Consider the following 54,469-nt stretch of genomic DNA (forward strand, 5'->3'; position numbering starts at 1 on the left):
TCGTGACCCACAGGAAGGCGGGGAGCCAGCCCCAGATCACCGCGATCGCGGGGCCGACGATCGGCGCCGCGCCCGCGACGGAGGTGAAATGGTGCCCCCAGAGGACGAACTTGTTCGTCGGGACGTGGTCCACGCCGTCGTTCTTCTCGTGCGCGGGCGTCGTGAAGGCGGGGTCGAGCCGCAGCACGCGTCGCGAGAGATAGCGCGAGTAGACGAGGTAGCCGGCCGCGAAGATCGCGAGCCCGACGAGGAGGAGGATGACGGAGTCCATCGGAGGCCTTTCTGTCGGCGCTGACAGCAAGTGGTCTGGTCCATTCACCCTATCGGTCTTGCGCCGATACGCTGGGGGCATGACGCGGCGGATCCTCGTTCTCAACGGGCCCAACCTGAACCTGCTCGGTACGCGCGAGCCGGAACTGTACGGATCCGCGACGCTCGCGGACGTCGAGGAGCTCGCCGGGCGCACGGCGGCGGACCTCGGATTCGACACGCGCGCCGTGCAGTCGAACGGCGAGGGCGCGATCGTCGACGCGATCCACGCGGCCCGTGAGGACTGCGCGGCCATCGTGATCAACGCCGGCGCCTACACCCACACCTCCGTCGCCATCCGCGACGCGCTCGCGGCCGTCGAGCTCCCGTTCGCCGAGGTGCACGTGACCAACGTGCACGCGCGTGAGCCGTTCCGGCACCACTCCTACCTCAGCGACCTCGCCGAGTGCGTCATCGTCGGCGCGGGCATCGACGGATACGCGTTTGCCGTGCGCCGGCTCGCGCGCATCGTGGGGTAGGAGCCGTCAGCGGATGTCGTCGATCGGCTCCGTGATGTCTGCGACCGTCGCGCCGTAGGACGCGATGAGCGCGTCGGCCTCGACGGACATCGCGAACCCGTGCGCGCCGGCGCCCATCGACACCCGGCGCCCGCTCATGCGCTCATCGGCATATACCGGCCACGCCGTGGTCGACCCGACCGGGACGATCGTGCCGCGCTCGTAGCCGGTCGCCGCGAGGGCGAGCGCCGCCTCGGGGAGCCGCAGCTTGTTCACGCCGACGACGGCGCGGAGCTTGGGCCAGGAGATCGACCGGTCGCCCGGGACGAGGGCGAAGAAGAACTGGTCGCCCTTGCCCTTGACGACGAGGGACTTGACGATGTCGGTTGGGGTAATCCCGCGCAACCGGGCGGCCTCCTCGAGCGAAGCGGCGCGCGGGGAGGGGCGCACGTCGATCTCGAGGCCGCGCTCCGCGGCCGCCTCGCGCACGCGGCGGGTGGGGTCTTCGGCGCTCATGGGTCCTCTCGGAGATGAGAAACGTGCGGGACCCGCAAGAGCGGATCCCGCACGTGACGGGGGCGACTTAGGCGTCGGGAGCCGCGACGGGCTCGTCGGCGACCCACAGCTCGTCGTCAGCCGCGAGCGTCTTCCACGCGACGACGAAGATGCCGACGGCGGCCGCGACGCCGAGGATGGCCGCGATGACCGCACCGGCGCTCGTGCTCTTCTTCGGCGGGACGACGACGGTCTTCCGGCCGAGCTTCTCGGCCGCCGCGTCGTACGCGCCGAGCGCGCGCCCGATCACGCCGCCAGCGGCGGGGATGACGGTGGCGGCGACGAACTTGTTGCTCTTCGCGTAGCCCTTCTCGACGTAGGGCCGCGCCTTGTCGACGTACGGCTCGACGTAGTCGTGGTACTTCTTCCGCGCCTCGGGCTGCAGCACCTCGTGATTGAGGGCGCCCAGCTGGCGTCCGGCCTCGCGGGCCATATCCGCGGCCTCGGCGGCGACCTGTCGCTGCGCCTCCAGCACCTTGTTGGCGGTGCCCTGCAGCTTGCGGAGCTCCTTCTTGCGCTTCTTGCTGAGGCTGACGCTCACGTGTGCCCTCCCGCGTAGTGACGAACTTTCGTCCATCCTGCCACGGTGATCGCTTCTGCGGCGAGGTCATCGCGTTTCTCTGGAAGAATGGGCGCATGACTCAGCACACCGCCGTCGCGACCGTTCACACGAACCACGGCGACATCGTCATCAACCTCTTCGGCGACCACGCCCCGGTCACGGTCGACAACTTCGTCGGCCTCTCGACGGGCGAGAAGGAGTGGCAGGACCCGCGCACGAACGAGAAGGGCGACGGCCCCCTCTACCAGGACGTCATCTTCCACCGCATCATCCCCGGCTTCATGATCCAGGGCGGCGACCCGCTCGGCCAGGGCATCGGCGGACCCGGCTACAACTTCGACGACGAGATCCACCCCGAGCTGAACTTCAACGAGCCCTACGTCCTCGCGATGGCGAACGCGGGTAAGCGCCCCAACGCCATCACGGGCAAGATGAGCGGCACGAACGGCTCGCAGTTCTTCATCACGACCGACCCGACGCCGTGGCTGCAGGGCAAGCACACGATCTTCGGCGCCGTCGCCGACGACGCCTCGAAGAAGGTCGTCGACGCGATCGCCGCGGTTCCGACCGGCGCCATGGACCGCCCGACTGAGGACGTCGTGATCTCCTCGATCGACATCGCCACGGTCTGACCCCCACCCCTCCTCCGCGAAGCTCTGCCTGATCGGATCCCGCCCGCAGTGACGTCGACGACGCCCTCCCGCAACCCCGACAACTACTGCTACCGGCACCCGGACAGGCAGAGCTTCGTGCTGTGCCAGCGGTGTCTGCGCACCGTCTGCCCCGAGTGCCAGACGCAGGCGTCCGTGGGCGTGATCTGCCCGCAGTGCCTGAAGGAGCAGAAAAAGAACCGCACGCCGGCCCAGAAGCGCGCGGCGCGGCGCTGGGGGCGCGGCGGCGGATCCGTGCTGTCCTCCTTCGGCTCCGGCGACACCAAGGTCATGACGGCACTCTTCGTCGTCACCGCCGTGGTCTATCTCCTGCAGATGCTCGGATCCGTGGTCCCGGGCTTCCGCGTCGAGAGCTGGCTCTTGTTCTGGGCGCCGCTGATCTACCCCGAGGCGTCGGGCACCTTCCAGCCGTGGCGGATCCTCACCGCCGCCTTCGTCCACTCGAGCTTCTGGCACCTCGCGCTCAACATGCTCGCGCTGTGGATGGTGGGTCGCGTGCTCGAGCCGCTGCTCGGGTCCGCCCGCTTCCTGGCGACCTACCTGCTGAGCGCGGCGGGCGGGTCCGTCGTCGTCGCGCTACTGTCGTTCGGCACGCCCGTCGTAGGAGCGTCCGGGGCGGTGTTCGGCCTGTTCGGGGCGCTCGTCGTCATCGGGCGTCGCGCCGGCGCCAACATGACGGGCATGCTCGTCGTGCTCGGCATCAACCTCGTCATCGGGTTCCTCCCGGGCATGAACATCTCCTGGCAGGCGCACGTCGGCGGCCTCGCGGTCGGCGCGCTCGTCGGCCTCATCCTCACGCGCACCCGCCGGCGCACGCAGCGCGGGCTGCAGATCGGACTCCTGATCGGCCTCGGCCTCGTGCTCGCCGCGGCGCTCCTGATCCCGCCGCTGACGGGCTTCGTCACGCTCACCTGACGCCCGCGCGGGCGCGAGTTGTCCCCAGGTCTGTCCACCGGATCCGCGGGGTTATCCCCGGCTCGGGGCTCGCTGTCCCCAGGAGTCGGGGAGTTGTTCCGCGCTTATCCACCCGTTTTCCACGGATATCGCGGGGTTATCCCCGGAGTTATCCACAGGTCTGTCCCCAGTTGGGGAGAATGACACGCGTGTTATTCACAGGTGGGGATGGCCCTGTGGAGGAATCACACGGTTGTCATTCGCGGGCGCGGCGGCACGAAAACGGGCGCCTGCCGCCACCGTGGGGTGGGGCAGGCGCCCGGGAGAACAGGGGAGTCAGCGCCAGCGCGTGGCCATGATGAGGCCGACGAACGCGAGGCCGCCGCCGATCGCGAGGTTCCAGGCGCCGATGTCGGGGATCGGGAACTGCGAGCTCGAGAGGTAGAACACGAGGATCCACGCGAGCCCGAGCAGGAAGAAGGCCACCATGACCGGCTTGAACCACGCGGGGTTGGGGAGCGGCTCACCCGGGACGTGGGTGATCTCGTCGTCCTCGTTTTTCTTTCGCGCCATGCGGGCCATTCTACGGGAGGCGGCAGTCCTCGCCGGGACGCGCGCACGAGAATGCCCGCCGGCGCCGGAGGCGCGGACGGGCATTCGGGTGACGCGGTCTTACATGGGGGGCATGAGGACCGAGTCGATCAGGTAGACCGTCGCGTTCTCGGTCTGGACGCCGCCGCAGACGATGGTGGCGTCGTTGACCATCCAGTCGTCGCCGGATCCGGTCACCTCGACGTCGGCGCCCTGCACGGTTGCGTGGGTGCCCTCGATGTCGTCCGGCGCGATCTGGCCGGGCACGACGTGGTACGTCAGCACCGACGTCAGGAGGTCCGCGTCGGTCGAGAGCGTGTCCAGCGTCTCCTGGTCGACGGCCGCAAACGCGTCGTCCACCGGGGCGAAGACCGTGAACTCGTCGCTGTTGAGCGTGTCGACGAGGTTGACGTCGGGGTTCAGTTCGCCCGAGACCGCCGAGACGAGCGTCGTGAGCAGCGGGTTGTTGGACGCGGCCGTCGCGACCGGGTCCATCGCCATGCCCTCGATCGAGCCGTCGCCGTCCGGCACGGCCTCCGCGTAGTCTGCGCAGCCCGGGCCGACGAGGTTCGCGGCCGGGTCCATGGCCTCCTCGCTGGGCTCCTGCTCCTCCATGGGGGCGGTGGACTCCATCTGGTCGTCCGCCGTGTTGTCTGCCGTGTCGCCGTCCGACATGCACCCGGTGAGCGCAAGTGCCGCCACCGCCGTCATCGTCAGTCCGCCGCCGATACGCACGCTGTTGCGAAACATGTGATCCTCCTCGATGTCCTGCTCTGCACGCCCTGGGGGCGAGGCGCCGCCGTGTGGCGGCCTCAACGGTCATTCGGGGCCGGTTCGAAACCGGATGGGAAAAAGTTCGACGAATATCGCGCCCATCCGGATCCGCCGGCGCGACGAATACCCCGTGAGCCTCGGGCGGGGCAGTACGGGAAGGGAGGGGTGATGGGGCATGCTGGTCCTCATGACGCACGAGCACGACACCGCGTCGCCCCCTGCCGACGGCGATGCCGTCGGCGACCTCCTCGTCGAGGTGGCACGGGGCGACCGCGAGGCGTTCGCCCGCGTCTATGACCTCATGTCTCCGCGCGTGTTCGGCGTGATCCTGCGGGTCCTCGTCGACCGGGCCCAGGCGGAGGAGGTCCTGCAGGACGTCTTCCTCGAGGTCTGGGAGCGCGCGGGACGGTTCGCGCCCGACCGCGGCCAGGGCCGATCCTGGATTTTCATGATCGCGCACCGCCGGGCCGTGGACCGGGTCCGCTCGGCGCAGGCGAGCATCGACCGGGACGAGAAGATCGGCCGCCGCGACACGGCGGTCCCCTACGACGGCGTCGCCGAGAGCGCGGAGCTCCGGATCGACGGGCGTCGGGCTCGCGACGCCCTGTGGGAGTTGCCGGATCCGCAGCGCGAGGCCCTGTCGCTCGCCTACTTCGGCGGGTACAGCCAGCGCGAAATCTCGGAGATGCTGAAGACTCCGCTCGGAACGATCAAGACACGAATGCGCGACGGAATGATGCGCCTGAGAGACGAAATGGGGGTGTCACCCGCATGAATGAGGACGAGTTCTGGGAGCTTGCGGCCGGGTACGCCGTCGGCGCGCTCTCGGCCGAGGAGGAGCGCGCGCTCCTCGGCGCGGCCGCGGGCGACCCGCAGCGCCAGCGGATCCTCGACGAGATGGTCGAGACCTCGGCGGCGTTCGCCGAATCGGTCCCGGAGGTCGCGCCCCCGCCCGGCATCCGAGACGCCCTGATGGCGAACCTCGGCCCGCAGGAGGCGTCGGCGGATCCGCGGGTCGACGCGGCTCCTGCCGTCCCAGCCGAGGCGGACGCGTCGGCTCCGGCCGAAGCCGCCGAGCGCCCCGCGCCGGCCGCCCACGCCGCCGCCGCGCCGCGCCGACACCGCAGGCTCTTTGCGCTCGCGGCCGCCGTCGTGCTCGTGGTCGGCATCGGGGCGGGGATCCTCACGCTCACGCAGACGCTCGACCGCACGCCGGCCGAGGTCGCGCTGGAGCAGATCGTCGAGTCCGGCGATCACTCCCGCGCCGATGCCGAGATGGCGAACGGGGGCGCGGTCGTGCTCGACTGGTCGGCCGAGACCGGCACGGCCGTTCTCACGGCGGAGGGCCTGCCCGATATCGCGGAGGACCAGCAGTTCGAGGCGTGGTTCGTGCGCGACGGGGCCCCCATCCCGGCGGGCGTGTTCGACGGCACGAGCGAGGCCCAGGCGGTCCTCGAGGGCACGATGCACGAGGGCGACCTCGTGGCGATCACGGTCGAGCAGCACGGCGGATCCGACTCGGGCCTTCCGACGAGTGACCCGATCGTCGCGGTCGAGACCGCCTCGTAGGCTCCGCGCCTAGTCCTTCCCGTTCCCGTTCCCGTTGCCGCTCGCGTTCCCGCTGTTGCCGGGAGCCTCGTCGGCGGGCTCCCCGGTGCACTGGGTGAGCGTCACCGACGAGTGCACGCCGACGTCCCCGGGGGCGGGGTCCTGGGCGTGGACGGTGGGCGTGTCCGCGGCCTCGCAGCTCGCGTCGTCGATGACGTCGGCGGTCAGGCCGAGCGACTCGAGCTCCGCGGTTGCGGCGTCGATCGTGAAGCCCTGGAGGTCGGTGACGGTGACGCGCCCGGTCGCGACCGTGAGGTCGACCGTCGCGCCCTCGAGGAGCTCGTCGCCCTCCTCGACGCGGTCGCCGCCGGACCGCGCGGCGAGCACGGCGCCATCCTCGGCGTCGGGGTCGTTGCGCGGCACGACGCGCCCCACCTGGAGGCCCGCGTCCGTGATGGCGGCGCGCGCGTCCTCCTCGCTCGCGCCCACGAGCTGCGGGACGGCGACGACGAGCCGGCCCTCCGAGACGATGATCTCGACGGAGGATCCGATCGTCACGGAGGTTCCCGCGGCGGGATCGGATCCGATCACGACGCCCTCGTCGATCGTGTCGCTCGGCTCCGTATCGGTCGTGACCGTCAGACCCGCCGACTCGAGCTCCGAGATCGCGCGCTCCTCGGTCATGTCGGCGACGTTGGCGACGTCGACCGTGTCGGCCGCGCGCAGGTCGAGCGGATCCATCCGCACGAGCCAGAACACCACCGCCACGACGAGCGCCGCGACGAGCGCGACGCCGGCCCAGACCCACGCGACGGGAGGGCCGGACTGCGTCCGCGCCGCGCCCGTCTCGCGCGACAGCTGCGTGAGGGTGTGCTGCGCCTCGGCCTGCGCCTGGTGCTGGTCGCCGTAGAGCTCGTGCGTCAGCGCCGCGAGCTGACGCGTCGACATCGCATCGCCGTCCACGGCCGCGTCGAGCGCCTCGCGGAAGGCCCCTGCGTCGTCGAAACGCTGCGCCGGATCCTTCGCGAGCGCGCGCAGCACGATGCTATCGAGCTGCGCGGGAGCGCCGGGGCGCGCCTGAGACGGCGGCACGGGCGCCTCGCGCACGTGCTGGTACGCGACGGACACGGGGGAGTCGCCGCGGAACGGCGGGTGCCCGACGAGGAGCTCGTAGAGCACGACGCCCGTGGAGTACAGGTCGGCGCGCGCGTCGACCGCCTCGCCCTTGGCCTGCTCGGGCGAGAAGTACGCGGCGGTGCCGAGGATGGTCGTCGTCTCGGCGACCGTGGCCGACGTATCGCTCACCGCGCGCGCGATGCCGAAGTCCATGACCTTGATCTGGCCGTCGGGCGTGACCATGACGTTGGCAGGCTTGATGTCGCGGTGCACGACGCCCGCGCGGTGCGAGTACTCGAGCGCCTCGAGGATCCCGTCGACGTACCGCGCGGCGTCCTCGGCGCCGAGGGGCCCGGCCGCGGCGACGTCCTTCAGGAGCGTGCCGCGCACGAACTCCATCACGATGAACGGCGTGTGGCGGGTCCCGCCGCGACCGTCGTCGTCGAGGTCCTCGCCGGCGTCGTACACGCGCACGATGAGCGGGTGTGCCATGCGGCTCGCGGCCTGCGCCTCCTGTCGGAAACGCAACCGGAAGGTGGCGTCCCCCGCGAGGTCCTCGCGGAGTACCTTGACGGCGACGGTGCGCCCGAGGGTGAGGTCGTAGCCCCGGTACACGCTCGCCATGCCGCCGCGACCGATGAGCGAGTCGATGCGATAGCGCCCGGACAGCACGCGGTTCTGCTGCACGGGGGGCGTCATCGCCTGCGTCGGCTCGTCTGCCACGAGTTGGCCTCCCCGAGTCGTGTCCTGCGCCGTCTCGCCCAGGGTAGCCGAGGGCGCGACGGCTCCCTCTCAGCGAGCCCTACAGGAGGTCGTCGTCGGCGGGGGCCTGCTCGTCCGATGCGTCCGGGTCGTCCGACTCGGTGTCGGTCGAGGACTGCGTCGGCGTGGGCGTCGGCGTCGGCGTCTCCTCGGCGGGCGGGGCGACGGTCTGCACGGCGTCCATGCCCGTCTGACCCGACTCGCGCTGCTCCGTGCCCGAGCACATGGCGCTGTAGGCGGCCGAGACGAACTGATCGGTCTCGCTGATCGTCACGGTCGCCGACGTCGTGGACGGATCGAACGACTGCGACGTCGAGCCGTCGGAGAAGGCCGCGCCGGAGAGGGTGACGTTGTAGGCCGAGACGGACCCCGTCCCGCTCGGGCAGGTGTACGCGGCCCAGTTGAGCTGGGCCTCCTCGCCGCGTACGAGCTCGCTCTCGCTGAAGGCGGGCGCCGTGCTCGGCGCCGGAATGTCGACGAGGTTGCCGTAGGAGGTGACGGTGACCGCGGTGCCGGGGTCGACGAACCCGCCCGGGTCGACGTTGTAGATCACACCCACCTGGTCGGAGCTGGCCGCAGAGTCGCCCGACACGCAGTTCAGGGTGATTTGCGCGTTCTCTTCAGAGACCCGCTGGTTCGCCTCGTCGCACGTCATGCCCTCAAGGCCTAACGCCGTGACGTCGACCCGATCGACCGTCGGCGTCGGCGTCGGGGTGGGCGTCTGCGTCGGGGTCTCCGACACCGACGGGCTCGCGGTCGGCTCGGGGTCGTCGCCAAAGAATCCCGTCGCCATGCCCCACACGGTGCCGATCAGGACGAGCGCGAGGAGGACGATGAGCGCGATGAGCGGCCACGTCCATGGGCTGCGCTTCTTTTTCTTCTCCTCGTCCGGGCCATCCTCGGTGGTCATCGGCAGCGCCGCCGTCGTCGGCATCATGGTCGTCGCCGCGCCCGTGGCACCGAGGAGCTGGGTCATCGCGTCGTCGTCGCCGAGGGTTCCCGCGGCCGCGATCATGGGCGCTGCCGCGACGGCGGCCTCCAGGTCGCCGCGCCGCAGGGCGTTGCAGGCGCGGGAGACGGCGGCGGCCGAGGCCGGGCGCTCGTCGGGCTTCTTCGCGATCATCGCCATGACGAGGCGACGCACGGGGACCGGCACGCTCTCGGGCAGGGGCGGCGCCGTGTCGTTGATCTGCGCCATCGCGATCGCGACCTGCGACTCGCCCGTGAACGGGCGCTTCCCGGCCAGCGACTCGTACGCGACGATGCCGAGCGAGTAGATGTCAGTCGCGGGGCTCGCGGGGTGACCGGAGGCCTGCTCGGGCGAGAGGTACTGCACGGTTCCCATCACCTGGCCGGTCGCCGTGAGCGGCACCTGGTCGGCGATGCGCGCGATGCCGAAGTCGGTGATCTTCACGCGCCCGTCTGGCGTGATGAGGAGGTTTCCCGGCTTGATGTCGCGGTGCACGAGCCCCGCCGCGTGCGCGGCCTGCAGGGCCGACGCGGTCTGCGACACGTAGTCGAGGACCTGGTCCGAGGGCAGCGAGCTCTCGCGCTCGAGCAGCGTCGAGAGCGCCTCGCCCGGCACGAGCTCCATGACGAGGTACGCGGATCCGTTCTCCTCGCCGTAGTCGAAGACACTGGCGATGCCCTCGTGGTTGACGAGCGCGGCGTGGCGGGCCTCGGCGCGGAAGCGCTCCAGGAAGCCCGGATCCCCCATGTACTCGTCCTTGAGGATCTTGATCGCGACCGTGCGCCCGATGACGTGATCGGTCGCCTCCCAGACCTCGCCCATACCGCCGATGGCGATGCGGGAGATCAGCTCGTATCGCCCACCGAACGTCACACCTTGCGTTGGCCTCATTGTGCGAGCACCGCCTCCATGACCTTCTTCGCGATGGGAGCCGCGATCGTGTTTCCCGAACCTGTCTGTCCTACTCCGCCGCCGTCTTCCACCACGACGGCCACGGCCACCTGCGGATCGTCCGCGGGGGCGAACCCGGTGAACCAGAGGGTGTACGGATCACCGTCGGCGTTCTCCGCGGTACCCGTCTTCCCGGCCACGTCGACGCCTTCTATTCTTGCACCCGTGGCGGCGCCTTCCGCGACGCTCGAGACCATCATGTCGGTCACGGCATTCGCCTCGTCGGCCTCCAGCGCGCGACCCCACTCCGAGGCCGTCGTGCTCTCCTGCACCGACAGGTCGTCCCCGAGGATCTGGTCCACCATGGTGGGCTGCATCACGACGCCGTCGTTGGCGATGCCGGCCGTCGTTAGCGCGACCTCGAGCGGGGTCGCGACGACCTGGCCCTGGCCGAATCCGGTCAGGCCGGTCTGATCGTCGCTGAGGTCCGCCGGGTAGTTCGACGCGGTCACGGCGAGGGGGATCGAGAAGTCGGCGTTGTATCCGAACTTCTCGGCCTGCTCGCGGATGGCTTCGTCCCCGAGCTCCACGGCGAGCTCGGCCATGGGCACGTTGCAGCTCAGGGAGATGGCCGTCGCGAGGGTCACCTCGTCCCCGCCGCCGCACGTGCCGCGCGAGGCGTTGTAGACGTTCGTCGACGTCCCGGGCAGCTCGTAGGCGGCGAGGTTGTCGAAGGTGCTGTCCGGGGTGTAGTCGCCGGAGGCGAGTGCGGCGGACGCGACGACGAGCTTGAAGGTGGATCCGGGTGGATACCACTGGCTCGTCGCGCGGTTCACGAGCGGATCGCTCTCGTCGGCCGCGAGCGCGTCGTACGTCTCCGTCGCCGCGGACCCGTCGTGCACCGAGAGGGCGTTCGTGTCGAAGCCCGGCGTCGAGACGAGCCCGAGCACGCGCCCCGAGTCGGGCTCGATCGCCACGACGGCGCCCGAGTACCCCGCGCCGACCATGGCCTCGTACGCCGCGCGCTGCACCTCTGGGTCGAGGCTTAGTTCGACCGACGAGCCCCGGGGGGCCTGGCCGCTGATGATCCGCTCGAGCCGCGCGAGGAACGCGGAGTTCGCGAAGCCCGACAGCTCCTGGTTCATGGCCTGCTCGATGCCGGACGCCGATCCGAGGGCGGGGTTGAAGAACCCCGTCACGGAGGACCACATCTCCGGATCCTCGTACATGCGCTGGAAGGCATAAAGGTCGTCGGTCGACTGGGACCGCGCGATCTGCGTGCCGCCCGCGATGATCGGACCGCGGCGCACCTCGTACGAGTCGTAGAGGGTGCGGCGGTTGTTCGGGTCGCTCGCGAGCGAATCCGCGTGCACGACCTGGATGATGCTCGTCGACGCGAACAGCGCCACGAACATGAACACCACGATGATGCTCAGGCGACGGATCTCCTTCGTCATCAGCCGATCACCGCCCTCGGTTGACGTCGTACGGCGTCGCTGACCCGAAGGAGGATGGCGACGATGAGCCAGTTCGCGAGGAGCGAGGATCCGCCCGCCGCGAGGAAGGGCGTCGTCAGGCCCGTCAGCGGGATCACGCGGGTGACGCCGCCGACCATGATGAACACCTGGAGCGCGAGCGTGAAGGACAGCCCGACCGCGAGGAGCTTGCCGAAGTCGTCCTGGCCCGCCACGCCGACCCGCGCGCCGCGGCTGACGAACACGAGATAGAGCGCGAAGATCGCGAACAGCCCCACGAGTCCGAGCTCCTCGCCGAGGCTGGGAATGATGTAGTCGCTGTTGGCCACGGGCGTCAGGGCGGGGCGGCCCTGGCCGAGACCCGTGCCGAACAGCCCGCCGTGCGCGAGGCCGAAGATGCCGTTGACGAGCTGGTAGCTGCCGCCCGCGGGGTCGTTGTACAGCTCGTTGTCGAAGGCGTGGATCCACGCGTTGAACCGATTGTGGACGTACGGCATCACGAAGGTCGCCGCGACCGCGCCCGCCGCCGCGAGGCCTACGCCGATGAGCACCCAGCCGGTCTTGCCCGTCGCGACGTAGAGCATCGCGACGAACATGCCGAAGATGAGCATTCCCGTGCCGAGGTCGCGCTGCGCCACGATGATGACCATCGAGACCAGCCAGATCACGAGCAGCGGTCCGAACTCGCGGGCGCGCGGGAAGGTGAACCCGAGGATCCGCCGCCCCGTCGAGGTCAGGCTGTCGCGCGTGCGCACGAGGTAGCCGGCGAAGAAGATCGCGAGGCAGATCTTCGCGATCTCGCCCGGCTGGAAATAGAAGCCCGCGACGTGGATCCACACGGTCGCGTTGCCGCCGCCGTTGAGGAAGGGCACGAACGGCAGGACGAGGAGCACGAGGCCCGTGAGGCCGAACACGTACGTGTAGCGGAACAGGACGCGGTGGTTCGCGAGGAACCAGACCGTCAGCGCCGCGAGCGCGACCGACAGCATCGCGTACTCGAGCTGGTGCTGGCCCGCCTCCGTGTCGAGCGAGAGGTCGATCCGGTAGATCATCGCCGATCCGAGCCCCGTGAGGAGCAGCGCGATGGGTAGGAGGAACGGATCCGCCTGCGCGGCGCGGATCCGGAGCACGACGTGCAGGGCGAGCGCGAGCGCCGACAGGACGCCGACGATGACGAGGATCCCCGTCTGGATCTCGCCGAGCGCGCCGAACTGCACGAGGACGAACGCGGCGCCGGTGAGCACGATCGCGCCGATCAGGAGGAGAAGCTCGCGGTTGCGCAACCGCTGCGCGGCGCGGATCCGCCGGAGGTCCCGCGTGACGCCGCGGTCCTTCTTCGCCTTCTCGTCGGGGGTGACGTCGGTCATTCGTCGCCTCCTTCCGAGGGGGTCGGCGACGGCGTGGCCGAGCGGGTCGGCGTGGGGGTCGCGCTCGGCGTGGGCTCGAGGTCGGCGGGATCGGCATCCTCGTCGGCCGTGCCCGCGTCGAGCCGCACGCTGAGGTTCTCGACGATCTGCTGCGCCTCGGCGAGAGAGCTCGCGCTGATGGTCTCGACGATCCGGTCGCGCCACGCGGCCGGCAGGTCCTCGAGCAGGATCCCCGTGTCCTCGTGGGGCGTCGCGAGCGCGATCGGGCCGACGGACTGCTGGATGCCCTGGTAGATGACGATGCTGTCCTCGTCGGCGCCGACGAAGTAGCGCGTCTGGGTCCAGCTGTAGAACGCCACGGCGCCCGCCGTGAGGGCCGCGATGAGGAGCACGAACGAGGCGATCCCGACGACGCGGCGCCGGCGCGTGCGGCGCCGGTCCTCGGCGATGAGCTCCTCGAGGTATTCCGTGTCGGGCTCGAAGTGGCTCGGTTCGTTCGCGGCCGCGCGGGTCGGGTGCAGCCAGCCCGTGGGCAGCAGCGACCGGGACGCGGGGACGACCACGCCGTTCGGGTTCGAGGCGGATCCGACGATCGTCGGCGTGCCCGTGTAGAGGGGGTGCTGGCCGCCGACGTCGACGATGACGATCGTGACGTTGTCGGGGGCGCCGCCGTCGAGCGCCTGCTTCAGGAGGCTGTCCGCGGTGCGCGCGGGGGGCATCTCCTGCCGGAGGGTCTTCGACAGGTGCGCCTCGTCGACGACGCCCGAGAGGCCGTCGGAGCACAGAACCCAGCGGTCGCCGGGCCGGGTCGGCATGATGAACGTGTCGACGTCCGGGTGGGCGTCCATGTCGCCGAGGACGCGCATGAGCACGGACCGGCGGGGGTGGAAGCGCGCCTCCTCCGGCGTGATGCGGCCGGTCTCGACGAGGCGCTGCACGAAGGTGTGATCGGTCGTGATCTGCGTGCACTCGCCGTCGCGGAACAGGTAGATCCGCGAGTCGCCGATGTGGCCGATCACGGCGTACTCGTCGACCATGATGATCCCGCTCACGGTCGTCCCGAGCCCCGCGAGCTCGGGCCGGCGCGCGGCGACGTCGATGAGGTCGCTCGCGGTGGAGACGATCGTGTCGCGGAGCGCCTCCTCGGCGCGGGCCGGGGTGTCGAAGTGCGCGTCGAGCGCCTGCAGGCGGCTGATGGCGACCGCCGAGGCGACGTCGCCGCCGGCGTGGCCGCCCATGCCGTCCGCGACGACGAAGAGGTTCGAGCCCGAATAGCCCGAGTCCTGGTTGTTCGACCGCACGCGCCCCGTGTGGGAGATGGCGGCGCTGGATCCCTCGAAGACCATCGGTCGGCGGCTACTTCCGCAGCTCGAACGTCGTCGCGCCGATCTTGATGGGCGCGCCCACCTTCACGGCCACGGGCGAGTTCGGGGCGACCTTGTGCCCGTCGTGGAACGTTCCGTTCGTCGAGTCGAGGTCCTGCAGCATCCACTGATCGGCGTACCGCACGAGCCGCGCGTGGTGGCTGGAGGTGTAGTCGTCGCGGATGACGAGGCCCGCGTCCGAGGAGCGCCCGATCGTGAGCGGGTCGGATCCGAGGGGGATCTCGAGGCCCTCCTTCGGACCGGACGTAATGACGATCTTCGTCGCGGTCCCCGTCGTCGCGGGCGCCGCCGCGGCCGCGCGCGGAATGTCGTGCGCGACGGTCTGGGCGTTCGGATCCGCGGGCCCGGCGGGTGCGGGCGCGCGGGTCATGCTCGGGGCCTCGGGCAGCTTCTGCACGCGGCCGCCGAACACGTCGGCGCGCAGGGCGAAGATCAGGATGAAGACGAACACCCACAGCAGCAGGAGAAACCCGTACTGGAGGATGAAGAGGGTCAGCTCGCTCACGACCGGCCTCCCCGGAAGGCGTCGATGATCTGCGTCGCGTCCTGCTGGTCGGGGAGCGGGCGTCGCGTCGGCTGCGCCGTCGCGACCACGCGGAAGACGATGTTCGTCCGCCCGATCGTGATCGTCTGCCCGTCCGCGAGACCCGCCTCGCGGATGCGCTGGCCGTCGAGCTTGGAGCCGTTCGTGGAGCCCAGGTCGCGGACCATAGCGCGCTCGCCGTCCCACAGCACCTCGACGTGGCGGCGGCTCGTGCCCGAGTCGGCGATCGTGATGTCCGAGTCGGAGCCGCGGCCGATGACCGTGCGCGCCTGCGAGATGGTGTGGCGGCGGCCGTCGACGTCGAGCGCCGCCTGCCAGGAGACCTGCCCCTCGGGGGAGGAGCTCTCGACCTCGATCGTCCCGGTCGCGACGCCGTCCGACGCGCGCACCTCGATCGCGAGGGGGCCGGAGAAGCTGTAGCCCTGCGCCCGCGCGTGCTTCTCGACGACGGAGCGCAGCTCGGCGTCGAGCGCCGAGCCCAGGCCGCGCATGCGCTCGGCGTCGGCGGTGCTCAGGCGCACCTCGAAGCGGTGCGGGGTGAGGATCCGCTCGCGGCTGACGACCGCGGCCTTCGTGTCCATCTCCCGCCGCAGCGCCGCGGCGATCTCGACGGGCTGAATGCCGCTGCGGAAGGTCTTCGCGAACGCGCCGTTGACGGCGCGCTCGAGGCCCTTCTCGAAGCTGTCAAGCAATCCCACGGTGCTCCTCGGTGTCGGTACGGGGTATGCGTCATGGTACTGGTGGCGGCTGTGGCCCGCGGGAGCCGGCCGATTCGCGGCGCCCCGTGGGGACATGCTATTCTCGGGAAGTTGAGTTCGTGCGTAGCGCGAACGCGCGCAAGTGGCGGAATCGGTAGACGCGCTGGCTTCAGGTGCCAGTGTCCTTACGGACGTGGGGGTTCAAGTCCCCCCTTGCGCACAGCGAGCCCCGGTCAGATCTGACCGGGGCTTTTTCGTCCCCGGGCGGCCGCGGCGGGAACCGCCGAGTTCCTCCTGGATCCCGCGGACCCGTTCCCCCACGGCTACACAGTGGAGTGACGGGCCCGCGGATCCGGCTCAGCGCTCGCCGCGGGCGAGCTTCGACGGCCACCACACGCCGCGGCCGATGTCGGTCGCGAGCGCGGGGACGAGGAGTGTGCGCACGACGAAGGTGTCGAGCAGCACGCCGAACGCGACGATGAACGCGAGCTGTGCGAGGAAGAGGATCGGGATGACGCCGAGCGCGGCGAAGGTCGCCGCGAGCACGATCCCGGCCGAGGTGATGACCCCGCCCGTGACCGTGAGGCCGCGGCGGATCCCCTCCCGCGTGCCGTGGACGAGCGACTCCTCGCGCACGCGCGTCATGAGGAAGATGTTGTAGTCGATCCCCAGGGCGACGAGGAAGACGAACCCGAACAGCGGTACCGCCGGATCCGCCCCCGGGAAGTCGAACACGTGGGTGAAGAGCACGCCCGAGACCCCCATCGCGGTGCCGAACGACAGCACGGTCGTGAGCATGAGCAGCACCGGCGCGAGGATCGAGCGCAGCAGCAGCATGAGGATCACGAGGATCACCGCGAGCACGACGGGGATGATGAGGTTCCGGTCGTGGATCGAGGCGTCGTTCGTGTCGATCGCTGTCGCCGTGACCCCGCCGATGAGGACCCCGTCCGGCACGTCCTCGCGGAGGGCGCGCACGGTGTCCGCGGCGCCCTCAGAGTCGGCCGCGTCGGTCAGCGTCGCCTGCAGGAGGACGTTTCCGTCCGACACCGTCGGCTCGGGCGCGGGGGTGCCGGGAGGGCCTGCGGCCTGGAGGCCGTCGGGCGTGACCGTGGCGGATCCGCTGGGCGTGTCCGCGGCGACGATCGTCACGCCGTCGACCCCGTCGGCTTCGAGCAGCACGTCCGCGGTGTCCGCCCACGCGTCCTCGGGCGTCAGGACAAGCGCGGGGCTCCCGGATCCGCCCGGGAAGTGCTCGCCGAGCGCGGTCTGGCCGTCGCGCGCCTCGGACGCACCGAGCACGAGGTCGGACTGGGGCACGCCGGACGCGTCGAGCTGCGTGATGCCGAGGCAGCCGATGGCAAGCACGATGGTGGTCCCGATCCAGATCCGGCGCGGCCGCTTCTGCACGCCGTCGGCGATCCGCTCCCACAGCCCCGCGCGGGCGGGCGCCAGGTTCTCGGAGAAGCGGGGAACGCGCGGCCAGAACGCGGCGCGCCCGAAGGTGAACAGGAGGGCGGGGAGGAAGGTGAGCGCCGCGAGCATCGCGAACACGATCCCGATGGCCGCCACGGGCCCGAGCGTGCTGTTGGACTTCAGGTCGCTGAGCAGCAGGCAGAGGAGGCCGGCGATGACGGTGCCGCCGGAGGCCACGATCGGCTCGAACGACCCCTTGAGGGCACGGAATACTGCGGCGCCCTTGTCCTGCGTCGCCCGCAGCTCCTCGCGGAACCGGGCCACGAGGAGGAGGGAGTAGTCGGTCGCCGCGCCGATGACGAGGATGAACAGGATCCCCTGGGTCTGCCCGCTGAGCAGCAGCACCTCGAACTTCGCGAGCCACCACACCGTCAGCAGCGCGACGCACAGCGCGAACAGGCTCGTCGAGAGCACGACGATCGGGAGCAGCACCGAGCGGTACACGAGGATGAGGATCACGAACACGGCCGCGAGGGCGACGCCGAGCAGTAGGCCGTCAATGCCCGAGAACCCGGCCGCCAGGTCCGCGGAGAACCCGGCCGGACCGGTCACGTAGACGGCGACGCCGTCCGGCGCGCTCGCGCGCAGCGCGTCGCCGAGCTCGACCACGACGTCGCCGAGCTCGCCGTCGCCGTCAAGGGGCACGAACGCCTGCGCGGCGCGCCCATCGTCGGAGACGAGGGCGGGGGAGACGTCGCCGGCGACCGCGTCGAGCTCCGCCGCCTCCGCGAGCGCGTCGTCGATCGCGGCGACGTCGGCCTCGGTCAGCTCGTCGTCGCCGACGAAGACGACGACGGCCGGGATGGCGTCCGAATCCGAGAAGTCGCCGCGCACCTCCTGGACGGCGGTCGCGTCGGCCGACTCGGGCAGGTAGGTCGTCTGATCGTTGGACGACACCTCGCTGACCTTGCCGAAGAGGGGGCCGCCGAACGATGCGCCGGCGAGCCAGGCGAGGATGAGGGCGGCGGGCAGCACCACGCGGATGATCCGGGCCGCCGTCCCCCGCGTGCGTGGCCGGTGCGGTGCGGCATCACCCGAGGGAAGGGCGGGGGGAGTCGTGCGGCGGGACATGGGGTGCTCCTGGTCGCTCGGAGGCGGAAAACGTCGGCTGTCGCTCGCGGTCGATAGTATCTAGCCTATCTAGTAATCACAAAGAGCAGAAGCTATCTCACTTTCGGTATTGCACCGCATGCACGCTCGTGCAGGGTGAATCTTTGGGTGAGCTATTCACCCGCCGGATCGCCCCCGAGCGGTCTCCAGCGTGCTCGCCGGACTGTATTCTGATCGCAGACGTCCTCTCTCGGTCGTCCGGCCCTCACTGTTTCCCCCCGACGGTGAGGGCTGTTTTCGTGTTCGGGCCACGAATCCGGCCCGCGCCCTGTTGTTTCGCCATGTTGGTGGGCTAGGTTGGCAGACGTCGACGTGAAATTGCGACGACATCCGCCCCGATAGAACGGCAGTACATGAGCACGCAGGGCACCGTCAAGTGGTTCAACGCGGAGAAGGGCTTCGGCTTCATCTCCCCCGACGAGGGCGGCCAGGACGTCTTCGCGCACTTCAGTGCGATTCAGACCAAGGGATACCGCTCGCTGGAGGAGAACCAGCGCGTGGAGTTCGAGGTCACGCAGGGCCCGAAGGGTCTGCAGGCCGACAACATCGTTCCGCTCTAAAGACGAAGCGCGAACACCCGCGACGCGCCCCGCACCTTCCACGAGGTGCGGGGCGCTCTCGTCTCTCAGCGGCGCCGGGCGCGGTCACGGGCGAGCGAGGCGGCGGTCTGCGCGTCACTCACGGCGGCCCGCGCCGCCGTGAGCGCCTCGATCGCGTTCGCCGATTGGCGCGCCAGCGCGAGGTGTCGCCGCGCCTGGTCGAGCGCGACGCGCGCGTCGATCTCGGCGCCGCGCACGTAGGCCTCCGACCGCGCGAGCGCGCTGCGCGCCGCGCTGAGGGTGCCGGGGAGCGCGCTGCGCGCGGCCCGCATCTGCTGCTGTTCCGTGCGCAGGTCGGCCAGGGCGTCGTCGAGGCGCGCGCGCAGCCGGGCGATCCGCTCGTTTGCCGTGACGGGACGTCGGTCCGCGGCGCGCATCGCCGAGTCCAGTGCGACGGACGCGACGCGGATCGCCTCGGACACCCGGGGCGCTCGCTCGCCAGTGACGGTCTTCTGCGTCCCGGCCGCGGCCCGGATCGCCGACGCGGCGGCGCGCTGTTCGTCCTCGATCGCGAGGTAGGCGTTCTCGACGAGCCGGTGGGTCTCCTCGAGGAGGCGGGCCGCGCGCCCGGCGCGCTCGAGGGACGTCTCGACCTCGATCAGGTGCGCCCGCAGGGCCTCCGGATCCGCCAACTCCGCGGCCGTGTACGCGCGCTCCGCGTCGGCGAGCGCGCCGAGGGACTCCTCGTCCGCCGCCGCCGCGCCCTCCCACTCGCTTTCATCCGCGATCCGGGCGAGCTCGGCGCGGAGGGCGCGGGGGTCTCCCATCGTCGCCGCCGCTGCGTCGATGCGCTCCCGCGCGACGCGCAACTGGTCGGCCGCGGGGGCGTGCCGCGCGACCCACGCGTCGTTCTCGGCGCGAGCGGACCCGGCGTTCGCGATCGCTCCGGCGACCCGCGCGCGCGTCGCGCGCGCCTCGGCGCGGCGTTCCGCGGGGGTCCGCGCCGGGTCCGCCGCGCGGCGATACGCGGCGAACGCGTCATCGCGCGTGTGATGCGCCGCGAGGCGCGCGCGGCGCAGCGATGCGGGCTGTTGCCCCCGGTACAGCGCGCCCGAGAGGGCGAGCTCGCGATCGAGCGCATCGACCGCGTCGTCGAGCTCGACGAGGGCGCGGCCCATCTCCGCGAGCTCCTCCTGGGCCCGGGCGTGCGCACGGGCCCCCGTGCGGGCGATCCGACGCGCGACGAGAGCCGCGGCGACGAGCACGCCGAGAGCGACCGCGACGCTCACGAGCCAGCCGACGGCCCCCATTCCCCACATGCGGCGCTCAGCCGTCGATGAGCAGGGGGCGCAGGTCGGCGGGCGAATCGACCGCCGCGACGGATCCGGCCTCCTCGGATGGCGCGCCGAAGCCCCAGCGCGCGAAGATCACGGGCACGCCGAACTCGGCCGCGCCGTCGATGTCGTGGTGCCGATCGCCGACGAGGACGGGGCGCGACACGTCGACGCCCTTCGCTTCGAGGTCGGCGAGCGCGCGGCCGAGCACGTGGGCCTTGGTGTCGAGGACGTCCGCGTCCGGGACGGCGCCGTGGATGGCGTCGAACTCGGGCGCGAGGCCGTAGTGCGCGAGGATCGCGGTGACCTGGTTCTCGGGCTTGGTCGACGCGGTCGACTGGGGGATCCCCGCGGCGTGGACCTCGCGCACGAGCTCCGCGACGCCGTCGTAGAGGCGCACCGACTCGGCGTACCCGTCCTCGCCAGCGAGCGCGCGGTAGCGCGCGACGGCGCGCTCCGCGTCCGCGCGGTCCAGGCCGGCGAGCGCCTGGAACGACTCGAGCATGGGCGGACCGATCCAGAGGTTCACCTGATCGTCGGCCATGGGCGGCCGGCCCATCTCGTCGAGCACGCGTGCGACGCGGGGGAGGATCCCCGCGGACGCGTCCGCGATCGTGCCGTCGACGTCCCAGAGGACGCAGGACCAGGGAGAGTTCGCCATGCACCCACCCTATGCACCGCGCGGCGGGGCGAGCGCCCGGCAAGCGCCGGGCGCGGTCAGAACAGCGTCGGCACCCCGCTGTCGATTCCCTTCATGGCCTCGTAGTCGAGGGTGACGCAGCGGATCCCACGGTCGGTCGCGAGGGTGCGCGCCTGCGGCTTGATCTCCTGCGCCGCGAAAACGCCCTGGATGCCCGTGAGGAGCGGATCCCGGCCGAGGAGGTCCAGGTACCGGGTGAGCTGCTCGACCCCATCGATGTCGCCGCGGCGCTTGACCTCGACGGCGATCGCGACGCCGTCCGCGTCGCGCACGAGGAGATCGACGGGACCGATCGCGGTCGGGTATTCCCGCCGCACGAGCGTCGCGCCGTCGGCGATGAGCTCGACCTGCTCGGCGAGGAGCCGCTGCAGGTCCGACTCCACACCATCCTTGATGAGGCCCGGGTCGATCCCGAGGTCGTGGGTCGTGTCGCTGAGGATCTCGTGGATCCGCACCGTCAGCGCGTCGCCCGTCTTCTGGTGGGTCACCTTCCACACCTCGACGACACCGGCGGACGCGAGCTCCTCGTCGATCTCGCCGTGGTCGAGGCGGCACGGCGGGCTCATCCAGTTGAGGGGCTTATAGCTGCCGCCGTCGGAGTGGATGAGGAGGCTGCCGTCGCCCTTGTGCATGAGCACGCGGGTCGCGAGCGGGAGGTGGGCGTTGAGGCGCCCCGCGTAGTCCACGGAGCAGCGGGCGATGACGAGGCGCACCGTGCGAGCCTAACGCGGGGGAGCGGCCAATCCGGCGCCATTCGCCCCACGACCAAATTCCGCCCATAGAATAGGAAGCCCGCCAACACCCGCCGCCGGCACGACGACGAGGAGACGCCCATGCTCGCGATCCTCGCCGTGTTCGGAGTCGTGGCGCTCGTGCTCCACCCGCTCGCCCGGATCTTCGGGGCCCGCGTCTTCTACGTCGCCGCCCTCGCGCCGCTCGCCGGCCTCGTGCACGCGATCGCGATGACCGGCCGGGTGCAGAGCGGTGCTATTCCGATCGAGACATACGAGTGGATCCGCCCCCTCGGCGTCGAGTTGTCGATGCGGATGGACACGCTGAGCTGGTTGATGACGCTGATCGTCTCGGGCGTCGGCGTACTCGTGGTCGTCTACTGCGCCGTCTACTTCCGCGGCAAGAAGGACGGCATCGGGCGGTTCGCCGCCGTCCTCATCGCCTTCGCCGGCGCGATGTACGGGCTCGTGCTCACCGACGACCTCATCATGCTCGTGATGTTCTGGGAGATGACGAGCGTCCTCTCCTACCTCCTCATCGGGCACGCCTTCACGCGCGCGGCCTCGCGCCGCGCCGCGCTCCAGGCGCTCATGACGACGACCCTCGGCGGCCTCGTCATGTTCGTCGGCGCGGTCATCCTCGTGGTCTCGGCCGACACGACGTCGATCGCCGCGATGCTCGCGGATCCGCCCACGGGAGGGCTGATCGACGCCGCTCTCGTGATGCTGCTCGTCGGCGCGTTCAGCAAGTCCGCGATCTTCCCGTTCCACTTCTGGTTGCCCGGCGCGATGGCGGCGCCGACCCCCGTCAGCGCCTACCTGCACGCGGCGGCCATGGTGAAGGCGGGCATCTATCTCCTGGCGCGCTTCGCGCCGGGCTTCGCAGACGCCGCGCCCTGGCAGCCGCTCCTCGTGTCGTTCGGGATCTTCACGATGCTGCTCGGCGGCCTCCAGGCGATGCGCGAGAGCGACCTCAAGCGGATCCTCGCCTACGGCACCGTGAGCCAGCTCGGGTTCATCGCGGTGGTCGTCGGATACGGCGAGCGCGACACGGCGCTCGCCGGCGTGGTCCTCGTGCTGGCGCACGCGCTGTTCAAGGCCGCGCTCTTCCTCGTCGTCGGCATCATCGACCGACAGCTGTCCACGCGCGACATCCGCCGCATCAGCGGCGTCTTCCGCCAGGCACCCGTGCTCGCGGTCGTCGCGACGATCGCCGCCGCGTCGATGGCGGGCGTCCCGCCGCTCCTGGGGTTCGTCGCGAAGGAGGCCGCCCTGACGGCGCTCCTCGAGGACGCCCTGGCCGGGAGCGCCTGGGGGTGGATCGCCCTCGTCGGCGTCGTGATCGGATCCATGCTCACGACGGCATACGCCATTCGCTTCGTCTGGGGCGCGTTCGGGCGCAAGCGCGACGCGAACGGCGAACGCCTGCCCGACACCGCGTGGCCGGATCCGCCTCTCGGGTTCATCTTCAGCCCGCTCGTGCTCGCCGCGCTCACGGTGGCGGGCGGCCTGGCGGCCCCCGCGCTCGATCTCGTGCTCGCGCCCTACGCCGACACGGCGGGTGAGGGCCACTACCACCTCGCCCTCTGGCACGGCCTCGAGCCTGCCCTCGGGCTGTCCGCGCTCGCGCTCGCGGCGGGTGCCGGCATCTTCTGGCTCGTGAACGCGACGGCATGGGACCGCACGGGGCGGGTGCTGCCCTTCCAGGCCCAGGACGTGTACTACCTCGTCACCCGATCCGTCGATCGCCTCGCGGTCGGGGTCACGCGGCGGACCCAGCGCGGGTCGCTGCCCGTGTACGTCGGCACGATCTTCGTCGTCCTCGTCGCGGCCGAGATCGCGGCGCTGATCGCGGGCGGCGGGTGGGAGATCCACCTCGACGCCTGGCAGCACCCGGTGCAGCCGGTCGCCGCGGCGATCATGATCGCCGCGGGCCTCCTGGCGGTGCGCGCGAAGAAGCGCTTTACGGGCGTCGTGCTCGTCTCCGTGACGGGGCTCGGCATGGTCGTGCTCTTCATCCTGTCCGGCGCCCCCGACCTCGCGACGACGCAGGTGCTCATCGAAACCGTGACGCTCGTCGCGTTCTCGCTCGTGCTGCGGCGAATCCCGGCCCGGCTCGGCACCCACAACGGATCCGCGGGCCGTCTCGTGCGCGCGCTGATCGGCGTGGCGGTCGGCGCGACAATGGCCATCGTCGCGGTCGTCGCCACGGGCGCGCGGATCGCGGAGCCCGTGTCGACGGCCTGGGCCGAGCTCGCCTACGAGATCGGGCACGGCAAGAACGTCGTCAACGTCGCGCTCGTCGACCTGCGCGGCTGGGACACGATGGGCGAGCTCAGCGTGCTCGTGCTCGCCGCCACCGGCGTCGCCTCCCTTGTGTTCGTCACGGCCCGCGGCGACCGGCTCACGGCCGCGCGCAAGAAGATCAAGAACAAGGTCCCGGCTGCTGCGCGCCGCGCGGCCCGGCGCGCGCCCCTCGTGGAGACGACGGAGGGGATCCGCGTCCAGACCCCCGAGAACGCCGATCATCCGCGCGCCTGGCTCGTCGGCGGGCAGGCGATGAGTGCGCGCTCGCGTGCGCTCATGCTCGAGGTCGTCGTGCGGATCCTGTTCCACACCCTCATCGTCGTGTCGATCTACCTCGTCTTTGCGGGCCACAACCTGCCGGGCGGCGGCTTCGCCGGAGGCCTCGTCGCGGGTCTCGCACTCGTGATGCGATACGTCGCCGGCGGACCGTACGAGCTGGGGGTCGCGGCCCCGACCGACGCGGGCTATCTCCTCGGCGGCGGCCTCGCGGTCGCGGTGGGAACGGCGCTCGCGCCGATGCTGTTCGGCCTGGATCCCCTCACCCGCGCCATTTGGGAGGCCGACGTGCCCGTTCTCGGCCACATCGAGTTCGTGTCGTCGACCTTCTTCGACATCGGCGTCTATCTCGTCGTGATCGGCCTCGTGCTCGACGTGCTGCGCTCGCTGGGCGCCGAGGTCGACCGCCAGATGAGCGAGGGGGTCCGCGCATGAGCGTCTCCGCCTCCCTCGTGATCGTCATGGCGGCGCTGTACGCGCTCGGCGTGTACGCGATGCTGGAGCGCAGCCTCACCCGGGTCCTGTTCGGATTCCTCCTCCTCGGCAACGCGACGAACCTCCTGCTCCTCATCGTCATGGGCTTCCCGGGCGTCTCGCCGTTCTACGGCGCCGAGGGCGCCAGCGATCCGCTGCCGCAGGCCCTCATGCTCACGGCGATCGTGATCACCTTCGCCGTGAGCGCCTTCCTGCTCGCGCTCATCTACCGGTCGTGGCAGCTGGGCGAGGCCGACACCGTCCTAGACGACGCCGAGGACCTCGCCGTGCGCGAGCGCGCGGAGGAGACCGAGGACGCGCTCGACGTCGAGGAGGAGACCGCGGAGGTGGACGACGAGCAGACGACCGACTTCACGGACGGCGCCGCCGCGCCCCTCACGGCCGCCATCGAGGAGACGAGGCGCGAGCCGTGAGCAACCTCGTCCCCCTCTTCGTCATGCTGCCGCTGCTCGGCGCGGCCTTCACGCTGCTCTCGGGCCGGCACCGCCGCCTGCAGGTCGGCGTCTCCGTCGCGACGCTCACGGCGACCTTCGTCCTCGCCGTCGTCATGCTCATCGCGGTCGACCAGGGCACCCCGCTCGCGGTCTCGGTCGGCGGATGGCCTCTGCCGTTCGGCATCGTCCTCTACGTCGACCGCCTCGCGGCGCTGCTCGTCGCCGTCTCGAGCATCGTGCTGCTCGCGGTCCTGCTGTTCTCGGTCGGGCAGGGCGCCGCCGACGGCGACGACGAGACCCCCGTGTCGATCTTCCACCCGTCGTACCTCATCCTCGCGGCGGGCATCTTCGACACGTTCATCGCGGGCGACCTCTTCAACCTCTACGTCGGCTTCGAGATCCTGCTCGTGGCCTCCTACGTGCTCATCACGCTCGGATCCACCGAGTCGCGGATCCGCACGGGAATCGTCTACATCGTTGTCTCGCTCGTTTCGAGCATCATCTTCCTGTCGGCCATCGCCGTGATCTACGGCGCGCTCGGCACCGTGAACATGGCGCAGATCGCCGAGCGCATGGTCGAGATCCCGCCCGACGTGCAGATGGTGCTGCACGTGATGCTGCTCGTCGGCTTCGCGATTAAGGCCGCTGTGTTCCCGCTGTCGTTCTGGCTGCCCGACTCGTACCCGACCGCGCCCGCCCCCGTCACGGCCGTCTTCGCGGGGCTGCTGACGAAGGTCGGCGTGTACGCGATCATCCGCACCGAGACGCAGCTGTTCCACGACAGCAACCTCAACCTCGTGCTCGCGATCGTCGCGGTGGCCACGATGATCGTGGGCATCCTGGGCGCGATCGCGCAGGCCGAGCTGAAGCGGATTCTCTCCTTCACGCTCGTCAGCCACATCGGATACATGATCTTCGGCATCTCCATCGCGACGGAGGACGCCGTCGGCGCGACGGTGTATTACATGGTCCACCACATCGTGGTGCAGACGACCCTGTTCCTCGCGGTCGGCCTCATCGAGCGCTACGCCGGGTCCACCTCGATCCTGCGGGTCAAGGGGCTCGTGGCCGCGAGCCCGCTGATCGCGGCCGTGTACTTCGTGCCGGCGCTGAACCTCGGCGGCCTGCCGCCCTTCTCAGGCTTCATCGGCAAGTACGCGCTGTTCGAGGCCGCGGCGGGCGTGGGCACGCCGATCATGTGGGTCGCGATCGGGGCCGGAATCCTCACCTCCCTCCTCACGCTCTACGCGCTCATGCGCGCCTGGAACCTCTCCTTCTGGCGCGAGAAGGAGGACTCGAGCGAGACCGAGGCGCGCATCTCGTACCTCGAGAAGGCGCCCGACGCCGACGCGCAGGGCGAACCTCGCGCGATCCCGCGCATCATGGGGGCCGCGACGATCGGCATGGTCGCGGCGACCCTCGCGCTGACGGTCTTCGCGGGGCCGATCTACGAGGTGTGCGAGCGCATCGGCGAGTCTCTCCTCCAGCCGATCTCCCTCGTGCAGCTCGAGGGGGTGGAGCAGGACACATGACCCGCCGCTCGTGGACCCGTCACTTCTGGACGCAGCTGCCGTTTTTCGCGTGGCTCGTCGCCATCTGGATGCTCCTGTGGGGCCAGTTCACCTGGCTCGCCTTCTTCACGGGTATCGCCGTCGCGATCTTCGTTACGGCGGTGTTCCGCCTGCCCGCGGCCGAGCTCACGGGCCGCGTCAACCCGCTGTGGCTCCTCGTCGAGGTCGTCGTGTTCCTCGCCGAGCTCGGGTGGGGCGCCCTGCAGGTCGCGTGGCTCGCGATCGCGCCCGGGACGCCGCGGACCGCGGTCGTTCGGGTGCCGCTGCGCGTCGACGACGACCTCATCATGACCCACGCGGCCGTGGCGCTCTCGCTCGTGCCCGGCAGCACCGTCATCGAGGAGGATAGGGCCCGGCGGATCCTGTACCTGCACGTCATCGGCGTGCGCTCGGACCGCGATATCGAGCGCGCGCGAGCGAGCGGGATGCGCTGGGAGGCGCGCATCGTGCGCGCCGTTGGGTCGCGCGAGGAGCTCGCGCTCGTGCGCTCGGGCGCCTTGCCGTACGCCGACCGCCGCGAGGAGGGGGAGTCGTGACCGTCGAAACCGTGCTCGTCGCCATCATCGTCGGGGTGTTCGCGCTCGCCGCGGTGCTCACGATCGTGCGGATCGTCCGGGGTCCGTCCATCCTCGACCGCGCGATCGCGAGCGACGTGCTGCTCACCGAGGTGCTCTGCATCATGGGCGTCGAGGCCATCGTCCACCAGCGCACCGACACCCTTCCCGTGATGCTCGCGATCGCCGTCACGGGCGCGCTCGGCACGATCGCGGTGGCGCGCTTCGTCGCGCGCCGCGACGCGACGAACGAGGGGGCGTGATGCTCGAGATCATCGGCCTCGTTCTCGCGCTCTCGGGGGCCCTGTTGTGCCTGACCGCGGCGATCGGACTGCTGCGCTTCCGCGACGTTCCCTCGCGCCTGCACGCCGCGACGAAGCCGCAGGTCCTCGGCCTCGCGCTCATCGCGGCGGGCATCGCGGTCGCGCTGCAGTCGTGGACGGTCGCGGCATTCCTCGTGCCAATCGTGCTGATTCAGCTGGCGGTCGCCCCGCTGGCGGCCCACATGGTGGGGCGCCAGGCCTATCGCAACGGGCGCATCGATCGCGACACGCTCGTCGTCGACGAGCTCGACTGACCCGCTCGAGGCCGCGCCCCCGTTGCCGCGCCGGCGACGGGGCTTGACGCGCGCCTGGTGCTGTGGTTCATTAGTTGAGTAACGAACCAAGGTACGCGGGGAGGTGGCGCCATCGACGAGTCGAAGCCGCTCTTCATCCAGGTCGCCGAGATGGTCGAGGATCAGATCGTCGACGGCACGCTGGGCGAGGACGAGCGCGCACCCTCGACCAACGAGCTCGCGGCGTTCTCGCGTATCAACCCCGCCACCGCCGCGAAGGGCGTGAACCTGCTCGTGGACAAGGGCGTGCTGTACAAGCAGCGCGGCATCGGGATGTTCGTCGCGCCCGGCGCGCGCGACCGCGTGCTCGCCGAGCGACGGGAGGTCTTCGCTGACCGCTTCGTCGCCCCCCTCCTCGAGGAGGCCCGCAAGCTCGGCCTTCCCCCCGACGACGTCGCCCGCCTCATCCGCGAGCGCGCGTCGCGCACCCCACACTGACACCAGGACCGAAAGGGATCCCATGGACCCCGTCATTCAGGTACGAGACCTCACGAAGCGATACCACGACGTCGCCGCGCTCGACGGCGTCAGCTTCGACATCGAGCGAGACACGATCTACGGCTTCCTCGGGCGCAACGGCGCCGGCAAGACCACGGCGATGTCCATCCTCACGGCGCAGAACTTCGCGACGAGCGGATCCGTGCGGGTCTTCGGTGAGGATCCCTACGAGAACGCGCGCGTGCTGCGCCGCATCTGCTTCGTGCGGGAGAGCCAGAAGTATCCCGACGAGGCGACGGCGCGCACGGCCTTCGCGTCCGCGCGGCTCTTCTTCCCGAACTGGGACCAGGCGTTCGCGGACGACCTCGTGGACGCGTTCCAGCTGCCGACGAAGACGACGATCAAGAAGCTCTCGCGGGGGCAGCTGTCGGCGGTCGGGGTGATCATCGGCCTCGCCTCGCGCTCCGAGATCACCTTCTTCGACGAGCCCTACCTGGGCCTCGACGCCGTCGCGCGCCAGGTCTTCTACGACCGCCTCCTGGCCGACTACGCGGAACACCCGCGCACCGTGCTGCTGTCGAGCCACCTCATCGACGAGATCGCGAACCTCATCGAGAGAGTCATCGTGATCGACCGCGGCCGGATCCTCATGGATCAGAGCGCGGAGGACGCGCGGGCCGAGGCGACGACCCTCACGGGCGACGCCCGGCGCGTCGAGGACTTCACCCGCGGCCGCGAGGTGATCCACCGCGAGCAGCTCGGCGGCGTCGCAGCGGCGACCGTGCACGCCCGGCTCACGGACGCCGAGCGCCGCGACGCCCGCGCGGCAGGCCTCGAGCTGGCCCCCGTCCCCCTGCAGCAGCTGATCGTGCGGCTGACCCAGGCCGGATCCCCCGCCCCCGACACGACCCCGGAAGGATCGCGACGATGACCGTCTCGCCCGCGCCCGCAGGGCGCGTCACCCACCGCGTCTGGAGCGTCGTGCGCCTCCAGCTGATCAACACGCAGTCCTTTGTCTGGGTGCCCCTGATCATCCTCGCGGGGGCGGCGCTGGTCGCTGTCCTCGTCTTCGCCATGATCCCGAACGACGGCACGCGCATGTACGGCGGCGCCGGCAACGCGCCGCTGTGGTACTTCGTCGCGCTCGGCGTGCAGGCCATGACCCTGAGCTTCCCGTTCTCGCAGGCGATGAGCGTCACGCGCCGCGAGTTCTTCCTCGGGACCCTCGTCGTCGGGGCGATCGGCGCGGCCATGATGGCCACGATCTTCCTCGTGCTCGCGGGAATCGAGGTGCTCACGAACGGGTACGGGGTGAACGGCTACGTTGCGCACCTGGAGTGGATCTTCGACGCGGGGTGGGCCTCGGCCTGGCTCACCTACTTCACGGCGACGCTCCTGCTGTACGTCGTCGGGTTCTGGTGCGCGACCGTGTGGAAGCGCTTCGGCACCCTCCCGCTCGTCGCCGTGCTCGTCGCGCTCGGGCTCGCGCTCGTGCTGGGGATCTTCGTGGCGACCCGGACGGAGTCCTGGCCGCAGGTCATCGGGTGGTTCGTCGACCTCGGGCCGTTCTTCCTGACGCTCCTAGGGCTCGCCCTGACGGCGCTGCTCGCGCTCGGTTCCTACGCCACGCTGCGGCGGGCGACAGTCTGAGCCCGGCGGGCCGGGGGCTCAGGCCTCGCCGGCCGCCTGCTTGTGGTGCTGGATGACCTCGGCCACGACGAACCGGAACCACTTGTGGGCGAACTCCGGATCCAGGTCCGCCTCGTCGGCGAGCTCGCGCAGGCGCGCGATCTGCCGCTCCTCGCGGGCCGGGTCGCTCGCGGGGAGGTCGTGGGTCGCCTTGAGTTCGCCGACCTGCTTTGTGCAGCGGAATCGCTCGGCGAGCATGAAGACGAGAGCGGCGTCGATGTTGTCGATGCTCGCGCGCAGGCGCAGCAACGTGGCCATGGTCTCGTCGGGCGTCTCGCTCATGCCTCGAGCGTAGCGCGCGCCCGCGCCGCGCCGCCGCTCAGCGCACCTTGGGCGCGGGGAGCGACGGCGCGGTCTGCGCGGGGGCGGCACCCAGCCGGGCGATCGCCTCCGCGATCGCCCGGTCGAGCTGCGGATCCGCGTGCCGGAAGAGGTCGGCGGGCGAGTGGATCACCTCGACGTCGGGGTCCACGCCGTGGTTCTCGACGCCCCACCCCTTGCCCTCCAACCAGAAGGCGTACCGCGGCTGCGTCACCCGCGTGCCGTCCACGAGGTCGAAGCGGCCGTCGATCCCCACCACCCCGCCCCAGGTACGCGCGCCGACGACGGGCCCGAGCCCGAGGGCCTGCGCGCGGGCGCACACGATATCGCCGTCGGATCCGGAGAACTCGTTCGCGACGAAGACCACGGGACCGCGCCGCGAGCGGTCCGGGCTGGCGACCGGAGCGTCCATGTGCCGCGCGGTCGACCAGGCGACCACGCGCGAGGCGAGGCGCTCGATGACGAGCTCGCTGGTGTGCCCGCCGCGGTTGTACCGGACGTCGGCGATGAGCCCCTCGGCGTCCGACGCCGTGCGCAGGTCGCGGTGAAGCTGCGCCCAGCCGACGCTCTGCATGTCGGGGATGTGGACGTATCCGAGCCGCCCGCCCGACGCCGCCGCGACGTACGCGCGCCGTCCGCGCACCCAGTCCTGGTAGCGCAGTGCCTCCTCGTCGGGGAGCGGGACGACGACCACCCGCCGGGTGGCCTCGCCGCGGCGGAGCGTGAGCTCGACGGGCGTGTCCGCCGCGCCCACGAGGCTCGCGCCGACCCCGAGGACGGGATCCACGGGCGCGCCGTCGATCTCGACGATTACGTCGCCCTCGCGCGCCCCGACGCCCGCGCGGCGCAGCGGGGAGCGCGCGCCCGGGTCGCTGGACTCGCCGGGGAGGATCCGCTCGATGCGCCACCCGTCGCCCGCGGGCGCGAGGTCGGCCCCGAGGAAGCCGAGGCGCGCGGCGGGATCCGACCGGTCCGCCGGCATCACGTAGGCGTGGGACGTGTTGAGCTCGCCGACGTGCTCCCACAGGATGTCGGCGAGGTCGTCCTCGGTGCGGGCGAGCGGCACGACCCGCCGCCACCGCTCGGTCGCGGCGTCCCAGTCCACGCCGTCCATGTCGGCGCGCCAGAAGTGGTCCCGCATGATGCGCGCGTTCTCGTCGAACATCTGCCGCCATTCGGCCGCCGGATCCCGCGTGAAGCGCAACCGGCCGAGGTCCACCTCGATCGGCTCCTCGTCGCCCGAGGCCTTCCGCGCCGCGCGCACGACCGTGACCTTCCCGCCCGAGCGGACGACGACGCGCTCGCCGTCGCCCGACACGGCGGCCGCGTCGATGCCCTCGACGACCGTCCAGGCCTCGCGGTCCGCGAACGACCAGCGCTCGAGGCGGTCGGGCTGCTTCTCGCCCGGCACGCCCGCGCGGCGGGCGCCGAGCTCGCCGACGTCCGCGCCCTCCGCGATCCAGCAGACCCCGCCCGCGGTCGCGAACAGTCCCCGGTAGTCGGCCGACTGAACGGGGAAGGCCGCGATCCGATCCTCGGCTCCCTCGGCGTCGAGGTCCGGGCTCTCCGGCGCCGCGGGGGCGGCGGATCCTGTGGGCGCCTCGGCCAGCGCCCAGCCGCCCGCGGCGGGCCCGAAGGGCACCGGGTCCTCGGCCGACAGCGGCATCAGCCAGGGGCGCGTCGTGCCGGCGAACGACAGGTCGAACGCCTGCGCGTTGTACTGCGGATCGAACGTGCGGTTCGAGAGGAACACGAGGTGGCGCCCGTCCCGCGTGATGTCGGGGCTGTGGTCGTGGAAGCGGCCGCTCGTGAGACGCACGGGCCTCTCGTCGCCGCGGGTATCCAGCGCCCAGATCGCGTGCAGCTCGCCCTCGCCGGCCGTCGGCTCGGACCACACGAGGTACCGCCCGTCGGGAGAGAAGCGCGGCGTGAGCGGCTCGCCCTGCGCGGAGCGCCGCACGTCGCGGGCCGTGCCGCCGGCGACGTCGATGAGGCGGATCCATCCGTCGTGCGAAATTGCGACGAGCCGGTCCCCGGCGGGAGACGCAGCGAGGTGGAGGACGCGGCCGAGCTGCCCCGTGAGGATCGGGAGCGCGTCGTCGTCGCGCGACCCCGCCACGGCGGCGACCTGGATCCCGTCGTCTCCCTCGGCGTCCGTGACGAACGCGACGCTTCCCGTCTGGCCGAGCACGACCGGCTCCCGCACGCGCACGCCCGAGTCGGCCGCGATCGCCCGCGCGGGCCCCTCGCGGTGCGTCAGCCAGAACGCCTTGCCGCGCCACGCGACGAGGCTCGCGCCGGCGCCGTGGTCCGGGGCGATGTCCGTGAGATCGCGCGTCGGATCGAGCGGGACGGGAGCCACCGCGGCGCCGGGAAGCGACACGTCGAGGGTGCGCGGCGCGGCGTCGAGGGAATCGAGCACGCGGATCCGCCCGCGGCTGTGCCACGCGATGCGCCGCCCGTCGGTCGTGGCGTCGCGTACGTAGCCCTCGTCCGTGCCCTGGAAGGTGAGCTGGCGCGGGGCGTCCGAGCGGGGGTCCTCGAGCACCCAGAGGTTAGCCTGCTCGTCGGCGGCATCAGGGAAGCGCGCGGCCCGGTCCGAGACGAACGCGAGCGCACCGCCGACCCACATCGGATCGACGAGGGAAGCCTCGTCGGAGGCGAGCAGGCGCTCCCACTCGCCGCCCGGCGCGCGCAGCCACAGCCGCGAGGCCGTGCCGCCGCGGTACCGCTTCCACCACGCCGGCGGGCGGCTGAAGGGCGTCGACAGTGCGGTGCCCCGCGCCTCGTCGATCGCGACGCCCGAGGCCATCCCCCACTCGAGGCGCCGGGCGCGGCCGTCGAGGGTCACCTCGCGCACGGTCGTGTGGCGCATGTTCTCCTCGCCCGCGTTCGACGCGACGAGCACCGTTTCCGGATCCGACCACCCGAGCACGCGCAGCTGGCTGGCGCCGCCGTAGGTGAGCCGCTCGACGGATCCGGTCTCGACGTCCGCCAGGAACAGCTCGGCGTGCGCGTCGCGGCGCGAGACGAACGCGACGTGCGCGCCCCCGGGCGCGAGCCGCGGGTGGGCGACGGGCGCTCGGTCGCTCGTGAGGCGCCACGCGCGGCCGCCCGTCGCGGGCGCGAGCCACACGTCGTCGGCGGCGGTGAAGGTGAGAAGGTCGGCGTCGAGGTGCGGATAGCGCAGGTACGCGGAACTCATGGGGCCAACGTATAAGCCGCGCGACCCCGCCGACAGGGGCGCGCGCGGACGTTCATCGCGGGGCCACCGGCGCGGCCGGACGCTCGCGCCATAGAGTGATGCGCATGAGCGCAGCGACCCCGGGATCCGGCCCCGACACACCCCTGGACCCGCCCGCGGGCCGGACCTTCTGGGCCTTCCTCCGCCGCCCCTTCGCCGCCGGATTCCTGCTGACGCTCGGCGGCCTCGCCGCGGTCGCGCTCGGCCTGGCGTTTACGAACCTGTCGACCGTGTTCGTCTACATCGCGCTGGCGCTGTTCATCGCGCTGGGGCTGGATCCGGCGGTGCACTGGCTCGAGGGGCGGGGGATGTCGCGCGCGCTCGCGATCGTGTCGGTCACGGTCGGGGTGCTCGTCGTCGTCGCGGGCGTCCTGCTGCTCATCATCCCGACCGTCGTGGAGCAGATCTCGCAGTTCATCAGCGACCTGCCGAACCTCGTCGCCGACTTCCAGGAGTCCGACACGTACGCCTGGGCCGAGGAGACCTTCGGCGACCACGTCGGCACGCTCCTCTCCGACGCGCAGAATCTCCTCACGTCGCCGTCCAACCTCGCCGCGATCGGCGGGGGCGTCCTGCAGGTCGGCACGACGATCGCGACGGCGCTGTCCGGGTCGCTCATCGTGGTCGTGCTGAGTCTGTACTTCGTCGCGTCGCTGCCGACGATGAAGACCGCTCTCATCCGCCTCGCCCCGGCGCGCTCGCGCGAGACAATCTCGGGGATGACCGACCAGATCACGGCGTCGGTCGGGCGCTACCTCGTCGGGATGATCACGCTCGCGTTCATGAACGCCGTGTTCACGTTCATCGTCCACCTCGCGATCGGGCTGCCGTTCCCGCAACTCATGGCCATGACGGCGTTCTGCATCACGCTCATCCCGCTGATCGGTCCGGTGCTGTTCTGGATCATCGGATCCGTCGTCGCCCTGTTCACGAGCCCGGTCTCGGCGCTCATCTTCGCCGCCGTGTACGTCGTCTACATGCAGGTCGAGGCATACGTCTTCACGCCGCGCGTGATGAACCGCACCATCGCGATCCCCGGATCGCTCGTCGTGATCGGGGCGCTCGTCGGTGGCACGCTGCTCGGCCTGCTCGGCGCGCTCATCGCGATCCCCGTCACGGCCTCGATCCTGCTCATCATCAAGCAGGTGATCATCCCGCGCCAGGACGCGCGGGTGTGACGCCCCGGCTCAGTCGACGAGGTCGTGGCGCACGATCACCTGATCGCGGCCCGGCCCGACGCCGATGACGGAGATGCGCGTGCCGCTCATCTCCTCGAGCGCCAGGACGTAGTCGCGGGCGTTCTGCGGCAGGTCCTCGAAGGTGCGTGCCCCCGTGATGTCCTCGCTCCAGCCCGGGTAGGACTCGAGGATGGGCGTCGCGTGGTGGAAGTCGGTCTGGTTGACCGGCACCTCGTCGAACCGCTCGCCAGCGACGTCGTACGCGACGCAGACGGGGATGCTCTCGAGCCCCGTGAGGACGTCGAGCTTCGTCAGCACCAGGTCGGTGATGCCGTTGATGCGCGTCGCGTAGCGGGTGATCGGCGCGTCGTACCAACCCACGCGGCGCGCGCGGCCCGTCGTCGTGCCGAACTCGTGGCCGCGCTCGGCGAGCCACGCGCCGTCGGCGTCGAACAGCTCGGTGGGGAACGGCCCCGCGCCGACGCGCGTCGTATAGGCCTTCACGATGCCGACGATGCGATCGAGGCGCCCCGGGCCCACTCCGGACCCGGTCGCCGCGCCGCCCGCCGTGGCCGACGACGAGGTGACGAACGGATACGTGCCGTGGTCGACGTCGAGCATGGTCGCCTGTCCGCCCTCGAACACCACGACCTCCTCGCGGTCGAGCGCGTCGTTCAGCAGCAGGCTCGTGTCGGCCACCATGGGGCGCACGCGCTCCGCGTACGAGAGCAGGTCGGTCACGATCTCGTCGACCGTGATGTCGCGGCGGTTGAAGACCTTCACGAGCAGGTGGTTCTTCTGGTCGAGGGCGCCCTCGACCTTCTGCCGCAGGATCGACTCGTCGAACAGGTCCTGGATCCGGATCCCGACGCGGTTGATCTTGTCGGCGTACGCCGGGCCGATGCCACGCCCCGTCGTCCCGATCTGGCGCTTGCCGAGGAATCGCTCCGTGACCTTGTCGAGCGTCCGGTGGTAGTGCGTGATGACGTGCGCGTTCGACGAGATCCTGAGCTTCGAGACGTCGATGCCACGCGACGACAGCGCGTCGAGCTCTTGGAAAAGCACCTCGAGGTCGACGACCACGCCGTTGCCGATGACGGGGGTCACGCCGGGGGAGAGGATGCCGGACGGCAGGAGGTGCAGGGCGTACTTCTCGTCGCCAACGACGACAGTGTGCCCGGCGTTGTTGCCGCCGTTGAACTTGACGACCCACTCGGTGCGCTCACCGAGCAGGTCCGTGGCCTTTCCCTTGCCCTCGTCGCCCCACTGGACTCCGACGATCACGATTGCTGGCATGGGTCATCCCCCTGGGAATCGGGTGCTGGACATCTCATCCTATCGGGCGCGCGGGCGCGGCCCTGGATCCGCTACGCGACGCGGCTGCCGGGCGGCGTCTGCCGCGCGGGGGTGCGGGTGCGGAATCCGCCCCAGACGAGGAGCCCCGCCGCGAGCAGGACCTGCAGGCCGAGGCCCACGAACCACGTCGGGACCGAGCCCTCGATGACCTCGCGGGCCGTGGGGGAGTTGTCGACGAACTCGACGTACTCGCCCGGCAGCTGCACCCGGCCGTCGCACGGATCCGCCCAGTCCGGCTGCTCCAGCTCCGGGGGCTGCTGCGCGGCGCGGATCCCGTACTTCAGCTGGCCGAACAGGTCGACGGGGTAGCCCGCGCGGTCGTAGGCCGTGGGGGTCGCGTCGGCGACGACGACGAACGGGTTCGCCGACAGGAGCCACCACACGCGGTCGTAGCGGGGGACGACCTGCGCCCCGTGCACGGCGACGCATCGGGCGGAGACGTCGGGCCGCGGTTCGAGGCACGGCTGGGCCGCGTCGGCGCAGTCGGGCAGGTACGCGGCGTTCTGCCCGTCGGAGACGTAGACCTCCCGAGGCGATTCCGTCAGGGTCGCGACGGGCGAGCGCACGGCGAAGGTGCCGAGCGCGAACGCGATGAGGGTGCCGACGACGAGCATCATGACGACGAGATACGTCGCGGCGACCGAGAACAGCGGCTTCGCGATAATCGCGCTGAGCCCGACGCCGATCGCGGCGATGACGCCGACCTCGGCGGCGAGGACGAGGATCGCCGACGCGATCCCCCACGCGCCCACGGGCGCGGCCGGGCAGCCGCTCCCGAAGCACCCGGCGGATCCGTCCCCCCACCACAGCACGTCGTCCAGGAGCGCGAACCCCACGACGGGGAGGGCCGCCGCGAGATAGACGAGCCCCGTCGCCCAGCCGGCGAGAAACCGGGCGGCGAGGATCTCCGGAGTGGTCGCGAGCGTGACCTGCACGGGCGCGAGCGTCGCCTGCTCGCGCTCGCCGTTGATCGCGTTGCCCGTGAAGGTGGGCGTCACGAGCACGGCCATGAGCAGCACGCCGTACAGCGCGATCGAGGCGACGCCGCGCCCGCCGCCCGCCTGCCCGAAGGCGAGGGATCCGAGCCACGCGATCGCGCACACGACGACGAAGAAGATGCCGAGGAGCACGTAGAAGCCGGGTCGGCGCACGCGCTGGCGCAGGTCGAGGCCGACGAGGACACCGATGCGCCGGGCGTTCATCGCGCGCCTCCCTGCAGTTCGAAGAAAGCGCTCTCGAGGCGGCCGGACGCGGGCGCGAACTCCGCGACGGGCACGCCGGCGTGCACCAACCGGGCGAGCGCGCTCGCCGCGGCCTCGTCGCCGGCGAAGCCCGCCACCACGTCCTGGCGGTCGACCCGCACGGCGACGCCCGGTAGGAGGCCGGAGACCGCCTCGCGGAGGGATCCCGGATCCGCCGCGCCGCCGAGCCCGCGGATCCGCCACTCGCGCAGCTGCGTCGCGGGCGGGGGCGCGGCGACCGTGGCGCCGGCCGCAAGGAAGACGGCGTCGTCGACCATCTCGTCGAGCTCCGCGAGGACGTGGCTCGAGATGAGGATCGTGGCGCCCGCGTCCGCCAGCGCGCGCAGGTGGTGGCGCAGCGCGATGCGCGCGGCGGGGTCGAGCCCCGACGCGGGCTCGTCGAGGAGCAGCACGGTCGGCCGGTGCACGAGCGCGCGGGCGAGCCCGAGGAGCTGCTTCTGCCCGCGCGACAGGACCCGCGCCTTCGCGCCTGCGAGGGGCGCCAGGCCGACCTCGCCGAGCAGCTCGTCCGCCCGGGCGCGCGCCGCGTCCCGCGGCGCCCCGTACAGCCGGGCGGCGACCGTCAGCGTCTCGCGCGCCGTGAGGGAGTCCCACGTGCCGAGCGCGTCCGGCATCCACCCGAGCACCCGCCGCACGGAGCGCGGATCCGTGACGGGATCCGCCCCGCCGACGCGCACGGATCCGGCGTCCGGGGCGAGGAGCGAGGCGAGGAGGAGGAAGAGGGTGGTCTTGCCGGCGCCGTTCGGTCCGACGAGGCCCGTGATCCGACCCGGGCGCGCGTCGAAGGTCGCGTCGCGCACCGCGTGGATGGATCCGAAGGAGCGTCGCAGGCCGCGCGCCTCGATGCCCGCGTGGCTGGTGCCGGTCATGCTCGCACGCTACCGGCCGCGCGCGCGAGGGAGCAATGCCCGGTCAGGACTCCTCGACGGGGGCGAGGCCGACGAACTTCATGCGGTCCTCCCCGTAGAAGCAGCTCTGCAGGGCGATGTCGCCGCCCAGGCCGACGAGGTCGTCGGTGCTCGACCAGATCTTGGAGGTGTACCGGATGTCGACGACCTCGTAGACCTCGTCGCGGCCCGCGATGCGGATCTTCTGACCCTCGTCCCAGGCGAGCAGGACGTCGCCGCCGCAGTTGTTGTGGGCCGCGCCCGTCTCGGGGACGCCCTCGCGCTCGTAGGACCGCATGATCGTGAAGGTGCCGTCACACCGGTCGAGCTCGGCCAGGCCGCCCTCGACGCCGATCGTCACCGTCGGCAGCTCCTCGAAGACCTGCTCCTGGACCTCGTCGACAGTCTTGTCGATCGAGGTCTTGACGGCGCCGTACGTGCGCTCCACCTGCTCGGGGGCGAACGCGACGCCCGCGAGGATCGCCGCTCCGCCGAGGACGAGCACGCCGCCGAGGGCGCCGAGCACGATGCCGCCGCGCCGTTTCCTGGCCATGAGTCCTCCCACACGCGTGTCCTCCCAGGCTACCCGCGGTGCGCGCGCTTTCGTCAGGAGTTCACGGGGAAGTCTAGACTTCGTTATATGTCGAACGTCCTTGAGAACCTGCCCGTCGGCGAGCGCGTCGGCATCGCCTTCTCCGGAGGTCTCGACACCTCCTGCGCCGTCGCGTGGATGCGCGACGCGGGCGCCGTGCCCTACACCTATACGGGCGACCTCGGGCAGTACGACGAGGACGACATCGCGTCGATCCCGGAGCGCGCCCTGCAGTACGGCGCGGAAAACTCGCGCATGATCGACTGCAAGCCCCTCATGGTCGAGGAGGGCCTCTCCGCGCTGGCGTGCGGCGCCTTCCACATCCGCTCGGGCGGGCGCACCTACTTCAACACGACGCCCATCGGTCGCGCCGTGACCGGCACGCTCCTCGTGCGCGCGATGAAGGAGGACGGCGTCGAGATCTGGGGCGACGGATCCACCTACAAGGGCAACGACATCGAGCGCTTCTACCGCTACGGGCTGCTCGCGAACCCGCGCCTGAAGATCTACAAGCCGTGGCTCGACGCGCGCTTCGTGAGCGAGCTGGGCGGCCGCCAGGAGATGAGCGAGTGGCTCGTCGCGCACGGCTACCCGTACCGCGACTCGGCCGAGAAGGCCTACTCGACGGACGCCAACATCTGGGGCGCCACGCACGAGGCGAAGACGCTCGAGGACCTCGACGTCTCGCTCGAGATCGTCGACCCGATCATGGGGGTGCGGTTCTGGGATCCGGCCGTCGAGATCGCCACCGAGGACGTCACCGTGACCTTCGATCGCGGCCGCCCCGTCGCGATCAACGGCGAGGAGTTCGCCGACGCCGTCCAGCTCGTCCTCACGGCCAACGCCATCGGCGGCCGCCACGGGCTCGGCATGAGCGACCAGATCGAGAACCGCATCATCGAGGCCAAGAGCCGCGGCATCTACGAGGCGCCCGGCATGGCCTTGCTGCACATCGCGTACGAGCGCCTGCTCAACGCGATCGTCAACGAGGACACCCTCGAGACCTACCACGAGCTCGGCCGCAAGCTCGGCCGCCTCATGTACGAGGGGCGGTGGCTCGAGCCGCAGTCGCTTATGCTGCGCGAGTCGATCCAGAAGTGGGTTGGATCCGAGATCACCGGATCCGTCACGATCCGCCTGCGCCGCGGCGAGGACTACACGGTCCTCGACACGACGGGCCCGGCGCTGTCGTACGCGGGCGAGAAGCTGTCGATGGAGCGCGTCGGCGACGCCGCCTTCGGCCCCGGCGACCGCATCGGCCAGCTCACGATGCGCAACCTCGACATCGCCGACTCGCGCGCCCGCCTCGAGGGCTACGTCTCTCGCGGCATGATCGGCGGTACGACGGGCGACCTCATCGGCGAGCTCGAGCAGGGCGAGGCCCGCGCCATCACGCAGAGCGTGGTCCCGGGCGACACCGACGCCGCCGAGGCGCTCGACAGCGTCGGCGAGGCGGCGGCGTTCGACGCCGGCACCGACTAAGCCCCACGCAAGTCCACAATTCTCCGGTAAGTCTCACCCTGATCAGGGTGAGACTTACCGGAGAATTGTGGACTTAGGGGCGGTCCCCTTTCGCGTGCGGGGCGGGTCGGGGATGATCCTCGCGGGGGCTGGGCGACGGGCCCGGCCGTACGCGACGAGGACATCATGGCGGTTCGGATCACGTCCTACATCGGCTTCGCGGGCGAGGCCGCGGAGGCGTTGGCTTTTTATCACGGCGTGCTCGGCGGCTCGCTCGAGATCACGCGCTACAGCGACATGCCCATGGAGGGTATGGGCGGCCAGCCCGACTGGGTCATGCACGGCCAGCTCGATGTCTCCGAGGGCGTCGCGATCATGGCGGCGGACAGCGAGGGGGAGCGCGGCGGATCCCGCATCGACGTCATCCTGTACGGCGACGACGCCGACGAGCTGCGCCGCGCCTTCGACGGGCTCTCGGCCGGAGGGAACGTGACGATGTCGTTCGACCAGGCGCCGTGGGGCAGCTACTTCGGGCAGTTCACCGACCGCTTCGGCGTGGGGTGGATGATCGAGGGCGGTCAGGCCGGCTGACCGGGCGACGCAGGGCGCTCCGCGCCGTCGCCGCGGCCTGAGCGGCGCGCCCGGGCCCGCGCCGGCTCAGGGCCGCGATGCCGCCTCGCGCTCGAGCTGGGAGCGGTTGCGGGCGTTGGCGAAGAGCACCTTCGCGTCGGCCGGATCCAGGCGCCCCTCCTTGAGCATGCGGATCGGGCAGCGCGTGCAGCGGGGCTTCGACGCACAGCACTTCTTCTTCGGCGTCCGCTTCTTTGCCTTCGCCTTGTGCTTCTTCTTGCTCGCCGACCCGCCGCGCTTTTTCGTGTCCGCGCCGTCGGGCGAAGGGGCGTCGCGCTTCTTCGCCTTCTTGCGGGCCTTCTTCGCCGCCGCCTCCGCGTCGGCCCGCTTCGCCTTCTTGCCCTTCTTGCCCTTCTTCGACATGGCGTCAGGGTAGCCCGGCGCGGCCGCCCGCGCTCATCGGAAGCCGGCGGCGACGCCCCGCCGGTGGTACTCGAAGATGATGCTCGTGCGCGTCGAGGCGACGAACGGTTCGGTCGAGAGGTTCTCGACGACGAACTGCCGCACCTCGCTCGAGTCGGCGACCGCGATGTGCACCATGAAGTCGTCCGTCCCGCCGAGGAAGAACAGCTGCAGCACCGGCGGAAGTTCCTTCACCTCGTCGATGAAGGTCACGATGCTGTCGTGCCGGGTCCCGCCGCGCAGCGTCACCCCGATCATGGCCTGCAGGCCGCGCCCCAGTCGGCCGTGATCCACGCTCGCGTGGAAGCCCCGGATGACGCCGCGGTCCACGAGCGCCCGCGTGCGCGCGTGCGCGGTCGACGGTGCGATGCCGACGGCCGCCGCGACGTCGGCGTTCGAGGTGCGCGCGTCGCGGCTGAGGATCCGCACGATCTGGCGGTCGGTGTCGTCGAGCGAGACCGGCCGCAGGACCTTCGGATCCGAGGGGAGAGAATCGCCCGTCATGCGCTGAATTCTATCTAAGGACGCCTCACAAGCGAAGAAACTACGGCATTTACCTACCGGAAACGAAGAGCCTGCGATCCTCCAGGAACAGTCCGCCCCCCACGAGGAGCCCCTATGAAGATCGCCGTGCCCACCGAGGTGAAGAACAATGAAAACCGCGTCGCCCTGACGCCCGCCGGCGTCGACGCGCTCGTCCGGGACGGGCACGAGGTCTTCGTGCAGGCGGGGGCGGGTGCCGGATCCCGCATCGCCGATGCCGACTACGCCGCCGCGGGCGCGACGATCCTCCCCGACGCGGCGTCGACCTGGGCCGCCGCGGAGCTCCTGGTGAAGGTCAAGGAGCCCGTCGCGAGCGAGTACGGCTTCCTCCGCGAGGACCTCACGCTCTTCGCCTACCTGCACCTCGCCGCCGACAAGCCGCTCACGGACGCGCTCGCCGCCGCGGGCACCACCGCGATCGCGTACGAGACCGTGCAGCGCGCCGACCGGTCGCTCCCCCTCCTCACGCCGATGAGCGAGGTCGCCGGCCGGTTGTCGATCACGGTCGGCGCCTACCACCTCATGCGCGCGCAGGGCGGGCGCGGGACGCTGCTCGGCGGCGTCGCCGGCGTCCCGCGCGCCGAGGTCGTCGTCATCGGCGGCGGCGTGGCGGGCGAGCACGCGGCCGCCAACGCGCTCGGCCTCGGCGCCCGCGTCACGGTGCTCGACGTGGATCTCGACCGCCTGCGCGCCCTCGAGGCGCGCTACGGCAACGGCCTCGTCACGCGCCACTCCACGCGGTACGCGATCGCCGAGTCGCTCGAGCGCGCCGACCTCGTGATCGGATCCGTCCTCATCCCGGGTGCCGCGGCGCCGAAGCTCGTCACGGACGACATGGTCGCGGGCATGAAGCCCGGGTCGGTCCTCGTCGACATCGCGATCGACCAGGGCGGGTGCTTCGAGGGGTCGCACGCCACGACGCACGACGAGCCCACGTTCGCCGTGCACGACAGCGTCTACTACTGCGTCGCGAACATGCCGGGCGCGGTGCCCGCGACCTCGACGCACGCGCTGACGAACGCGACGCTGCCCTACGTGCAGAGGATCGCGCGCGCCGGCTGGGACGCGGCGGCGGAGGCGGATCCGGCCCTCGCCCGCGGGCTGAACGTGCGCGGCGGTCGCGTCACGAACGCGGGCGTCGCGGCCGCGCTCGGCTACGCGCTGGCGAGCTGAGACTCACCCCGCGCGGAACACCACCCGAAACCGCTCGCACACGATCGGCATCGAATCGTCGAAGGGGCGGTCGACGTCGACGTAGTCCTCGTAGAAGCGCCGGTGGATGTCGCGCCACGACGCGAGGGTGCGGTCGTCCTCGCCCTCGGCGAAGGCGTGCTCCGCGGTCACCTCGTGGAAGGGCACCACCTCGACCGCCGTCGTCTCGATCACGGCGCGGGGCGCCCCGGATCCGTCGAGGATGACGTCGAGATCGCCGACGCGCGTGACGGCCTCGCCGGTCTGCTCGTACTCCCACAGGTATCCGGCGGTGCCGGTCTTGGTCCCGGCCAGCACGAGCGCGAGGAGGTCGTCCGCGTGTGCGGCCGTCGCGCCGAAGCTCCACACACGGTCGGGCGCGGGCGCATCCATGGGGAGGGCGGGAACGGCGGCACGGGCGGCGCCCCAGAACGCGGCGATCTCGGCGGGTGTCGGCATGGTGCTCCGGGTGGGGTCAGGGCGACAGCTCGCCCGCGATGCGGTGCTTCAGGTGCGCCACGGCGTCGTCGGAGAGGACGATGAGGCCGTCGAGCTCGTCGCGCACCCGACGGTAGGCGCTCTGGCGTTCGGCAGCCGTCGCGGACTGGTCGAGCGCCACCGACAGGAGCTGCTGGGCGCGGGCGAGCCGCTGCCGCTCGGCCTCCGTGAAGCCGGAGTCGCGCACGCGGCGCGCCTCCTGCTCCGCGACGTCGAACGCCACCTCCGCGTCGTGCACCGCGTCGCGGTACTCAGCGTAGGTCTCCGCGTCGATCCGCTCGTCCGCCGAGGAGGGCCGGAGCCCGTCGGCCACCCGCTTGGCGCGCAGGAAGGCGGCCGTGCGGGGGTCGCGCCCGTCGCTCATGGCGGGAAAGGCGATGAGCTTCGCCGGGTCCAGCTCGTAGTCGAGCCACCGGCGCGCCACGTCGTCGTGCGCCTCCAGGAGGCGGGCGACGCGGCGCTGCCGCCCCGCGGCCTCGTCCTCGGCGAGCTGACGGGGATCCGCCGGCCGCGCCTGAGCCAGCTCGGCCTTCGTGCGCATCACCTCGAGCCGGCGCTCGTGACGCTCCTTCTGGTTCTTCGACCACCAGGAGCCGAGCGGCGCGACGACCCCCATCAGCGGGAACGCGAGCCACCAGTATCCGCCGAGGAAGTCGAAGAACGCCTCCATGGTGTTAGCCGAAGAGGGTGAGGAGGATCGTGGATCCGCCGCCCGCGATGATCAGCGAGATCACCACGACCCAGGCGACGCCGCGGATCCGCCGGTTGCGACGATACAGCCGCGATTCGGTCATGTCGTCCGTGCCGCCCTCGAGCTCGGGCGGCACCTCGAGGCGCTCGCGTTCCGGATCCATCACGCCACCGGCTCCGCGACGGTCGGGCCGAAGTGCGCCGGGAGGGTCGCGGCGGACATCGCGCGCAGCTCGGAGGCCGCGAACGTGAAGGTGTCCTGGATCTCGAGGTCGGGCTCCGTGTCCGTGACGCCGATGCGGAGCACGGGGTAGCCGCGGCCCTCGCACAGGCCGCGGAACTTCACGTCCTCCTCGCGGGGCACGGTCACGAGCACGCGGCCGGTCGACTCGGCGAACAGCGCGTTGGCGAGGTCGACGCCGTCGCGCTCCATGAGCTCCGTCAGCCACACGCGGGCGCCGACGCCGAAGCGCATCACGCCCTCCGCGAGCGCGAGCGCGAGGCCGCCCTCGGACAGGTCGTGCGCGCTCGAGATGAGCCACTCGTCGCGCGCCGCCTGCAGCAGGCCCGCGAGGCGCTTGTGGCCGTCGAAGTCCACGACCGGGGGCTTGCCGCCGAGGTGCGAGTGGATGACGTCCGCCCAGGCGGATCCGCTCAGCTCGTTCGCCGTCACGCCGAGCAGGTAGATGTTCTCGCCCGCGTCCTGCCAGCCGCTCGGGATCCGGCGCGACACGTCGTCGATGATGCCGAGCACGCCGACGACGGGGGTCGGGTGGATCGGGGCGTCGCCCGTCTGGTTGTAGAACGAGACGTTGCCGCCCGTGACGGGCACCGCGAGCTCCTGGCACGCGTCCGACAGGCCGTCCACGGCCTGCGAGAACTGCCACATGACCTCGGGGTTCTCCGGGCTGCCGAAGTTCAGGCAGTCGGTGACCGCGGTCGGCACGGCGCCCGTGACGGCGACGTTGCGGTACGCCTCCGCGAGCGCGATCTGGGCGCCGGCGTACGGATCCAGCTGGCAGAACCGGCCGTTCGCGTCGGTCGCGATCGCAAACCCGAGCCCCGACTCCTCGTCCACGCGGATCATGCCCGCGTCGTCCGGGAACGACAGGGCCGTGTTGCCGAGCACGTAGTAGTCGTACTGGTTCGTGATCCAGCTCGTGTCGGCGAGGTTCGGGCTGCCGACGAGCTGCGCGAACTGGTCCTTCAGCACCGCGGGGTCGTTCGAGCGGGGCAGCGCGCCCGCCGAGTCGTCCTGCAGCGCGTCGAGCCACGCCGGGTACGCGACCGGGCGGTCGTAGACCGGCCCGTCGACCGCGACCGTCGAGGGGTCGACGTCGACGATGGTCTCGCCTTCCCACGTGATGACGAGGCGGCCGTCGCCCGTGACCTCGCCGAGCACGCTCGTCTCGACGTCCCACTTGCCGGTGACGGCGAGAAACGCGTCGAGCTTCTCGGGCGCGACGATCGCCATCATGCGCTCCTGCGACTCGCTCATGAGGATCTCCTCCGCCGTGAGCGAGGGGTCCCGGAGCAGCACGTTCGTGAGCTCGACGTTCATGCCGGATCCGCCGTTCGCGGCCAGCTCGCTCGTCGCGCAGGAGATGCCCGCGGCGCCCAGGTCCTGGATCGCCTCGACGAGCTCGCCCGCGTACAGCTCGAGGCAGCACTCGATGAGGACCTTCTCGGCGAACGGGTCGCCGACCTGGACGGCCGGGCGCTTGGTCGGGCCGCCGTCGCTGAACGAGTCGGACGCGAGGATCGAGGCGCCGCCGATGCCGTCGCCGCCCGTGCGGGCGCCGAAGAGAACGACCTTGTTGCCCACGCCCGTCGCGTTCGCGAGGCGGATGTCCTCGTGGCGCATGACGCCGACCGCGAGCGCGTTCACGAGCGGGTTGGCCTGGTAACAGGAGTCGAAGACGGTCTCGCCGCCGATGTTCGGCAGGCCGAGGCAGTTGCCGTACGAGCTGATGCCCGCGGTGACGCCGTGCACGACGCGCGCCGTGTCGGGGTCGTCGATCGCGCCGAAGCGCAGCTGGTCCATGACGGCGACGGGGCGCGCGCCCATCGAGATGATGTCGCGGACGATGCCGCCGACGCCCGTGGCCGCGCCCTGGAACGGCTCGATGTAGGAGGGGTGGTTGTGGCTCTCCACCTTGAACGTGACCGCCCAGCCCTCGCCCACGTCGACGACGCCGGCGTTCTGGCCCATGCCGACCATGAGGCGCTCGCGCATCTCGTCGGTGACCTTCTCGCCGAAGCGGCGAAGGTACTTCTTGCTCGACTTATACGAGCAGTGCTCCGACCACATGACGGAGTACATCGCGAGCTCGCCCGAGGTCGGGCGGCGGCCCAGGATCTCGCGGATCTGCGCGTACTCGTCGGCCTTGAGGCCGAGCGCCTCGTAGGGCTGCTCCCGCTCGGGGGTGGCGGCGGCGTCAGAGACGGTGTCGGCGACGTGTTCGATGCTCACGCGTGCGGCTCCAGGAGTGCGGTGGGGCGGGACGGCTTCAGTCTAGATGGGCGCGCCGCCCGGCGTGGCCGGGGGTGGACCGGGGCCCGCGGAGCGCCTACGCTCGGGGCCACCGCCTCCCTCACCGTCGAGATCGGAGCGCCGATGCCCTCGCCCTGGGCCGATGCCGGACCCACGCCCCCGCGCGTGGCGATCGAGCGCGCGCGCGACGAGCTGCTCGCCGGGCACGACGAGGATCCGCGCCTCGGCGAAGTCCGCGAACTCGTGCGCGCGTCCTGGGTCCGCTCCCGCGGCCTGCTCGTCGCGCCCGACGGCCTCCCCACCCTCGACTTCTCGGGCGGGGAGCTGGCGGATCACCGCAGCGCGCATCCGCTCGCTCCGGTGATCGACACGATCCGCGGGCTCCTCCTGCCGGGGGACGCGGAAGGCTCGGGCGTCGTCGTCGCGATCGGCGACGCCGCGGGGCGCCTGCTGTGGATCGAGGGCGACCGCGCCGTGCGCCGGCTCGTCGGGGAATCGGGGTTCGTCGAGGGGGCCAACTGGTCGGAGGCGCGCGTCGGCACGGCCGCGCCGGGTACGGCGCTCGCGCTCGGGCGCTCCGTGCAGGTGCGCGGCGCCGAGCACTTCAACCGCCACGTGCGCCCGTGGTCGTGCACGGCCGCCCCCGTGCGGGATCCAGAGACGGGCGCGATCATCGGCGTCATCGACGTCACGGGACGGGACCTGGCCGCGGCGCCGCAGGCCCAGCTGCTCGTCGACGCGACTGTCCGCGCCGTCGAGAGCGATCTCCTCATCGCCCGCATGCGCGCGCAGCCCGCACCCCCGCGGCGCCGTGCCGCGACCCCCGCGCTCCTCCGTGTGCTCGGGCGGGACCGCGGGGCGCTCCAGGCGGGCGGATCCGTCCTCGAGCTGAGCGCGCGCCACGCGGAGATCCTCCTCATGCTCGCGACCCACCGCGCGGGCCTCTCCGCCGAGCAGCTCGCGGAGCGCGTCTACGGGGATCCGCGGGCCGTCGGCACCCTCCGGCCCGAGGTGGTGCGCCTGCGCCGCGTCCTCGCGGGGGCCGCGCCGGGGCTCGAGATCGCCTCGCGCCCCTACCGGTTGACGGGCGCGCTCGAGACGGACGCCGAGGGGCTGACGTCGCTGCTCGACCGGGGCGCGCACCGGGTCGCCGTCGCCGCGTGGGAGGGGGATCCGCTCCCCGGATCCCTCGCGCCCGGCGTCGCCGAGCTGCGGGACCGGATCCGCGCCACCCTGCGCGCGACGATGCTGGACGACGCGGGGACGGACGCGCTGCTGGCCTACCTGCGCACGGACGTGGGCGCGGACGACGTGGAGGCGATGCGCCTCGCGCTCGGGATGCTCCCGCCGCGCTCGCCGCGGCGCGCGGGCCTCGTCGCACGCCTCGAGGCCCTCGGCGGATAGGCGCCGCAACCGCCCGCAACCTCCCGGGGCGTAGCGTGGCGCGCAAGCGCGGCGACGAGGCCGCGCAACGCAGTCAAGGGAGACAGCGATGACCATTGTCGAAGAAGGCGTCTCGAGCACCTACGCGGCCCCGGGCCAGCCCGGATCCCGCGCCACCTATCGGCCCCGATATGGCCACTACATCGGCGGGGAGTTCGTGGACCCGGCGGGCGGCGAGTACTTCGAGAACATCACGCCCGTGACGGGCAAGCCCTTCACCGAGATCGCGCGCGGGACGGCGGCCGACGTCGACCGCGCCGTCGACACCGCGTGGAAGGCCTTCGAGGGGTGGAAGCGGACGAGCCCCGCCGAGCGCGCGATCATCCTCAACAAGATCGCGGACCGCATGGAGCAGAACCTCGAGTCGATCGCCGTCGCGGAGACGTGGGACAACGGCAAGCCCGTGCGCGAGACGCTCGCCGCCGACATCCCGCTCGCGATCGACCACTTCCGGTACTTCGCGGGCGTGCTGCGGGCGCAGGAGGGATCCCTCAGCCAGCTCGACGAGAACACCGTCGCCTATCACTTCCACGAGCCGCTGGGCGTCGTCGGCCAGATCATCCCGTGGAACTTCCCGATCCTCATGGCGGTGTGGAAGCTCGCGCCCGCGCTCGCCGCGGGCAACTGCGTCGTGCTCAAACCGGCCGAGCAGACGCCCGCGTCGATCCTGTTCCTCTTCGAGCTGATCGGCGACCTCCTCCCCGCGGGGGTCGTGAACATCGTCAACGGCTTCGGGATCGAGGCGGGCGCGCCGCTCGCGTCGCACAAGCGGATCCGCAAGGTCGCCTTCACCGGCGAGACGACGACCGGCCGGCTCATCATGCAGTACGCGTCGCAGAACCTCATCCCCGTGACGCTCGAGCTCGGAGGCAAGAGCCCCAACATCTTCTTCGAGGACGTCGCGGCCGCGGACGACGCGTACTTCCAGAAGGCGCAGGAGGGCTTCGCGATGTTCGCCCTCAACCAGGGCGAGGTGTGCACCTGCCCCTCGCGGGCCCTCATCCAGAAATCGATCTACGACCGGTTCCTCGGGGCGGGTCTCGAGCGCGTGGGCAAGATCGTGCAGGGCAACCCGCTGGATCCCGCGACCATGATCGGCGCGCAGGCCTCGAACGACCAGTTCGAGAAGATCCTGTCCTACATCGACATCGGCAAGAAGGAGGGCGCGAAGGTGCTCACGGGCGGCGAGCCGGTCGACCTCGGCGGCGACCTCTCGGGCGGCTTCTACATCGCCCCGACCGTGTTCGAGGGATCGAACGACATGCGTATCTTCCAGGAGGAGATCTTCGGACCCGTCGTGTCCGTGGCGAGCTTCGCCGACTACGACGACGCGATCCGGACGGCGAACGACACTCTCTACGGCCTCGGGGCGGGCGTCTGGAGCCGCAGCGCGGACACGTGCTACCGGGCGGGCCGCGCGATCGAGGCGGGCCGCGTGTGGACGAACACCTATCACCAGTACCCCGCGCATGCCGCGTTCGGCGGGTACAAGCAGTCGGGGATCGGGCGGGAGAACCACCTCAAGATGATGGAGCACTACCAGCAGACGAAGAACCTCCTCGTGTCCTACGCGGAGGGGCCCGCGGGCCTGTTCTGATGACCGAGAAGCCGGAGAGGGTGGCGGTCTCGGACGAGGCCGCCGCCCTCCTGCGCTCGCTCACGGCGCAGCACGGGCCCCTGATGTTCCACCAGTCGGGTGGATGCTGCGACGGATCCGCCCCCATGTGTTACCCGCGCGGCATGTTCGTGACGGGGCCGAGCGATGTGCTGCTCGGATCCGTCGACGTCGGGCTCGACGAGCCGATCGAGGTCTTCATGTCGGAGAGCCAGTTCGCGTACTGGAAGCACACCCACCTCACGATCGACGTCGTGGACGGGCGCGGGGCGGGGTTCAGCGTCGAGGGCCCGACGGGCAAGAGGTTTCTCATCCGCTCCCGCCTCCTCACGGACGAGGAATCGTCCACCCTCAACCCGGCGTGACCGCCCCGCCGCCGGCGCCCCGGTGCGTAAGGCTCCGTACGTGACGTTCGTGCATGCCGCCCGAGGCGCTATGTCCACATTTCTCCGACAAGTCTCCCCGCTCAGCGGGGAGACTTGTCGGAGAAATGTGGACATAGAAGGGGCTACGCCGCGCGGAGGGCGGCCGTGAGCGGCGTGGTGGGGCGGCCGATCAGGCGCGCGAGCGTGCCGTCCGTGAACGCGAGGTCGCCCGCGGCGATGTTCTGGTCGAGGCCCGTGAGGAAGCCGATCGTGCCCGCGTCGAGGCCGGCCTCGGTGAGCGCCGCGGTCTGCTCCTCCAGCGTCAGGCGGCGGTAGACCACCTCGCGCCCCGTGATCTCGGTCGCGGCGGCGGCCAGGTCGTCGAACGACCACGCCTCGTCGCCGGCCAGCTCGTAGATCTCGCCGACGTGGCCGTCCTCGAGGAGCACGACGGCCGCGGCCTCGGCGAAGTCGCGGCGCGCGGCGGAGGCGACGCGGCCGTCGCCGGCCGACTTCGCGATGGCGCCCGACTCGGCGGCCTGCGCGACGTCGCCCGCATAGTTCTCCGTGTACCAGCCGTTGCGGAGGATGACGGCGGGCACGCCGCTCGCGGCGATCGCTTCCTCCGTCGCCTTGTGCTCGGGGGCGAGCAGCAGGTCGGTCGTCGTCGCCTTCGTCACGCTCGTGTAGACGAGCTTCGTCACGCCCGCCGCGGCCGCCGCGTCGATGACCGCGCGGTGCTGCGGCACGCGCTGGCCGACCGCGCTGCCGGAGATGAGGAGCACGGCGTCGGCGCCCGCGACGGCGCTCGCGACCGAGGCGGCGTCGTCGTAGTCGAGGTGCGCGACCTCGAAGCCGCGCTCCGCCAGGTCGGCGGCCTTCGCGACGTCGCGCGCGCCGAGGCGGATGTCGGCCGCCGAGGCGCCGCGAGCGAGGAGGGCGTCGGCGACGAGGCGGCCGAGCTGGCCGGTGGCGCCGGTAACGAGGATCGTCATGGGTGGTTCCTTTCGTAGGCGGTCACGGGCGACAACGCGCCCCGGGCCACCACACTTCCCGTTCGCGGGTACCTACTTTTGAGTAAGGTACCCACATGAGCGTCAGTTTTGCGGAGATCCGCGGATCCGCCCCCCGCACTTTCGACGAGGGATGCGGGACGCGCGTCGTGCTGGATCACATCATGAGCAAGTGGGGCGTGCTCGTGCTCGCCGCGCTGTCTGATGGCACGTTGCGCTGGAGCGAGCTGCGGCGCGAGGTCGGCGGCATCAGCGAGAAGATGCTCGCCTCCACGCTCCGCACGCTCGCCGCCGACGGGCTCGTGCACCGCGAGTCCCTGCCCCAGGTGCCGCCGCACGTCGAGTACCGCCTCACGCCGCTCGGGCGTGACCTGATGGACCGCATGCTGCCTCTCCTCGGCTGGGTCGCGGACCACGCGGAGACCATGGTCGCGCGCCGCTGAGCCCCTACTCGGCGGCAAGCACGAGCGCGAACTCGATGCTGCCCTCGTCCTCGACCGACACGAACCCGAGGTTGGGTGCGGCGACCCCGTAGTCCGCGAAGATGAGCGGGATCTCGCCCGCCACCTGCACGATGTCGCCGTCGGCCGCGACGTGCGCCGTCACCTCGGCGGGCTGGGTCACGCCGTGGATCTCGAAAGTGCCCGTGAGGACGACGGTGTCGTTCCCGGCCTCGAGTTCGGCGGGCTCGGTGAGGGTGAACGTCGCGGTCGGGAACTGATCGGTCTCCAGCGCGGTGGAGCGGAAATACGCGTCCCGCTGTTCGGAGTCGGTCTCGATGCTGGCGACGTCGACCTCGATCGTGACGTCCGTCAGCGTGCCGTCGGTGACGCTGGCCTCGCCCGTGACCTGGTCGGTCGACCCGCGCACCGTCACGTCTTCGCCCTGCAGCACCTCGTCGACGCGGTAGCCCGCCACGGATCCGTCCGACACGGTCAGCGTGCCGGTGTACTCCGCGGCCTCGTCGGGGACGGGGCCGTCGATCGTGTTCGTGGGCGCGTCGCCCGCGCGGCCCTCGGCCCACGACGCGTAGAGGCGGGGGCCCGCGACGAGCGCCGCGGCGACGAGCACCACGAGTGCCGCGGCGGAGGCGACCAGGATCTTCGTCTTTGTCGTCACGCGGCCTCATCTCGGTGGCGGGGAGGGCCTCCATCATGTCTCGTTGATGCGTGCGGGTGCGTGCTGTCGGTGATGAAATTTCTGTGAGCCCTCGCGGCGGCCGGCGGCCTCACTCGCGAGCCGCGGCCCGCGGGCGGCGCGGCGCGTGGCGCCACGCCCAGGGGAGGAGGAACCCCGCGAGGACGAGCGGCACCCCCGCGCCGACGAGGGTCCCGCCGAGCGTGTCCGTGACCCAGTGCACGGAGAGCAGCGTGCGCGAGTAGGCCATGGCGAGCACCCACGCGGCGCCGGCGAGCGCCACCCAGAGGCGGGGGAAGAGGAGCACGAGCACGACCGCGATGGTCGTGGCGTTGGCCGTGTGACCCGAGGGGAAGGACCCGAAGTCGCTCGCGACGAGCATGTCCTCGGGGCGGGCGCGCGCGACGAGGCTCTTGAGGAGCTGCACGACCACGGCGCTCAGCGCGAAGGACCCGGCGGCGAAGAGCGCGCCGCGCCAGCGACGGGCGATGACGAGCGCCGCGATGATGCCCAGCGGGGAGACGAGGACGGCGAACCAGCCGCCGCCGAGCCGGTCGAGCGCCTGCGCGAAGGCGATCGCGGCGTCCGAGCGCCGCAGGATCACCGTGTCGTTCCACCACTGATCGAACCCCGGCGGATCCTCGTACCCGAGCATGAGGATGACGCCGAGCGCGGTCGCGAGGGCGAGCGAGGCGCCCCCCCACCAGCCGAGTCGTCGCGGATCCATGTGAACGAGTATGGCGTCTGGCGCGCGCCGCGCCGCCACCGGATCGCGGAGCATGCGCTATCCGCCCGCGGCCGAGGCGCGCTCCCGCGCGGCGCGGAACGCCCGCTGCGCGGACGTCCAGCGCCACTGTTTCAGAGCCGTCGCGGTGAGGTAGGCCGCGTATCCGGTCGCGAGCGCGGGCGTGAGGGCGCCCGTCGCGAGAAACCCTGCAGTCGCGGCGGCCGCGGCGGCGATCGCCCGCGTCACGCGGAGCGCGCGCACGAGGCCGCGCACCTCGCGGCCCGCGCGGGCAGCCTCCGTGTCGCGGTGGCGGCCGACGCCGAGCGTCGAGATCTCGCGGTCGATCGCGGCGAGCACCTCGGTGGAGTTGGGGAAGTAGCGCAGGTGGTCGGCAATCGACGCAGACTGGGGGACGCGGCGGATCCGCCGGCGCGCGCCGAGCACCGTGAAGGGGTGCGAGACGAAGTCGAACGTCGCGCACAGGTCGACCCCGCGCGCGGCCGGGTGACAGAGGTCGCGGATCTCCGCGACGGCGGGCGCGAAGATCCGCGCGTACACGAGGACCGCGGCGGCGATCGGCGGGATGGACAGGAGGGTCGCGAGCACGTCGGGGGACAGGACGAGGGTCGTCGCGAGGTCGGTGACCAGCCGCCGCGCCTCCCCGAGGTGCGCGAGCGCCTCGGCCCGGTCGGTCGTGGCGCGCCAGACCGCCGCGCCGAGCTCAAGCGCGCCGAGGATCGCCGTCGACACGAGCGCGAAGGCCGCCGCGACGAGCCACCGCATGAGCACCGCGGCGGCGGCGACGTAGACGACGATCGAGGCCGCGAGCGCCGCGATCGACGCCCACCCCACGTGCAGCGTTGCGCTGATGGGGGCGAGGAGCGCCTGCCCCGTGCCCATCGTGATGAGCGTCGTGCGGGCGGGATCGAGGTCGCGCGAGATGTTCGCGGCGATCGCGCCGCCCTGCGAGTGGCCGATGAGCACCGTGTGCGCGGCGTCGACGGCCGCGACGCGGGACGAGACGCGGCCCGAGACGTCGCGACGCGTGTCCGGGTCGCTCGTCCATCCCAGAGCGTCGACGGCGAGCGAGCGCGCCTTCGGCACGAGCGCGACCGCGAGGGTGAGGGGCAGCGCGAGGGCAACGGCGAACGCGCCGAGAACGAGGATCCACGCCATCGCGCGCACGGCCCGCCAGAGGTACGCCGGCAGGTCGCGGACGGGGCGCGTCGGGCCCTCGGCGAGCACCTGGCCGTTCACGAGCAGGTGCACGGCGCACAGCACGAACAGCGCGCGCAGGAACCACCACGCCACGCGCCACCTTGGCGGCTGGTCGACGACGTCGAACCACACCAGCGGATCCACGACGAGGCCGAGGCCGTCGGCGCCGCGCAGGTGCGCGTGTCCGGCCGCGAACTGCGCGCAGCCAGCGGGGCACGCCACCCGCTCCCACCCGGTGGGGGACGCGTCGAGGTGGGCGGCGATGGCCGCGACCGACTCCTCCGCGAAGTCCTCGTGGCTGCGCACCCCGATCCCGTGGATGACGGGGGCGTAGATGTCGAGGCTCACGTGTCCGTGATACC

Annotated in this window: 55 protein-coding genes and 1 tRNA gene (1 of these 56 running past the window's edge); 24 read left to right on the plus strand and 32 right to left on the minus strand. The window is 71.5% G+C overall.

The features are described from left to right. Nucleotides 1-271, minus strand: the 5' portion of a protein-coding gene (locus GJQ66_RS08050) for a carbon starvation protein A (RefSeq protein ID WP_155048819.1). It extends 1,460 nt beyond the left edge of the window; the window shows 271 of its 1,731 coding nt (coding positions 1-271); its start codon is at nt 269-271; its stop codon lies off the left edge, out of view. 79 nt (nt 272-350) lie between these two features. Between GJQ66_RS08050 and aroQ the strand changes: the two genes are divergently transcribed. Continuing rightward, on the plus strand, nt 351-788 hold the full coding sequence (gene aroQ / locus GJQ66_RS08055; protein ID WP_155048820.1) for a type II 3-dehydroquinate dehydratase: 438 nt from the start codon (nt 351-353) through the stop codon (nt 786-788). A 6-nt stretch (nt 789-794) separates the two neighbouring features. Here aroQ and GJQ66_RS08060 read toward each other — a convergent pair whose 3' ends face one another. Next, the gene (locus GJQ66_RS08060; protein WP_155048821.1) at nt 795-1,283 is read right to left on the minus strand and encodes an aminoacyl-tRNA deacylase; all 489 of its coding nucleotides are present in this window, start codon (nt 1,281-1,283) and stop codon (nt 795-797) included. A 67-nt stretch (nt 1,284-1,350) separates the two neighbouring features. Next, nucleotides 1,351-1,863 carry a DNA helicase gene (locus GJQ66_RS08065; protein ID WP_368732804.1) on the minus strand — a complete coding sequence of 171 codons (513 nt, stop codon included), beginning with the start codon at nt 1,861-1,863 and terminating at the stop codon, nt 1,351-1,353. Nucleotides 1,864-1,958: 95 nt separating this feature from the next. On the opposite strand from GJQ66_RS08065, the gene GJQ66_RS08070 reads away from it, so the two are divergent. Together GJQ66_RS08070 and GJQ66_RS08075 are read left to right on the plus strand one after the other, a co-directional pair. After that, nucleotides 1,959-2,516 (plus strand): peptidylprolyl isomerase, encoded by a 558-nt coding sequence (locus GJQ66_RS08070; protein WP_155048823.1) that lies wholly within the window; start codon nt 1,959-1,961, stop codon nt 2,514-2,516. 48 nt (nt 2,517-2,564) lie between these two features. Beyond that, entirely contained in the window at nt 2,565-3,470 is a 906-nt protein-coding gene (locus GJQ66_RS08075; protein WP_368732805.1) for a rhomboid family intramembrane serine protease, read from the plus strand. 315 nt (nt 3,471-3,785) lie between these two features. On the opposite strand, the gene GJQ66_RS08080 is transcribed toward GJQ66_RS08075, so the two are convergent. Then, on the minus strand, nt 3,786-4,022 hold the full coding sequence (locus GJQ66_RS08080) for a cell division protein CrgA (protein WP_155048825.1): 237 nt from the start codon (nt 4,020-4,022) through the stop codon (nt 3,786-3,788). A 99-nt stretch (nt 4,023-4,121) separates the two neighbouring features. Then, a complete protein-coding gene (locus GJQ66_RS08085) occupies nt 4,122-4,790 on the minus strand; it encodes a fasciclin domain-containing protein (protein ID WP_155048826.1) in 669 nt (222 codons plus the stop codon). A gap of 211 nt (nt 4,791-5,001) precedes the next feature. Between GJQ66_RS08085 and sigK the strand changes: the two genes are divergently transcribed. Together sigK and GJQ66_RS08095 are read left to right on the plus strand one after the other, a co-directional pair. Then, a complete protein-coding gene (sigK, locus tag GJQ66_RS08090) occupies nt 5,002-5,589 on the plus strand; it encodes an ECF RNA polymerase sigma factor SigK (protein ID WP_230379444.1) in 588 nt (195 codons plus the stop codon). Then, a complete protein-coding gene (locus GJQ66_RS08095) occupies nt 5,586-6,383 on the plus strand; it encodes an anti-sigma factor (RefSeq protein WP_155048828.1) in 798 nt (265 codons plus the stop codon). The genes sigK and GJQ66_RS08095 overlap by 4 nt, the downstream gene beginning before the upstream one ends. A 9-nt stretch (nt 6,384-6,392) precedes the next feature. On the opposite strand, the gene pknB is transcribed toward GJQ66_RS08095, so the two are convergent. From pknB to GJQ66_RS08130, 7 genes are all read right to left on the minus strand, one after another. Further along, nucleotides 6,393-8,201 carry a Stk1 family PASTA domain-containing Ser/Thr kinase gene (gene pknB, locus GJQ66_RS08100; protein ID WP_368732806.1) on the minus strand — a complete coding sequence of 603 codons (1,809 nt, stop codon included), beginning with the start codon at nt 8,199-8,201 and terminating at the stop codon, nt 6,393-6,395. A gap of 79 nt (nt 8,202-8,280) precedes the next feature. Next, entirely contained in the window at nt 8,281-10,101 is a 1,821-nt protein-coding gene (locus GJQ66_RS08105) for a serine/threonine-protein kinase (protein WP_155048829.1), read from the minus strand. Then, complete coding sequence (locus GJQ66_RS08110) at nt 10,098-11,558, minus strand: penicillin-binding transpeptidase domain-containing protein (protein WP_155048830.1); 1,461 nt, start codon at nt 11,556-11,558, stop codon at nt 10,098-10,100. The genes GJQ66_RS08105 and GJQ66_RS08110 overlap by 4 nt, the downstream gene beginning before the upstream one ends. Further along, a complete protein-coding gene (locus GJQ66_RS08115; protein ID WP_155048831.1) occupies nt 11,558-12,943 on the minus strand; it encodes an FtsW/RodA/SpoVE family cell cycle protein in 1,386 nt (461 codons plus the stop codon). The genes GJQ66_RS08110 and GJQ66_RS08115 overlap by 1 nt, the downstream gene beginning before the upstream one ends. After that, nucleotides 12,940-14,289: a PP2C family serine/threonine-protein phosphatase gene (locus GJQ66_RS08120; protein WP_155048832.1), complete on the minus strand. Its 1,350-nt coding sequence runs from the start codon at nt 14,287-14,289 to the stop codon at nt 12,940-12,942. The genes GJQ66_RS08115 and GJQ66_RS08120 overlap by 4 nt, the downstream gene beginning before the upstream one ends. A gap of 10 nt (nt 14,290-14,299) precedes the next feature. Then, the gene (locus GJQ66_RS08125; protein ID WP_368732807.1) at nt 14,300-14,833 is read right to left on the minus strand and encodes an FHA domain-containing protein; all 534 of its coding nucleotides are present in this window, start codon (nt 14,831-14,833) and stop codon (nt 14,300-14,302) included. Next, entirely contained in the window at nt 14,830-15,570 is a 741-nt protein-coding gene (locus tag GJQ66_RS08130) for an FhaA domain-containing protein (RefSeq protein ID WP_368732808.1), read from the minus strand. The genes GJQ66_RS08125 and GJQ66_RS08130 overlap by 4 nt, the downstream gene beginning before the upstream one ends. Nucleotides 15,571-15,706: 136 nt before the next feature. On the opposite strand from GJQ66_RS08130, the gene GJQ66_RS08135 reads away from it, so the two are divergent. Beyond that, nucleotides 15,707-15,790: transfer RNA gene (locus GJQ66_RS08135), tRNA-Leu, on the plus strand. Nucleotides 15,791-15,927: 137 nt separating this feature from the next. Here the strand turns inward: GJQ66_RS08135 and GJQ66_RS08140 are convergent. Then, nucleotides 15,928-18,117 (minus strand): MMPL family transporter, encoded by a 2,190-nt coding sequence (locus tag GJQ66_RS08140; protein ID WP_155048834.1) that lies wholly within the window; start codon nt 18,115-18,117, stop codon nt 15,928-15,930. A 392-nt stretch (nt 18,118-18,509) separates the two neighbouring features. Between GJQ66_RS08140 and GJQ66_RS08145 the strand changes: the two genes are divergently transcribed. Next, nucleotides 18,510-18,716, plus strand: coding sequence for a cold-shock protein (locus GJQ66_RS08145; RefSeq protein WP_155048835.1), 207 nt, complete (start codon nt 18,510-18,512; stop codon nt 18,714-18,716). 65 nt (nt 18,717-18,781) lie between these two features. Here GJQ66_RS08145 and GJQ66_RS08150 read toward each other — a convergent pair whose 3' ends face one another. The 3 genes from GJQ66_RS08150 to nucS are packed head-to-tail and all read right to left on the minus strand — an operon-like array spanning nt 18,782 to nt 21,442. Further along, the gene (locus tag GJQ66_RS08150) at nt 18,782-20,014 is read right to left on the minus strand and encodes a hypothetical protein (RefSeq protein ID WP_155048836.1); all 1,233 of its coding nucleotides are present in this window, start codon (nt 20,012-20,014) and stop codon (nt 18,782-18,784) included. Between the two features lie 7 nt (nt 20,015-20,021). Continuing rightward, nucleotides 20,022-20,690, minus strand: a complete 669-nt coding sequence (locus GJQ66_RS08155; RefSeq protein WP_155048837.1) for an HAD hydrolase-like protein — start codon at nt 20,688-20,690, stop codon at nt 20,022-20,024. 56 nt (nt 20,691-20,746) lie between these two features. Further along, the gene (gene nucS, locus GJQ66_RS08160; protein WP_368732809.1) at nt 20,747-21,442 is read right to left on the minus strand and encodes an endonuclease NucS; all 696 of its coding nucleotides are present in this window, start codon (nt 21,440-21,442) and stop codon (nt 20,747-20,749) included. Between the two features lie 120 nt (nt 21,443-21,562). Here nucS and GJQ66_RS08165 point away from each other — a divergent pair, with 120 nt between their 5' ends. From GJQ66_RS08165 to GJQ66_RS08205, 9 genes are all read left to right on the plus strand, one after another. Then, entirely contained in the window at nt 21,563-24,478 is a 2,916-nt protein-coding gene (locus tag GJQ66_RS08165; RefSeq protein ID WP_155048838.1) for a Na+/H+ antiporter subunit A, read from the plus strand. Then, entirely contained in the window at nt 24,475-24,951 is a 477-nt protein-coding gene (locus tag GJQ66_RS08170; RefSeq protein ID WP_155048839.1) for a Na(+)/H(+) antiporter subunit C, read from the plus strand. Before GJQ66_RS08165 ends, GJQ66_RS08170 begins: the two co-directional genes overlap by 4 nt. Beyond that, complete coding sequence (locus GJQ66_RS08175) at nt 24,948-26,504, plus strand: Na+/H+ antiporter subunit D (protein WP_368732810.1); 1,557 nt, start codon at nt 24,948-24,950, stop codon at nt 26,502-26,504. The genes GJQ66_RS08170 and GJQ66_RS08175 overlap by 4 nt, the downstream gene beginning before the upstream one ends. Beyond that, nucleotides 26,501-27,079 (plus strand): Na+/H+ antiporter subunit E, encoded by a 579-nt coding sequence (locus tag GJQ66_RS08180; protein ID WP_155048840.1) that lies wholly within the window; start codon nt 26,501-26,503, stop codon nt 27,077-27,079. The genes GJQ66_RS08175 and GJQ66_RS08180 overlap by 4 nt, the downstream gene beginning before the upstream one ends. Then, complete coding sequence (locus GJQ66_RS08185; RefSeq protein WP_368732811.1) at nt 27,076-27,360, plus strand: monovalent cation/H+ antiporter complex subunit F; 285 nt, start codon at nt 27,076-27,078, stop codon at nt 27,358-27,360. Before GJQ66_RS08180 ends, GJQ66_RS08185 begins: the two co-directional genes overlap by 4 nt. Next, nucleotides 27,360-27,674, plus strand: a complete 315-nt coding sequence (gene mnhG / locus GJQ66_RS08190) for a monovalent cation/H(+) antiporter subunit G (protein ID WP_155048842.1) — start codon at nt 27,360-27,362, stop codon at nt 27,672-27,674. Before GJQ66_RS08185 ends, mnhG begins: the two co-directional genes overlap by 1 nt. A 150-nt stretch (nt 27,675-27,824) precedes the next feature. Beyond that, a complete protein-coding gene (locus GJQ66_RS08195) occupies nt 27,825-28,151 on the plus strand; it encodes a GntR family transcriptional regulator (protein ID WP_155048843.1) in 327 nt (108 codons plus the stop codon). Between the two features lie 22 nt (nt 28,152-28,173). After that, entirely contained in the window at nt 28,174-29,082 is a 909-nt protein-coding gene (locus tag GJQ66_RS08200) for an ABC transporter ATP-binding protein (RefSeq protein ID WP_155048844.1), read from the plus strand. Continuing rightward, nucleotides 29,079-29,801 carry a hypothetical protein gene (locus tag GJQ66_RS08205; protein WP_155048845.1) on the plus strand — a complete coding sequence of 241 codons (723 nt, stop codon included), beginning with the start codon at nt 29,079-29,081 and terminating at the stop codon, nt 29,799-29,801. Before GJQ66_RS08200 ends, GJQ66_RS08205 begins: the two co-directional genes overlap by 4 nt. A gap of 18 nt (nt 29,802-29,819) precedes the next feature. Here the strand turns inward: GJQ66_RS08205 and GJQ66_RS08210 are convergent, their stop codons facing one another. Together GJQ66_RS08210 and GJQ66_RS08215 are read right to left on the minus strand one after the other, a co-directional pair. Further along, on the minus strand, nt 29,820-30,122 hold the full coding sequence (locus GJQ66_RS08210) for a chorismate mutase (RefSeq protein WP_155048846.1): 303 nt from the start codon (nt 30,120-30,122) through the stop codon (nt 29,820-29,822). Between the two features lie 37 nt (nt 30,123-30,159). Continuing rightward, a complete protein-coding gene (locus GJQ66_RS08215) occupies nt 30,160-33,366 on the minus strand; it encodes a S41 family peptidase (protein WP_155048847.1) in 3,207 nt (1,068 codons plus the stop codon). 104 nt (nt 33,367-33,470) lie between these two features. On the opposite strand from GJQ66_RS08215, the gene GJQ66_RS08220 reads away from it, so the two are divergent. Next, complete coding sequence (locus GJQ66_RS08220; RefSeq protein WP_306461805.1) at nt 33,471-34,583, plus strand: AI-2E family transporter; 1,113 nt, start codon at nt 33,471-33,473, stop codon at nt 34,581-34,583. 9 nt (nt 34,584-34,592) lie between these two features. Here GJQ66_RS08220 and GJQ66_RS08225 read toward each other — a convergent pair whose 3' ends face one another. From GJQ66_RS08225 to GJQ66_RS08240, 4 genes are all read right to left on the minus strand, one after another. Further along, nucleotides 34,593-35,879, minus strand: a complete 1,287-nt coding sequence (locus GJQ66_RS08225; RefSeq protein ID WP_155048849.1) for an adenylosuccinate synthase — start codon at nt 35,877-35,879, stop codon at nt 34,593-34,595. 71 nt (nt 35,880-35,950) lie between these two features. Further along, nucleotides 35,951-37,141: an ABC transporter permease gene (locus GJQ66_RS08230; RefSeq protein WP_155048850.1), complete on the minus strand. Its 1,191-nt coding sequence runs from the start codon at nt 37,139-37,141 to the stop codon at nt 35,951-35,953. Next, nucleotides 37,138-38,070, minus strand: coding sequence for an ABC transporter ATP-binding protein (locus tag GJQ66_RS08235; protein ID WP_155048851.1), 933 nt, complete (start codon nt 38,068-38,070; stop codon nt 37,138-37,140). The genes GJQ66_RS08230 and GJQ66_RS08235 overlap by 4 nt, the downstream gene beginning before the upstream one ends. A 43-nt stretch (nt 38,071-38,113) precedes the next feature. Beyond that, entirely contained in the window at nt 38,114-38,641 is a 528-nt protein-coding gene (locus GJQ66_RS08240; protein ID WP_155048852.1) for a hypothetical protein, read from the minus strand. A gap of 87 nt (nt 38,642-38,728) precedes the next feature. Between GJQ66_RS08240 and argG the strand changes: the two genes are divergently transcribed. Then, entirely contained in the window at nt 38,729-40,162 is a 1,434-nt protein-coding gene (argG, locus tag GJQ66_RS08245; RefSeq protein ID WP_155048853.1) for an argininosuccinate synthase, read from the plus strand. 165 nt (nt 40,163-40,327) lie between these two features. Continuing rightward, complete coding sequence (locus GJQ66_RS08250; protein ID WP_155048854.1) at nt 40,328-40,732, plus strand: VOC family protein; 405 nt, start codon at nt 40,328-40,330, stop codon at nt 40,730-40,732. A gap of 66 nt (nt 40,733-40,798) precedes the next feature. Here the strand turns inward: GJQ66_RS08250 and GJQ66_RS08255 are convergent, their stop codons facing one another. Together GJQ66_RS08255 and GJQ66_RS08260 are read right to left on the minus strand one after the other, a co-directional pair. Continuing rightward, a complete protein-coding gene (locus tag GJQ66_RS08255) occupies nt 40,799-41,134 on the minus strand; it encodes a hypothetical protein (protein ID WP_155048855.1) in 336 nt (111 codons plus the stop codon). A gap of 33 nt (nt 41,135-41,167) precedes the next feature. Continuing rightward, nucleotides 41,168-41,677, minus strand: coding sequence for an Lrp/AsnC family transcriptional regulator (locus GJQ66_RS08260; RefSeq protein WP_155048856.1), 510 nt, complete (start codon nt 41,675-41,677; stop codon nt 41,168-41,170). A 114-nt stretch (nt 41,678-41,791) separates the two neighbouring features. On the opposite strand from GJQ66_RS08260, the gene ald reads away from it, so the two are divergent. Further along, nucleotides 41,792-42,889, plus strand: a complete 1,098-nt coding sequence (gene ald / locus GJQ66_RS08265) for an alanine dehydrogenase (RefSeq protein ID WP_155048857.1) — start codon at nt 41,792-41,794, stop codon at nt 42,887-42,889. A gap of 3 nt (nt 42,890-42,892) precedes the next feature. Here the strand turns inward: ald and GJQ66_RS08270 are convergent, their stop codons facing one another. The 4 genes from GJQ66_RS08270 to purL are packed head-to-tail and all read right to left on the minus strand — an operon-like array spanning nt 42,893 to nt 46,568. Beyond that, entirely contained in the window at nt 42,893-43,366 is a 474-nt protein-coding gene (locus tag GJQ66_RS08270; RefSeq protein WP_155048858.1) for an ASCH domain-containing protein, read from the minus strand. A 16-nt stretch (nt 43,367-43,382) separates the two neighbouring features. Continuing rightward, the gene (locus tag GJQ66_RS08275; protein ID WP_155048859.1) at nt 43,383-44,075 is read right to left on the minus strand and encodes a hypothetical protein; all 693 of its coding nucleotides are present in this window, start codon (nt 44,073-44,075) and stop codon (nt 43,383-43,385) included. Nucleotides 44,076-44,079: 4 nt separating this feature from the next. Beyond that, entirely contained in the window at nt 44,080-44,259 is a 180-nt protein-coding gene (locus GJQ66_RS08280) for a hypothetical protein (protein ID WP_230379461.1), read from the minus strand. Next, nucleotides 44,259-46,568, minus strand: coding sequence for a phosphoribosylformylglycinamidine synthase subunit PurL (gene purL / locus GJQ66_RS08285; RefSeq protein WP_368732812.1), 2,310 nt, complete (start codon nt 46,566-46,568; stop codon nt 44,259-44,261). The genes GJQ66_RS08280 and purL overlap by 1 nt, the downstream gene beginning before the upstream one ends. Before the next feature lie 144 nt (nt 46,569-46,712). On the opposite strand from purL, the gene GJQ66_RS08290 reads away from it, so the two are divergent. The 3 genes from GJQ66_RS08290 (at nt 46,713) to GJQ66_RS08300 (ending at nt 50,012) form a co-directional block, all read left to right on the plus strand. Beyond that, nucleotides 46,713-47,993: a GAF domain-containing protein gene (locus GJQ66_RS08290; RefSeq protein ID WP_155048861.1), complete on the plus strand. Its 1,281-nt coding sequence runs from the start codon at nt 46,713-46,715 to the stop codon at nt 47,991-47,993. 88 nt (nt 47,994-48,081) lie between these two features. After that, a complete protein-coding gene (locus GJQ66_RS08295; protein ID WP_155048862.1) occupies nt 48,082-49,629 on the plus strand; it encodes an aldehyde dehydrogenase family protein in 1,548 nt (515 codons plus the stop codon). Then, nucleotides 49,629-50,012, plus strand: a complete 384-nt coding sequence (locus GJQ66_RS08300) for a DUF779 domain-containing protein (RefSeq protein ID WP_155048863.1) — start codon at nt 49,629-49,631, stop codon at nt 50,010-50,012. Before GJQ66_RS08295 ends, GJQ66_RS08300 begins: the two co-directional genes overlap by 1 nt. A 143-nt stretch (nt 50,013-50,155) precedes the next feature. On the opposite strand, the gene GJQ66_RS08305 is transcribed toward GJQ66_RS08300, so the two are convergent. After that, nucleotides 50,156-51,007: an SDR family oxidoreductase gene (locus GJQ66_RS08305; protein WP_155048864.1), complete on the minus strand. Its 852-nt coding sequence runs from the start codon at nt 51,005-51,007 to the stop codon at nt 50,156-50,158. A 95-nt stretch (nt 51,008-51,102) separates the two neighbouring features. Here GJQ66_RS08305 and GJQ66_RS08310 point away from each other — a divergent pair, with 95 nt between their 5' ends. Beyond that, nucleotides 51,103-51,468: a helix-turn-helix domain-containing protein gene (locus tag GJQ66_RS08310; RefSeq protein WP_155048865.1), complete on the plus strand. Its 366-nt coding sequence runs from the start codon at nt 51,103-51,105 to the stop codon at nt 51,466-51,468. Between the two features lie 4 nt (nt 51,469-51,472). Here the strand turns inward: GJQ66_RS08310 and GJQ66_RS08315 are convergent, their stop codons facing one another. The 3 genes from GJQ66_RS08315 to GJQ66_RS08325 all read right to left on the minus strand — a co-directional run bounded on the left by GJQ66_RS08315 (nt 51,473) and on the right by GJQ66_RS08325 (nt 54,455). Next, nucleotides 51,473-52,144 (minus strand): YceI family protein, encoded by a 672-nt coding sequence (locus tag GJQ66_RS08315; protein ID WP_368732813.1) that lies wholly within the window; start codon nt 52,142-52,144, stop codon nt 51,473-51,475. Between the two features lie 109 nt (nt 52,145-52,253). Then, nucleotides 52,254-52,889, minus strand: a complete 636-nt coding sequence (locus tag GJQ66_RS08320) for a phosphatase PAP2 family protein (RefSeq protein ID WP_155048866.1) — start codon at nt 52,887-52,889, stop codon at nt 52,254-52,256. Between the two features lie 57 nt (nt 52,890-52,946). Further along, on the minus strand, nt 52,947-54,455 hold the full coding sequence (locus GJQ66_RS08325) for a hypothetical protein (RefSeq protein WP_155048867.1): 1,509 nt from the start codon (nt 54,453-54,455) through the stop codon (nt 52,947-52,949). Nucleotides 54,456-54,469 lie beyond the last annotated feature (14 nt).

The organism is Microbacterium sp. ZXX196, assembly GCF_009709595.1.
In the GTDB taxonomy this organism is placed as follows: Bacteria; Actinomycetota; Actinomycetes; order Actinomycetales; family Microbacteriaceae; genus Microbacterium; species Microbacterium excoecariae.

What these genes read in the sequence shown, in the direction of transcription:
- GJQ66_RS08300 (WP_155048863.1), top strand. Translation starts at nt 49,629, where the DNA reads ATGACCGAGAAGCCGGAGAGGGTGGCGGTCTCGGACGAGGCCGCCGCC.
- GJQ66_RS08110 (WP_155048830.1), bottom strand. Translation starts at nt 11,558, where the DNA reads ATGACGAAGGAGATCCGTCGCCTGAGCATCATCGTGGTGTTCATGTTC.
- GJQ66_RS08225 (WP_155048849.1), bottom strand. Translation starts at nt 35,879, where the DNA reads ATGCCAGCAATCGTGATCGTCGGAGTCCAGTGGGGCGACGAGGGCAAG.
- GJQ66_RS08115 (WP_155048831.1), bottom strand. Translation starts at nt 12,943, where the DNA reads ATGACCGACGTCACCCCCGACGAGAAGGCGAAGAAGGACCGCGGCGTC.
- GJQ66_RS08260 (WP_155048856.1), bottom strand. Translation starts at nt 41,677, where the DNA reads ATGACGGGCGATTCTCTCCCCTCGGATCCGAAGGTCCTGCGGCCGGTC.
- GJQ66_RS08230 (WP_155048850.1), bottom strand. Translation starts at nt 37,141, where the DNA reads ATGAACGCCCGGCGCATCGGTGTCCTCGTCGGCCTCGACCTGCGCCAG.
- GJQ66_RS08095 (WP_155048828.1), top strand. Translation starts at nt 5,586, where the DNA reads ATGAATGAGGACGAGTTCTGGGAGCTTGCGGCCGGGTACGCCGTCGGC.
- mnhG (WP_155048842.1), top strand. Translation starts at nt 27,360, where the DNA reads ATGCTCGAGATCATCGGCCTCGTTCTCGCGCTCTCGGGGGCCCTGTTG.
- aroQ (WP_155048820.1), top strand. Translation starts at nt 351, where the DNA reads ATGACGCGGCGGATCCTCGTTCTCAACGGGCCCAACCTGAACCTGCTC.
- ald (WP_155048857.1), top strand. Translation starts at nt 41,792, where the DNA reads ATGAAGATCGCCGTGCCCACCGAGGTGAAGAACAATGAAAACCGCGTC.
- GJQ66_RS08210 (WP_155048846.1), bottom strand. Translation starts at nt 30,122, where the DNA reads ATGAGCGAGACGCCCGACGAGACCATGGCCACGTTGCTGCGCCTGCGC.
- GJQ66_RS08310 (WP_155048865.1), top strand. Translation starts at nt 51,103, where the DNA reads ATGAGCGTCAGTTTTGCGGAGATCCGCGGATCCGCCCCCCGCACTTTC.
- GJQ66_RS08105 (WP_155048829.1), bottom strand. Translation starts at nt 10,101, where the DNA reads ATGAGGCCAACGCAAGGTGTGACGTTCGGTGGGCGATACGAGCTGATC.
- GJQ66_RS08235 (WP_155048851.1), bottom strand. Translation starts at nt 38,070, where the DNA reads ATGACCGGCACCAGCCACGCGGGCATCGAGGCGCGCGGCCTGCGACGC.
- GJQ66_RS08205 (WP_155048845.1), top strand. Translation starts at nt 29,079, where the DNA reads ATGACCGTCTCGCCCGCGCCCGCAGGGCGCGTCACCCACCGCGTCTGG.
- GJQ66_RS08195 (WP_155048843.1), top strand. Translation starts at nt 27,825, where the DNA reads ATGGTCGAGGATCAGATCGTCGACGGCACGCTGGGCGAGGACGAGCGC.
- GJQ66_RS08320 (WP_155048866.1), bottom strand. Translation starts at nt 52,889, where the DNA reads ATGGATCCGCGACGACTCGGCTGGTGGGGGGGCGCCTCGCTCGCCCTC.
- GJQ66_RS08155 (WP_155048837.1), bottom strand. Translation starts at nt 20,690, where the DNA reads ATGGCGAACTCTCCCTGGTCCTGCGTCCTCTGGGACGTCGACGGCACG.
- GJQ66_RS08145 (WP_155048835.1), top strand. Translation starts at nt 18,510, where the DNA reads ATGAGCACGCAGGGCACCGTCAAGTGGTTCAACGCGGAGAAGGGCTTC.
- GJQ66_RS08240 (WP_155048852.1), bottom strand. Translation starts at nt 38,641, where the DNA reads ATGGCCAGGAAACGGCGCGGCGGCATCGTGCTCGGCGCCCTCGGCGGC.
- GJQ66_RS08180 (WP_155048840.1), top strand. Translation starts at nt 26,501, where the DNA reads ATGACCCGCCGCTCGTGGACCCGTCACTTCTGGACGCAGCTGCCGTTT.
- GJQ66_RS08215 (WP_155048847.1), bottom strand. Translation starts at nt 33,366, where the DNA reads ATGAGTTCCGCGTACCTGCGCTATCCGCACCTCGACGCCGACCTTCTC.
- GJQ66_RS08165 (WP_155048838.1), top strand. Translation starts at nt 21,563, where the DNA reads ATGCTCGCGATCCTCGCCGTGTTCGGAGTCGTGGCGCTCGTGCTCCAC.
- GJQ66_RS08200 (WP_155048844.1), top strand. Translation starts at nt 28,174, where the DNA reads ATGGACCCCGTCATTCAGGTACGAGACCTCACGAAGCGATACCACGAC.
- GJQ66_RS08140 (WP_155048834.1), bottom strand. Translation starts at nt 18,117, where the DNA reads ATGTCCCGCCGCACGACTCCCCCCGCCCTTCCCTCGGGTGATGCCGCA.
- GJQ66_RS08070 (WP_155048823.1), top strand. Translation starts at nt 1,959, where the DNA reads ATGACTCAGCACACCGCCGTCGCGACCGTTCACACGAACCACGGCGAC.
- GJQ66_RS08170 (WP_155048839.1), top strand. Translation starts at nt 24,475, where the DNA reads ATGAGCGTCTCCGCCTCCCTCGTGATCGTCATGGCGGCGCTGTACGCG.
- GJQ66_RS08270 (WP_155048858.1), bottom strand. Translation starts at nt 43,366, where the DNA reads ATGCCGACACCCGCCGAGATCGCCGCGTTCTGGGGCGCCGCCCGTGCC.
- GJQ66_RS08120 (WP_155048832.1), bottom strand. Translation starts at nt 14,289, where the DNA reads ATGGTCTTCGAGGGATCCAGCGCCGCCATCTCCCACACGGGGCGCGTG.
- argG (WP_155048853.1), top strand. Translation starts at nt 38,729, where the DNA reads ATGTCGAACGTCCTTGAGAACCTGCCCGTCGGCGAGCGCGTCGGCATC.
- GJQ66_RS08060 (WP_155048821.1), bottom strand. Translation starts at nt 1,283, where the DNA reads ATGAGCGCCGAAGACCCCACCCGCCGCGTGCGCGAGGCGGCCGCGGAG.
- GJQ66_RS08275 (WP_155048859.1), bottom strand. Translation starts at nt 44,075, where the DNA reads ATGGAGGCGTTCTTCGACTTCCTCGGCGGATACTGGTGGCTCGCGTTC.
- sigK (WP_230379444.1), top strand. Translation starts at nt 5,002, where the DNA reads ATGACGCACGAGCACGACACCGCGTCGCCCCCTGCCGACGGCGATGCC.
- GJQ66_RS08080 (WP_155048825.1), bottom strand. Translation starts at nt 4,022, where the DNA reads ATGGCGCGAAAGAAAAACGAGGACGACGAGATCACCCACGTCCCGGGT.
- GJQ66_RS08220 (WP_306461805.1), top strand. Translation starts at nt 33,471, where the DNA reads ATGAGCGCAGCGACCCCGGGATCCGGCCCCGACACACCCCTGGACCCG.
- GJQ66_RS08295 (WP_155048862.1), top strand. Translation starts at nt 48,082, where the DNA reads ATGACCATTGTCGAAGAAGGCGTCTCGAGCACCTACGCGGCCCCGGGC.
- GJQ66_RS08250 (WP_155048854.1), top strand. Translation starts at nt 40,328, where the DNA reads ATGGCGGTTCGGATCACGTCCTACATCGGCTTCGCGGGCGAGGCCGCG.
- GJQ66_RS08280 (WP_230379461.1), bottom strand. Translation starts at nt 44,259, where the DNA reads ATGGATCCGGAACGCGAGCGCCTCGAGGTGCCGCCCGAGCTCGAGGGC.
- GJQ66_RS08290 (WP_155048861.1), top strand. Translation starts at nt 46,713, where the DNA reads ATGCCCTCGCCCTGGGCCGATGCCGGACCCACGCCCCCGCGCGTGGCG.
- GJQ66_RS08085 (WP_155048826.1), bottom strand. Translation starts at nt 4,790, where the DNA reads ATGTTTCGCAACAGCGTGCGTATCGGCGGCGGACTGACGATGACGGCG.
- GJQ66_RS08150 (WP_155048836.1), bottom strand. Translation starts at nt 20,014, where the DNA reads ATGTGGGGAATGGGGGCCGTCGGCTGGCTCGTGAGCGTCGCGGTCGCT.
- GJQ66_RS08255 (WP_155048855.1), bottom strand. Translation starts at nt 41,134, where the DNA reads ATGTCGAAGAAGGGCAAGAAGGGCAAGAAGGCGAAGCGGGCCGACGCG.
- GJQ66_RS08305 (WP_155048864.1), bottom strand. Translation starts at nt 51,007, where the DNA reads ATGACGATCCTCGTTACCGGCGCCACCGGCCAGCTCGGCCGCCTCGTC.